Below are 57,671 nucleotides of genomic sequence, written 5' to 3'. Positions count from 1 at the left end.
CGTTGTGTTTGGAACAGAATCTTATCAAGAAGAAGCTGAAATTTCAGCAGATGATTTTTATGTGAAAGTACGTGAACAAGAGGAACTTCCAAAAACTTCTCAACCAGCAATCGGAAAGTTTGTTGAGCTATATGAAGAACTAGCTAAAGATTATGATGCAGTTATTAGTATTCACCTATCAAGTGGAATTAGTGGTACATATCAAACATCAACGACAGCTGGACAGATGGTAGAGGGTATTGATGTATACACGTATGACTCTGAAATTAGTTGTGAAGTACAAGGATTTTATGTGCGTGAAGGTGCAAAGTTAGCAAGTGAAGGAAAGAACCCGAAAGAGATTATCGCTCGTTTTGATGAAATGAAGAAAACGATGGACGCCTATTTTGTAGTTGATGATTTACATCATTTACAACGTGGTGGTCGATTAAATAGCGCGCAAGCTTTCATCGGCAGTCTGTTACAAGTGAAGCCAGTTTTATATTTTAGAGATAAAATCATTATTCCGTTTGAAAAGATTCGTACACGTAAAAAAGCATTAAAACGTATCATTGAAATTTTTGATGAGCAAGCAAGTAAAGGTGTACCTATGGAAGCAGTTATCATTCATGCGCAACGTGAAGAAGAAGCGAATGAATGGAAGAAAGAATTAGAAGCAAAATATCCTCACGTCACAATTCGTACAGGTTATTTTGGAGCTGTAATTGGTACGCACTTAGGTGAAGGTGCATTAGGTCTTGGATGGTATACGAAGTAATAAAGATATAAAAGCTCTCTTTTTAAGAGGGTTTTTTTACGGGTATGTTACGTTTAGTTGACAAGTTAATATTTGGAAATGGTAAAATGTACGTAAAATAAAATAATGAGGAAAGTTTTATAACTTACTTTTTACAAGAAACTATATTATAATAGAAGAGAGGTGAAACATATGGAGCATAATTCTTGTTTATGTCCAAAGTTTGAGTCAGCTTTTACTCTGCTTAGTAAGAAGTGGACTGGCTTAATTATTAAATCTTTGCTTGAAGAGTCGAAACGTTTTAGAGAAATCGCAGATATTATCCCAAATATGAGCGATCGTATGTTGTCAGAGCGTTTAAAGGAATTGGAAAGCGAGGGCATTGTAGTTCGTAATGTCTATCCAGAAGTACCAGTTCGAATCGAGTATGGCTTAACTGACAAGGGAAAAGCGTTAGAAAGTGTTATGGATGAGGTCCAAAATTGGGCTGAGAAATGGATGAAGTAGCATTTCATCTGTATTCGTATATTTAATAAAACGTAAGGAATTCCTTACGTTTTTTCTTTGTTTATAGAAGTGAGAAAAGTATATAAATTTCTACACATACATACAAAAATATACGCATTTTGCGCTAGAGCTACATATAATATTACATTTGTTTTACAAAAACGTAACATTAGCAAAAAAAATCCCGAATTATGGTATAAATTTTATAGGTTATATACGGAAAAAGAAAAAAGAAAGCGGTGTAAAAAATAAAATGAAAAAGCTAAAAATGGCATCTTGTGCATTAGTTGCAGGATTAATGTTTTCTGGGCTAACACCAAATGTATTTGCAGAAGATAAAATTTCTGATGTGAAATCACAAATTAACACGCAAAATGACACTTTACATAAACAACAACAAGAACGTGATGAATTACAAAAACAAATGAATGACTTAAACAAAACAATTCAAGGTTTAGATAAATCTGTTCAAGAGAATGCTGCAAAGCTTGATGAAACAACGAAAAAAGTTGCTGATACTGAGCAATTAATTGAAAAGAAAAATAAAGATATTGCAGAATTACAAACAAAGATTGCAAAACGTGAAGAGTTATTAAGAAAGCGTTTAGTTGCACTTCAAGAACAACCAAATACGAACGTTGTAACAGAAGTTCTTGTAAACTCTAAAAACGTTGCAGATTTAGTTGATCGTTTAACTTCTGTTTCTAAAATTCTTGAGTCTGATGAAGATATCATGAAAACACAACAAGAAGACCAAGCTAGTGTGAAAAAAGATGTTGCAACGGTAAAAGAAAAACAAAAAGAATTAAAAGAAGCACAAGCTCAAATTGAAACTGCTAAGAAAGAACTTGACGCTGAAAAAGAGAAAAAAGCAACAGCGGTAAACGATTTAAGCGGTAAAATGGATACAGTTGTAACTTCAATGACAAGTACGGAAGGTCAATTGAAAGAGCTTGAGAAACAAGCATTACAATTACAACGCATTGCCGAAGAAGAAGCACAAGCAAAAGCTGCACAAGAAGCTGCTGCTCAAAAACAAGCAGAGCAAGCTGCTAAAGATGCGCAAGCTCAACCAGCACAAGCACCTGCAGAGCAAGCTGCACCGGCAAACAATGGTGGACAAGCTCAAAAAGAAGAGCCTAAAAAAGAAGCACCTAAAAAGGAAGAGCCTAAGAAAGAAGAGCCTAAAAAAGAAGCACCTAAACAAGAAGAGAAAAAACCAGCTCCAAATGTGGGTGGCGTAATTGGTAAAGCGCAAAGCTACTTAGGTTTACCATATGTTTGGGGAAGTGCATCTCCATCAAATGGTGGTTTTGACTGTAGTGGATTCATTTCTTACATCTTTGGTGTAGGTCGTCAAGACGTTGCAGGTTACTGGAACTCAGTTTCTAAAGTAGGTAGCCCACAACCAGGAGACTTAGTATTCTTCCAAGGTACTTATAAAGCAGGCCCATCTCACATCGGTATTTACGTTGGTAATGGCCAAATGATCCATGCTAGCGATAAAGGAATTGCGTACGGTGATATTAACAGTTCGTATAACAAAAAACATTTCTTAGGATACGGTCGATTCTAGGATTTATAAAAGAATAAAACATGTGTATAAAGTCGATAGCTTACTATTTTATAAGTAGGTTATCGGCTTTTTTAAGTTTTTACGAGATGATGAGAAAGGTTTATAGTAGTGCCGAATTGTGGAGAAAACATACTGGGACATGCAGTTTGGATCTTGTCTAAAATCGTAAAAAATACCACCTGATTGGCAGGGGAATCAATTGGAATTTCAATTGTGACATCTGAGAATTTTGGAGCTAACGGGGATGGCGGAATAGAAGGTAGCCTGAATACTGTCAAATGATTTTTACTAAAAGGTGATCCAAAAGAAGTGTTAAATTTTTATAAATACTTAACTATACATGTTGTTTAGAATGTGTGTATGGACAGTGTTATTCCTATTAAAACATAAAATTCAATCGAAAATATATCGTTTCTAACATTAATTCCTAATGAAAAAAAAAATAAATAGATGTAGCAATGTCGTATGAGTTCCTAAGTTTCATAATTTCTCCTTTAAAACTAGTAGTGTTAGTTCTAAGACTTAATCTATATATTATTATATAAAGTTTCTAACTCTGAAAGACTCTACCTTAGTATCGAAGTATTTTTTAAATGGTGATATTTATAATAGTAGTTGTTTCTGAGAAAAATTAAGTGAACAAGATGTTCTGTTTCTTTCTGTAATAATATGTTACTATACGATTTATATATGGGGGAGTAATAGGGGTTATGTTTTCTAAGATAAAATTATTTATGAAATCGAAGTTAAGGAGGGAAGTCCCTACTGAATTTTTAATTAGTAAAGGGTTAAGGGTGGGGGAAAATTTTAAAAGGTTGGATCATTGTATTATAGACTATTCTCATTGTTGGCTAATTACCATTGAAGATAATGTTACATTTGCTCCTAGAGTACATATATTGGTGCATGATGCTAGTACAAAAACACATTTGAATTACACAAAATAAGTCTTGTAAGAATAGGGAATAATGTATTTATTGGCGCGAAAACAACCGTTCTTCCGAATGTGAAAATAGGAAATAATGTAGTAATTGGGGCTGGAAGTATAGTGACTAATGATATACCTGATAATTCATTAGCTGTTGGAAATCCAGCTCGTGTTATAGGAAGTACTGACGATTATTTAAAAAAAGAAAAAGATAAAATGAAAAGTAGAATGTTGTTTGATGAAAGTTGGACCGAAAGAGGTAATATATCTGAAGAAAAGAAAGAAGAGATGATTGAAAAACTAAAAGATGGAACAGGTTATGTAATTTAAACCATTAAATATAAAAAAAATTATTTTTAATAAAATATGGATTTTCAGAACGAAAAGAGTGGTTCTAATCTACTCTTTTTTATTTTCTGATATATTTTTTTGGAATTTACAATTAAAACGTAGTATGGAAACAAGAAGGGAGAAATATGAAATTCGTAAAAAAATTTAATTTGGGATTGAAAAGTAATTTCACATTAATAGTTTTATTATTTTTAGTTTTTAGCATAGTCGGATGTAACAAGGTAAAGGATGAAACACCTCTTCGTAAATATGCGTCCGATCATTCAGTGTTAATTGGAACGGCGATTAATACTTCTGCCTTTATGGAAGATGAAGAATATAAAAAAGTTGTAAAAAGAGAATTTAATGTAGTTACTTTAGAAAATGAGTTAAAATTCAAAAGTATACACCCTGAAATAGATAGATACGATTTTTCAAAATCTAATCGTCTAATAGATTTCGCTCTAGAAAATAACCAAAAGGTAAGAGGGCACACTTTAGTGTGGGGTAACACTCTCCCTGATTGGGTAACAAAAGGAGATTTTTCAAGGGAGCAACTCAAAGGAATCTTAAAAAAACATATTCAAACGGTGGTTGGTCAATATAAAGGGAAAGTGTATGCATGGGATGTTGTAAATGAAGCATTTAATGATGATGGAACACTGCGAGATAACTTTTTACTAAGGAAAATAGGACCAGAATATATCGAGTTATCATATCGATGGGCACATGAAGCAGATCCATCTGCTCTATTATTTTACAATGATGATAGAAATGATGAGTTGAATAAGAAATCTGATGCTATATATAATGTTTTTAAAGACTTTAAGCAGCGTAATGTGCCAATACATGGTATAGGATTCCAAATGCATAAGAGTATTGATAAGCCAATTAAGTATGAAGAGATTTCTAATAATATAAGACGATTAGCTAAAGTCGGTTTAAAAGTGGAAATAACTGAAATGGATGTTCAAGTTCAAAATAGTACTGGATCATTAGAGAAAACCTTAGAAAAACAAGCAGATATGTATAAGGATACCTTGAATGTCTGTCTTTCAAATGAAAATTGCAGTACGTTTGTAATGTGGGGTTTTACAGATAAATATACTTGGGTTCCTGAATATACAGGAAAAGATGATAAACCGCTTATTTTCGATGAAAATTACAATCCGAAACCAGCATATAAGGCAATTCAAGGTATGCTTTTGAAAAAATAGGTGATCTTTGAATGAAATATGACTTTTATAGATTAAGAGTAGTATGTAGCAATTTTTTTCTTTTTGTTTTGAAATGGAAAGTGTAAGGGAAATAAGCTGGAAAAATCAAAGATTCAAAACATGGAAATACACCTTGTAACTGTTAGGTATAAAATAATTATATTAGAAATACTACACATTATATTGAAGATATTCATGCATGATAAAGAAAACATTTCTTAGGATACGGTCGATTCTAGGATTTATAAAAGAATAAAAAACGTGTATAAAGTCGATAGCTTACTATTTTATAAGTAGGTTATCGGCTTTTTTAAGTTTTTACGAGATGATGAGAAAGGTTTATAGTAGTGCTGGAGGTGATTGTTGATGCTAGCGGGGAAACAGTTGCTATTAGAAGAACTTTCTTCAGATTTACAGAGGGAATTAAACGATTTGAAAAAGAAGGGAGAGATCGTATGTGTACAAGGTGTAAAAAAGAAGAATTCTAAATATATGTGCCAACGCTGCGGAAATGTAGATCGGCGGCTATTTGCGTCGTTTTTATGTAAAAGGTGCAGTAAAGTGTGCGCATATTGCCGGAAGTGTATAACGATGGGGAGAGTAAGTGAATGTGCTGTACTTGTTCGCGGGATTGCTGAAAGAAAGAGAGAAAAGAATTCAAATTTGTTACAGTGGAACGGGACGTTGTCTACTGGCCAGAATTTGGCGGCGCAAGGGGTTATAGAGGCTATTAAGCAAAAAGAATCATTTTTTATTTGGGCTGTATGCGGGGCTGGGAAAACAGAGATGTTGTTTTACGGAATTAACGAAGCGCTTCAAAAAGGAGAAAGAGTTTGTATCGCAACGCCGAGAACGGATGTTGTTCTGGAATTAGCGCCGAGATTGCAAGAAGTATTTCCATATATAAAGGTAGCGGCTTTATATGGAGGGAGTGTGGATAAAGAAAAAGATGCAGTACTAGTCGTTGCGACTACGCATCAATTATTACGTTATTATAGGGCGTTTCATGTCATGGTTGTAGATGAGATAGATGCGTTTCCATATTGTGCAGATCAAATGTTACAGTACGCGGTAAAACAAGCGATGAAAGAAAAAGCGGCGCGTATTTATTTAACTGCGACTCCAGATGAAACGTGGAAGCGAAAACTTAAACAAGGTAAACAAAAAGGTGTTATTGTTTCTGGACGATATCATCGTCATCCTTTGCCAGTTCCTTTATTTTGTTGGTGCGGGAATTGGAAAAAAAACCTCATTCATAAAAGAATTCCTCGAGTTTTACTACAGTGGTTACAAACATACTTAAATAAAAAATTCCCTATTTTTTTATTCGTCCCCCATGTGCGATATATAGAAGAAATAAGCTTGTTGTTAAAACCATTAAACAATCGAATTGAAGGTGTACATGCAGAAGATCCAGGGAGAAAAGAAAAAGTAGCGGCTTTCAGAAAGGGAGAAATCCCATTATTAGTTACAACGACAATTTTAGAGCGAGGCGTAACGGTGAAAAATTTGCAAGTTGCAGTTTTAGGGGCGGAAGAAGAAATATTTTCAGAAAGTGCGCTCGTACAAATTGCGGGCCGAGCAGGGCGGAGCTTTGAAGCACCGTATGGAGAGGTCATTTATTTTCACTATGGCAAGACAGAGGCGATGGTGCGCGCGAAAAAACATATTCAAGGTATGAATAAAAATGCGAAAGAACAAGGATTGATCGATTAATGCATTGTTTACTTTGTGATGAGTGTTTTGTAGAAAAGATTAGTTGGTACACTTTTTTTGTAAAGTGTCATAGAAAATATATATGTGATAGATGTGAGCAGAAACTTTCCTATATTATAGGAGAAATTTGCATGGAATGTGGGCGGCCTTTAGAATTTGTTCCTGCCTCATTTCAAGAAGACGTTATTTGTATAGATTGTATAAGGTGGATGAAAGAGGAGGAGTATCGTTCTTTTAAAAACCGTTCGTTATATATGTATGATGATGAGATGAAAGAAATAGTAGCGCAGTTTAAGTTTCGGGGGGATGCAGAGTTAGTGCACATTTTTTATCGTCCTTTTCGAAATTTATTTCAAAAGCATTTTGCCAATGTTTCAACTGTTATCGCTGTTCCGCTTAGTAAGGAAAGGGAAATTGAACGTGGTTTTAATCAAGCTGAGCTATTAGCAACTTGTTTGCCTGTCAAAATTTCTTATCCATCATTAAGAAGAAGGGAAACAGAAAAGCAAAGTAAGAAGACACGTAAAGAAAGGGTGTCAGGAAGCAATCCTTTTTATTTTCAGGGAGAAGAGATGTTTTCTGGGCAACATATTTTACTCGTTGATGACGTGTATACGACAGGGATTACAGTTAGGCAAATCGGAAGTTTGTTATATGAAAGAGGGGCAAGAGAAGTATCTAGTTTGACACTTTGTAGAAGTTAATATGGCAGTGTCGAAAGGGATAATAAAAAGGCGATAAGTCTTCTTTGACTTCATATGTTGTCATTCGTTATAGTCAAAATATGGGGCGAATGCCCTGATTTTTAGAGTGAAGGGAATGGAATGAACATGCAAGGAAGAGTGAAATGGTTCAATGCAGAAAAGGGATTTGGGTTTATTGAGCGTGAAGATGGTGACGATGTATTTGTCCATTTTTCTGCTATTCAACAAGATGGATATAAGTCATTAGAAGAAGGGCAACAAGTAGAGTTTGACATTGTAGATGGAGCACGTGGACCACAAGCAGCTAATGTTGTGAAACTGTAGGGTATATTGTTTTTGGAAGAGAAAGCTGCGTTTGTGGCAACGTTATATATATGTAGTAGAACCTCTTGTTTTTCGCAAGGGGTTTTTGTTATAGGGTAAGTTGTCAAAAAGTTGTTTCTTTTCTGTAACGAATTGTCCACAGAAACATTCGTTATTCACGATGTTAATAGGATAAAATAAAGATAGAAACGATGCATCTTTTCATTTCAACAAAAAACGATAAAAAAATTGCAATTCTACTAATTTTTTTAAAAAAGTTAGAAGGAGTTTTTAAGCCAATGTCGAAATTATAATACATAGGCTTGAAAGGAGGAATTCATCTATGAAATTCAACATTCGTGGTGAAAATATTGAAGTAACTCCAGCATTAAAGGAATATGTAGAGAAAAAACTAAGTAAGTTAGAGCGTTATTTTGATACATTCCCAGAGATTAAAGTTAATTTAAAAGTATACTCTGACAAGCAACGTGTCGAGGTAACAATACCATTTACTGATTTATTACTTCGTGCAGAAGAAACTAATAGCGATATGTACGCTGCTATCGATTTAGTAGTTGATAAAATTGAGCGACAAATTCGTAAACATAAAACAAAAGTAAATCGTAAGTTACGTGAGAAAGGTTCTATGAAAACGAACTTTATCCTTCCAGAAGCAGTAGCTGTTTTGGATGAGGTAGAAGAAGATGAATTAGAACTTGTACGTACAAAACGATTCGATTTAAAACCGATGGACGTTGAAGAGGCAATCCTACAAATGGATATGCTAGGACATAATTTCTTCGTCTTCACAAATGCTGATACAAACGAAACTAATGTTGTATATGGCCGTAAAGATGGGAAATACGGTTTAATCGAAACTAAATAATAATTCGAAAGCGCAGCCGAAATGGCTGCGCTTTTTTTGTATTTTTCGCAGCAAGGTTAAAAAAGTTTTATAAGTAGCCGATTTCATTAAGAAATGATTTTTAGGCGGTATTTCCTCAAAACAGCAGGAAAAAATTCGAAATTTAGAGAGGTGAGTTACTCTTTATTATTTGGAACAAGCATAGGAATATAGCTACCTTTACAAGTAATTCTTTGCTAGGGATATAGTATTGTTTTTAAAAATTTAACGAAATGTTCGCAAGTGTAAAAGTAATATTAAATATTCTGAAATCCATTGAAGGTGTGTTGAGGTGTTGTTACCATAATATTGTATTATATTGATTTTGTTCCTTCAGTGGAAAAATACAATCAATATAATGCTACAAATTATCGGAGGTGCTTTTAGTGGGAATTAAGAAAAAAAGTCGTTTTATGTTTGGATCTGTTTTATCGTTAGGTATTTTAGCTAGTACTTTCGCTTTAACCGAACCGGCTAAGGCTAGTACAAGGGATGACCATGTGAATTTTACCTTTAGACTTTGGAGTCCATATGATTATACTAATGCACGTCCTAAAGAGACGCCTACCTCTATGTATATGCGTGTGAAGAGCAGTGAGAAGGGCGGAGGTTCTTTCAATGTTTGGACAGAAGCAGATAAAAATAAAAATGCAGAAGATAGAAAATGGGTAAATGTTTCAGGTAAGCATGAAGGAACAGTGATACCAGGTAGAACATATCTTTTTCAAAATTATGCATATGAAAACCATGGGAAAAATGTGCCTGTGAGATTTGGTGGTTATTCTAGAGAAAATAATGCTTATCCTACTGCTTGGAGTCCTGATAGTGTAAGACCTAGTGGACCTTACATTGAATATTGATTTAGAAATTATAAATTGAAATTATTTATTTTATAGTGCTAGAAAAAGTCGTATAGTTTCAAATCCGGATTATACGACTTTTCCTGCTATTTCATTTTTAAAATAGGAGGAGCTGTAATGAGGTTTATTTCAAAATATATTTTAGTTTGTTTTTTTATATTGAGTATTAGTTTCTTAGTTTCTTGTCAAAAGAAAGTAGATGAACCTATTGTACATATTGAAGATACTTTAACGGAAAAAGATAATTTGAAAAGTATTGAATTAAAAGGAATTAACAAAAATACTATTTTTGAACAAGTGTTTTTGGAAAGTGAAAATGGTGATGATTTCTTTCAAGGACAAATAGAAAAAAATGATAGTTTAATAGAGGATAAGCTTTCAAATAAAAAATTGAAATTAGGAGTTATACCAGAAAATTATTATGTTTTTTTGACGGGTGTTACGAATAAGAAAAAACCAACGTATCTCTTGGGACGGATTGAACAAACTGATGGAGAAGTAATTCAGTGGAAACAAGAAGTTAAGAGTGTAAAAAGAAAAGGCACAAATGATGTTTATCAGTATGAAGTTGAGTTTCCTAAATTTGAAGGAGAGAGAGCAAATGTTTCTTTTCGTTACATTTGGTTAAATAAAGAAAAGAAATGTTATGGTGTTGCGGATCAATTGTTCATATTAAAAAAGATTTAAATTTAATGGTTTATGGAGGAGCTATAGATGAGTTACTTTTTAGGAAGGATTTTAAAAGGTAGGATGTTTTGGTTGTCTTTATTTATTATGTTAGTAATTGTTATTGCTCAATATATTGCTATGTTTGTGACAACTAAAGGATTTAACGATGCTGGGATTATAAAGGTATCCCCATATTTATCTAATATTTTATATTTTAATAGATTATCGTTTTATAGTGAGTTTTATTTACTTATATTTCCTATGCTTTCCGCAATGGCTGTAGCAGGGATTTATAGAATTGATAAAAATTATGGATTTATTTATCCTGTTATTTCTAAGATGGGAACATGTTATTATTTTAAGCTGCTTTATTTTATTAATTTTATTGTATCTTTTTTTATTATAAGTGTCCCTTTACTATTTAATTTTTATTTATATGTGATGACTTATCCAACAGTTGCTCCGCATCCAATATTAAATTATATGGCTTCTACTGTTTCGCCAACAGCTCAATTTCATATAGTTTATTATAAGTACCCTACTTTATATTTTCTAATGTATGTATTTTTAAATGGTTTATACGGTGCGGTTTTTTCGAGTTTAGCTTTATCAGTTTCGTTTTTTATAAAACGAGTTTATTTTATTTATTTAGTTCCATTTATTTTACATATTTTTTGGCTTGGTATTGGAAAAGGGATTCTCAATCCTAAAGATTATTTAATTAAAGATTTTGGCTTTTTTGAATTACAAATTTTTCTTAGTGTACTGTTATGTATTTGGTTTTGTTCTGTAGTTCTTTATTTACGGGGGAGTAGGAAGCATGTTCTTTTATAATGTTATGAAAGAAACTATAAGGATGAAATATGTTTGGTTAAGTATTCTTTTTGTACTTAATGTTAGTATCATTGGTTGCTTGTTCAATTATTTTGAACCCGGAATTGTAAAAGAGAAAATGAACGAATTGGAAGCTTTGTATAAGGTTATGTCGTTGTATAATTTGTCGACTATATTTATTCCTTTAACAATTGTTTTTTCTGTATATTCTATGTCGAACTTTTTTAGTATTTATGTTGTTTACAGAGTGAATAATGCATTGAAATTGGTTTCTATATATTATTTAAAATTATTCGTTTTTGTTTACTTTTTTGCTGGGAGTATGATTTTACAGTTGTTTTTGATGTCAACTATGATGGCTGTAACTAGTGTTGATGTAAATTATCCATTATTATTTTGCATTCAATTATTTGCGAGTGTTTTTATATGTATGATAAGTGCTTTATTGCAATTATTTTTACCTAGTTTACTTGTAATAATATGTATGATTACTGCTGTTTTATTAGATAGATTTATATTACATGGATTTTTATTTACAAATGCTTTTTATATAAATGTCTTTGAAGATGCTACTGGTTTATTTATACGCTTATTTGGCTGTTTTTTTATCTTTTTTATAAGTGTATGGATTTTATCTAAAAAAAGTTATATTTCTATGAATGATGAGACAGAGGTGGTCTAGTTTACATTATGATCTTATATTATTTGTTAAAAAGAGATTTATATGTAAGGTTTCGAGATTCCATCAAGATAATGGTTTTTTTATTCTTAATTTACGCTATTATTGCAATTGCCTTTTTATACAATCAGCCTCTTAGTAATGGTAAAGAATCTGTATTAGTAGATGTTACCTTTTATCGATTTTTTCATGGAGTAGATTTTGTGGATTTATCTTATTTTTATAAGGAGGGGCGATTTTCTATCCCTTTTTATTGGATATTCTTTCAAATCACTCCTTTGTTGCTTGTAGGGAATTTTGCTTTTTCAGATATTCAACAGAATGGTGTTTATTTATTTCCTCGTGTTAAGAAGAAGCATTTCCTGTGGTTAACGAAAATATTATCTTTGTTTTTTTATATAATTATTATTTGGATTGGTATGTATTTTATTTGGTTTAGCGCTTACTATTTGCTTTCTTTAGGCGAGTATAATTTTTTAAATTTATATAGTCAATTTCCTTATAAGATATTAGGTACTATGCTAATTCAAATAATTATAAGCTTTTTATTAGCTTTGATTTTTGAGTTTTTAACTTTTTATATACCGATAACTATTGTTTTTGTACTAATGTTGTTGTACCTATTTTTGTCTATTTTCTTTCATAGTATTTATTTTTTAGGCTCTTTTGTTATGCCAAATCGTTGGTATTTTGTTGATCACAGTTCAATTCAATTGACTTTAGGTAATAATCAATCTATTCAATATAATGATTTACTTTTAATAGGAGTAGTAATTGTTGTTGTAATGATTTTATTAGGTAGTTTTTGTTTTAAAAAACTAGATGTGATAGGTGAATAATTTATGGACAATTATATTAAATGTGAATGTATGACGAAAAGATTAAAAGGAAATATTGTGTTAGATAATATTAGTTTGTCAGTAAAAAAAGGCGAATTTTTAGTTTTGAAGGGGCATAATGGCTCTGGTAAAACGATGATTTTACGCGCTATATCAGGGTTAATGCGCTTGAATTCTGGAGTTGTTTATATAGATAATGAAATGATTGGAAAACAAAAGCAATTTCCTGATTCTATGGGAATATTGATTGAATATCCAAGTTTTATTCCAGGGTATACTGGTTTTCAGAATTTGAAATTTTTATCATCGATTAACAATAAAATCTCCGATGAGGAGATTTATAATATTATTCAAAGGGTTGGACTTGATAAAACAGATAAGAGAAAGTATAAAAGATACTCTTTAGGTATGAAACAACGTTTAGGGATAGCGCAAGCTTTAATGGAACAACCAAAATTACTGTTATTAGACGAGCCAACTAATGCTTTAGATAGTGATGGGATAAAAGATGTTTTAGATATTTTGAAAGTAGAAAAAGCCAAGGGAACGACTATTGTTGTAGCCAGTCATGATGTGCATGTTCTAGATAATGAAATGGTAGATCGTATTGTACATGTTAATAATGGAAAGTTGGTAGATTAAGAGTGACGAGAAAACATATCTTAATAAGTATTGGATTGTGTCTGTTGCTATGTATATTTGCTAGTTTATTAAGATTTAAAACATTAAATCTTAATAATGAATCTTATAAAGTGGTAAAAGATGAGTTTTTATCTAATAGAACTTTTGAAGATGGGCAAGGAGTTACGTTTCATGCACTCAATCCTCTTGATCCTACAAAAGTTTATGATCCCTATGAAGACCGTGAAGTAGTGACGTATGTTTTACCTTTAGATATTACAAATACAACAAATCGAGATATTAACTTGCTTAGTAATAAGTCTATTTCCGATACAATGTTTTATTCTAAAATAGGTGAGTTTTATAATTTAATCCCTTATTCAATGGAATTACCTAAAAAATATCAGTTTGATCCTGTAATACCTGCTGGTAAAACAGTACGAGGGTATATAGGGACAAATTATTTTATAGGAGATGACCCTTATAAAAATTATAAAAACTTTTCAAATGAATCAACTAAAGTGAAATTCATTTCTTGTATAAAAGATAAGGAAGGGAAATATCATGAATTAGAAATACCGATAAATTAATAAAATTTATGATTGATACAGCTATATTTTAATGGTGTTTGTAGATCTTGCAACATAACAATATCTTTTAAAGTCGGAGTTTTTTTGTAGGTGTAAGTATCTATGGATGCTGCACCTGCAAAGTTTCCGGCTTTTTGTAATTGTTGATTTAGATTTTATTAAGGAACTTCTGGTAGTCATATTCTTTAAAAGGAAACTTGAAAGAATATGACTTAGATTTAATACGAAATTTGTAACGTGAAATTGAAATAGCGAGACAGAGAAAAGGAACGTAACAAATGAAATAAAAACTTTTTTTGAATATAAGGCCCGACATCTTGCCGATTGTTGTCATAGTTATAAGACAAGTGTTACAATTATCATTAGGTATATACATTTTAGTTTTTTTAATTAGGAGAAAAATTGGCATAACATACATTTGATTTTTATAACGACTGATTGTAATAGAGAAAAAGAAAAACAATCGGAAGTTTTATTTTAATAAAAAGAGGAGCGTATTTCCTATGATCGGTATTTTAAAAAAGGTGTTTGATGTAAATCAACGCCAAATTAAACGTATGCAAAAGACAGTTGAGCAAATTGATGCATTAGAGTCATCTATTAAGCCACTAACTGATGAACAATTAAAAGGAAAGACGCTTGAATTTAAAGAACGTCTAACAAAAGGTGAAACAGTAGATGATTTACTACCTGAAGCTTTTGCAGTTGTTCGCGAAGCGGCAACTCGTGTTCTTGGAATGCGTCCATATGGCGTACAGTTAATGGGTGGTATTGCCTTACATGAAGGGAATATTTCTGAGATGAAAACGGGTGAAGGTAAAACGTTAACATCTACATTACCTGTATATTTAAATGCTTTAACAGGAAAAGGTGTTCATGTTGTTACAGTCAATGAATATTTAGCACAACGTGATGCGAGCGAAATGGGACAACTTCATGAGTTCCTTGGCTTAACGGTAGGAATTAACTTAAATAGTATGTCACGCGAAGAGAAACAAGAGGCTTATGCTGCTGATATTACGTATAGCACAAATAATGAGCTTGGATTCGATTACTTACGTGATAACATGGTTTTATATAAAGAGCAGTGCGTTCAACGTCCACTTCACTTTGCTATTATCGATGAAGTCGATTCTATTTTAGTCGATGAAGCACGTACGCCGCTTATTATTTCAGGACAAGCTCAAAAATCAACAGAGCTATACATGTTTGCAAATGCATTTGTTCGTACGTTAGAAAATGAAAAAGATTATTCATTTGATGTGAAAACGAAAAATGTAATGCTAACAGAAGATGGTATTACGAAAGCGGAGAAAGCTTTCCATATTGAAAACTTATTCGATTTAAAACATGTAGCACTTCTTCACCATATTAATCAGGGGCTTCGTGCACACGTTGTTATGCACCGTGATACAGATTATGTTGTACAAGAAGGCGAAATCGTAATTGTAGACCAATTCACTGGTCGTCTTATGAAAGGTCGTCGTTATAGCGAAGGATTACACCAAGCGATTGAAGCAAAAGAAGGTGTAGAAATTCAAAATGAAAGCATGACGCTTGCAACAATTACATTCCAGAACTACTTCCGTATGTATGAAAAATTATCTGGTATGACTGGTACAGCGAAAACAGAGGAAGAGGAATTCCGTAACATTTACAATATGAACGTTATTGTAATTCCGACAAACAAACCGATTATTCGTGATGATCGTGCCGATTTAATCTTTAAATCAATGGAAGGTAAGTTCAATGCTGTTGTTGAGGATATTGTAAATCGTCATAAAAAAGGACAACCTGTTCTTGTAGGTACAGTTGCAATTGAAACTTCAGAGCTTATTTCAAAAATGTTAACGCGTAAAGGTGTACGTCATAACATCTTAAATGCGAAAAACCATGCTCGTGAAGCAGATATCATTGCAGAGGCTGGTATGAAAGGTGCTGTAACAATCGCGACGAACATGGCAGGTCGTGGTACAGATATTAAGCTTGGAGACGATGTGAAAAACGTTGGTTTAGCAGTTATCGGTACAGAGCGTCACGAAAGTCGTCGTATTGATAATCAGTTACGTGGTCGTGCTGGTCGTCAAGGGGACCCTGGTGTTACGCAGTTCTACTTATCGATGGAAGATGAATTAATGCGCCGATTTGGTTCAGATAATATGAAAGCAATGATGGACCGCCTTGGTATGGATGATTCTCAGCCGATTGAAAGTAAAATGGTTTCTCGTGCGGTAGAATCTGCACAAAAACGTGTTGAAGGAAATAACTATGATGCACGTAAGCAGTTACTGCAATATGATGATGTACTTCGTCAACAACGTGAAGTTATTTACAAACAGCGTCAAGAGGTAATGGAGTCTGACAACTTACGCGGCATTATTGAAGGTATGATGAAATCTACAGTAGAACGTGCTGTTGCCCTTCATACGCAAGAGGAAATTGAAGAAGATTGGAACATTAAAGGTCTTGTTGACTACTTAAATACAAACCTTCTTCAAGACGGAGATGTAAAAGAAGAAGAATTACGTCGCCTTGCTCCTGAGGAAATGAGCGAACCGATTATCGCGAAATTAATAGAGCGATACAATGAAAAAGAAAAGCTTATGCCAGAAGAGCAAATGCGTGAGTTTGAGAAGGTTGTTGTATTCCGCGTTGTAGATACGAAATGGACAGAGCATATTGATGCAATGGATCACCTTCGTGAAGGTATTCATTTACGTGCTTACGGTCAAATCGATCCACTTCGTGAGTACCAAATGGAAGGGTTCGCGATGTTCGAGTCAATGGTTGCTTCTATTGAAGAGGAAATTTCTCGTTACATTATGAAAGCTGAAATTGAACAAAACTTAGAACGTCAAGAAGTTGTTCAAGGTGAAGCTGTTCATCCTTCTAGCGATGGCGAAGAAGCAAAGAAAAAGCCAGTTGTAAAAGGTGACCAAGTGGGCCGCAACGATTTATGTAAATGTGGTAGCGGTAAAAAATATAAAAACTGCTGTGGTATCGTTCAGTAATATAGGACGGTAGCTTTGGCTGTTTTGCAAACTTTTATATCAAAAATGTATAATTAAGAAGGATTAAACTCTCTCCGTAATAAGTGGAGAGAGTTTCCCTTGTTTTCATACGAAAGTAACAGCAATTACATAGAGGTGAAGGAAATGGAATTAGTAGAAATTAGACAGGAATTAGAGAAAATGGCTAAGCGATTAGCGGCTTTTAGGGGGTCTCTTTGACCTCCCTACTAAGGAGAAACAAATTGCAGAATTAGAAGAAAAAATGATGGGCGCAGGATTTTGGGATGACCAACAAGGCGCACAAGCTGTAATTAATGAAGCGAATGCGTTAAAAGATATGGTTGGAAAGTTCCGTCAGTTAGATGAGACGTTTGAAAATTTAGAAATCACGCATGAGCTTTTAAAAGAAGAGTATGATGAAGATTTACATGAGGAATTAGAATCAGAAGTAAAAGGCTTAATTCAAGAAATGAATGAGTATGAGCTTCAGTTACTATTAAGTGATCCTTATGATAAAAATAATGCGATTTTAGAATTACATCCAGGTGCAGGTGGAACTGAGTCACAAGACTGGGGTTCTATGTTATTACGTATGTACACACGCTGGGCTGAAAAACGCGGATTCAAAGTAGAAACGGTTGATTATTTACCAGGTGATGAAGCTGGTATTAAGAGTGTAACTTTATTAATTAAAGGTCATAACGCTTACGGTTACTTAAAAGCAGAGAAAGGTGTACATCGTCTTGTACGTATTTCACCATTCGATTCTTCAGGGCGCCGTCATACATCGTTCGTATCTTGTGAAGTTGTACCAGAGTTCAATGATGAAGTTGAAATCGAAGTACGTACAGAAGACTTAAAAATTGATACGTACCGAGCAAGTGGAGCTGGTGGGCAGCACGTAAATACGACAGATTCAGCAGTTCGTATTACACATACACCGACAAATACGGTTGTAACATGTCAGTCGGAGCGTTCTCAAATTAAAAACCGTGAGCATGCGATGAAAATGTTAAAAGCGAAATTATATCAAAAGAAACTAGAAGAGCAACAAGCAGAATTAGATGAAATTCGCGGAGAGCAAAAAGAAATCGGATGGGGTAGCCAAATCCGTTCTTACGTATTCCACCCGTATTCTCTTGTAAAAGACCATCGTACAAATACGGAGGTTGGTAACGTACAAGCTGTTATGGATGGAGAGATTGATCCATTTATTGATGCTTACTTACGTTCTCGTATCTAATAAGCGAAAAAAAGCCAACGAAATTGTTGGCGCATGCTGAGGACAATAGAGGATATAAAGAATTTGATTCTATTTTTATAGATGAAGTAAAGAGGAAGAGAAGTTGGAAACGACAACTTCTCTTTTTGATGGGATTATATGTAGATTACAATGCTGTATATTGTTTTGTAAAAAGTAGAGAATAGTAAAATAGAGCGGTAATAGGGTAAAGATTTATATAGAACTTTTCTAATTTTCCTTTTAAAAAGGATACTTTATAGAAGTTTTTTAAGTTGTTCACAGAATTGAAACAACTTATGAAAGCTTTATTTTATCAAGGTTCTCACTGTATTTTAGAGGAATATGAAATACACCTTAGTTTTTCTATATAAAGATAATGCTTATAATGAAAATGAGTGTGTTAGGAATAAAAAGAATATCAACAATGGGGAGCGATAGAAGTGAAAAAGAAATTGTTGGCTATTGCGCTAGGGACATCGGTTGTTTTTGCTTTAGGAGCATGCGGAAATAAAGAAGAGAGTAAGTCTTCGAAACAGTCTGCAAGCACAGACAGCGCAGAACAAATTTTCCAAAGAAGTTGTGCGGGATGTCACGCAACAGATTTATCAGGGGCAACTGGACCTGATTTAAGAAAAGTAGGCGGTAAGTACGACGCTGCAGATATCGAAGAGATTATTAAAAAAGGCCGTGGTTCAATGTCACCAGGACTTATTCAAGGTGAAGATGCGAAAAAAGTATCTGAATGGTTAGCTGAACATAAATAAAAAGGTGAAATGGGCGAGTTGATAATATAGTCAGCTCGTTTTCCTTTTTTCTGGTATGTAACATAACTGTAACAAAAATGTATCCAAATTGGAAACCGTTTGATGTTACAATGGGGTTTGTAGAATTTTGCTGAAATATATTACATAGAGTGGTATTGCTTATGAGAAAGCATAAGTAAACTACCTTCAACAAGGATGACTAAATGAAAATGAAGGATGTCTTTTATTTTCAGATGTACAGAAAAGTATTTCGAAAAAAATCATTAAGTATTGGGTGATAAATAATGATAAAAATGACGAATGTTTATAAGGAGTACCCGAATGGTATGAAAGCCATTGCTGGTCTTACAGTTAACATTAAACAAGGTGAATTCGTATACGTAGTTGGACCGAGTGGAGCCGGGAAATCTACATTTATTAAAATGATGTATCGTGAAGAGAAACCATCTACAGGATCTATTAATGTAAATGGACTTACTATCGAAACATTGGCAGAAAGAGACGTTCCGTATTTTCGTCGTCAATTAGGCGTAATTTTCCAAGATTTTAAATTGCTACCTAAATTAACGGTATATGAGAATGTTTCGTTTGCTTTAGAAGTAATTGAAGAAGAACCGGATGCAATTCGTGAGCGTGTAACAGAAGTTCTAGGTCTTGTAGGCCTTGAAGATCGTGCAGACGCACTTCCAAGTGAGCTTTCGGGCGGGGAGCAACAACGTGTGGCTATTGCAAGAGCAATTGTAAATAGACCAAAGGTTGTAATTGCCGATGAGCCAACAGGTAACCTAGATATTGAAACAGCTCTTGATATTATGAATATTTTTACTCGCATTAATGAGCGCGGCACAACGATCGTTATGGCGACGCATAATGCAGATATCGTAAATACAATCCGTCATCGTGTAATCGCGATTGAAGGCGGAAAAATTGTTCGAGATGAGATTGAGGGAGGATACGGATATGAAGGCTAAGACCCTTAGTCGACATTTGCGAGAAGGTGTAAAGAATCTATCACGTAACGGATGGATGACATTTGCTTCTGTTAGTGCAGTAACAGTTACATTATTACTTGTAGGTGTCTTTTTAACAGCGATTATGAATATGAACCATTTTGCGACGAAAGTAGAGCAAGATGTAGAGATTCGTGTACACATTGATCCAGCTGCAAAAGAAGCGGATCAAAAGAAATTAGAAGAAGATATGAGTAAGATTGCAAAAGTAGATTCTATTAAATATTCTTCTAAAGAAGAAGAGTTAAAACGTTTAATTAAAAGCTTAGGTGATAGTGGAAAAACGTTTGAGTTATTTGAACAAGATAACCCACTTAAAAACGTATTCGTTGTAAAAGCAAAAGAACCAACCGATACAGCGACAATCGCGAAGAAGGTTGAAAAAATGCAGTTTGTTAGTAATGTTCAGTACGGAAAAGGGCAAGTTGAACGATTATTTGATACTGTAAAAACTGGTCGTAACATTGGGATTGCATTAATTGCTGGTCTTTTATTCACAGCGATGTTCTTAATCTCTAATACAATTAAAATTACAATTTATGCTCGTAGTACAGAAATTGAAATTATGAAACTTGTTGGTGCAACAAACTGGTTTATTCGTTGGCCATTCTTGCTAGAGGGATTATTCTTAGGAGTATTAGGATCAATTATTCCAATTGGCCTAATTCTAATTACGTATAATTCGTTGCAAGGTGTGTTTAATGAAAAACTTGGCGGAACAATTTTCGAGCTTCTACCATACAGTCCGTTCGTATTCCAATTAGCTGGTTTACTAGTGTTAATCGGTGCTTTAATCGGTATGTGGGGAAGTGTAATGTCAATTCGTCGCTTCTTAAAAGTATAAAAAGTTGCAAACATAATTCGTACAAGCTTATCATATAGTAGAAATAGGTAAAGGCATCACACACTGTGTGATGCCTTTTGCTACACCACCTGTGTGTTTTGGAAAGGGGAATTCCGCATTGAAACGTAGAGTTGCAATTATTGGAATGGTTGTTGCATTTTTAATTGGTGCTGGCGGAATGTTTGCAGGCATGTCTGTATTTGGGGTTAACCCATCAGAAGTAACGCAAACAATTTCGAGTGGGAATGCTAGCACTGCGCAAGGGAATTTGGCAAAAATTAATGAGGCGTATGCACTAATTGATTCACGTTATGTGGAAGACGTGAAAGATGAAAAGTTAGTTGAAGGTGCAATACAAGGTATGTTGTCTACGCTGAAGGACCCTTATTCCACGTATATGGATAAAGAAACAGCCAAACAGTTTAGTGAATCGCTTGATCCCGAATTAGAGGGGATTGGGGCTGAGGTGAACAAGACGGACGGTAAGCTTATTATCGTATCGCCAATTAAAGGTTCACCAGCAGAAAAGATAGGAATTAAACCGAATGACCAAATTTTATCTGTAGATGGAAACAGTGTGAAAGACTTATCACGTGAAGAAGCAGTATTAAAAATTCGTGGTAAAAAGGGAACGACTGTCGCAATTGAAATTAAACGTGCGGGAGTAACTGATCCGATCGTATTTAAAATTAAGCGTGAAAAGATTCCAATCTTTACAGTATTTAGTTCTGTGAAGCAAGAGAGTGGAAAAGATATCGGTTATATGCAAATCACTTCTTTTGCTGAAAATACAGCGAAAGAATTTAAGGATCAGTTAAAAGAGTTAGAGAAGAAAAATATAAAAGGCTTAGTTATTGACGTACGTGGTAATCCTGGTGGCTATTTAAATAGTGTAGAAGATATACTAGGGGAAATTATGACGAATAAAAAGCCGATGCTACAAGTAGAGCAGCGAAATGGTGAGAAGAAGAAATTCTCTACGGAACTGAAAGAGAGAAAACCATATCCAATTTCAGTATTAATTGATAATGGAAGTGCTTCTGCTTCAGAGATTTTAGCGGGTGCGCTAAAAGAAGGAGAAGGATACGATTTAATTGGTGAAAAGACATTTGGTAAAGGTACTGTCCAGCAAGCTGTTCCATTTAAAGACGGCAGCAACATTAAATTAACGATGTTTAAATGGTTAACACCGGATGGGAACTGGATTCATAAAAAAGGAATCGCGCCAACAGTAGAAGTGAAGCAACCAAATTATTATCATGCGACACCAATTCAAATTGAAAAAACACTTTCATACAATTCAAATGATGTACAAGTAAAACATGCTCAAGAAATGCTTAAGAGCTTAGGGTACGTACCAGGTCGTGAAGATGGATACTTTAGTAAAGAGACAGAATCGGCTCTGAAAGCATTCCAAAATGCAAATGAGATGGAAGCGACAGGACAGCTTGATAAAAAGACAGCTGAAGCGATTCAAACTAAAATTATCGAAAAAATTCGTTCTGGAGAAAATGATCTACAATTACAGTCAGCATTAAAATTAATGGCAAAATAAGAAGAAATACAGGCAGTTTGCTGCCTGTATTTTTTTGTGTTAAACAAACGTTTGTTTAGTTATGATAATATAAAAAGAAAGAATGATATAAATGGTGGTGAATGAGTTCATGGAGGCGTGGATTTTTGAAATAATGCGGGCAGTTGGACGTTTTTTCTTACACCCTGCTGTCTATATATTTGTAATAAGTAGTATCTTCGTTGGATACTTACGTATGTTAAGAGAACGAAAAGATTTTTCTTTTAAAGTTTATGATATTTGGTTTGAACTGCGAACCTCTCTATTTGCAGGGATTGGATACGGATTAGTAGTATCTATTGTTACGATTGGGCTTGGACTTGTTGTTTCTAAAGCAAGCTTATGGGCCATTTTAATTTGGACGTTACTATTTGGATTAACGGCTATGTATCGATATTTATCGGCAGCTTATACATTTAGCATTGCGATTGTATGTGTTCTATTATCTTCTAAGCTACCAGTTTCCTTTTTACAGCTTCGAGAAGGTGAAGAGAGTACCATTGTATCCCTTGTTATTTTACTAGGCGTTATGCTTATTGTAGAAGGCTTATTGATTTCTAAAAACGCAGTAGGATATTCGACGCCGAGGATTAGGAAGGGGAAGCGTGGATTAAAGATTGGTTTACACGAATCAAAGCGTTTATGGATCGTTCCTATTTTTATTCTTGTACCGGGTGATGCGGTAACTCAGTTTATTTCATGGTGGCCTGTCGTTTCAATAGGGTCAAATACATATTCTCTATTCCTCGTTCCATTTTTAATTGGATTTATGAGAAAGATTAAAAGTTATGAGCCGACGGAAGCTTTATTATTTACAGGAAGACGTGTTTATGGATTAGCAGGACTTGTGCTCGTTTTAGGAATCACAAGTTATTGGTGGCACGTACTTGCAATTATCGCGATGGGAGTCGCAATGCTTGGGCGTTTCACAATCTCGATGCAAGAGAAAATTGCCGATGAAACAAGACCAGCATATTTTGCTGCACGCAATGATGGGCTCGTTGTACTAGATACAATTCCAAATACAATTGGAGCAGAGCTAAAATTACTGCCTGGAGAAATTATTACGAAAGTAAATGGAGTCATTCCAAAAAGCGCCGAGGAATTTTATGATGCGCTTCAAACGAAGACGACAGGAGCATTTTGTAAATTAGAAGTATTAGATACAAATGGTGAGCTTCGTCTTGCACAAACTGCATTATATGCTGGTGGACATCACGAATTAGGTATTGTATTCGTTGAGCAGGAGCACGAGTGGGATTCGGAAGCGATGTAATAGAAGGAAAGGTATCACCTTGTGGTGGTACCTTTTTTGTTTTTGGGGGAGGGGAGAGTAGTTAGTAAATGAAATTTATATCGGCGATTATCCGAATATATCAGCGCAACTTGAAATATATCGGCGATTTTGCAAATATATCAGCGCAACTCGAAATATATCGGCGATTATTCGAATATATCGACTTTCCAGCAAAAAACGACAACTATCGCAAAGCTTATTTTCAGTTTCATAGACGGATAACTTGAATAATTATTTGATAATGGTTATCATTTAGGGAGTCTTTTTAATTTTGGAAAATGGAGGTAAGATATGCTGCGTAAATTTTTCTCGTACTATAAACCGTATAAAGGTTTATTTATACTCGACTTTTCTTGTGCGGTTGTCGCAGGATTATTAGAACTCGGCTTCCCGCTTATCGTAAATCAATTTATTGATAAGTTATTGCCAGGGCAAAACTGGACGCTTATTTTATGGGCTTGTTTCGGTTTACTCGCAGTTTATATGTTAAATGCAGGCTTACAATATGTCGTTACATATTGGGGACATATGCTTGGTGTTAACATTGAAACAGATATGAGGCAGAAATTATTTGATCATATTCAAAAGCTATCATTCAGATTTTTTGATAATAATAAAACAGGTCATTTAATTTCACGCCTTACAAACGATTTAATGGAAATTGGGGAAATTGCTCACCATGGACCGGAAGATTTATTTATCGCCGTAATGACTTTAGTTGGGGCATTTTCATTTATGATAATGATTAACTGGAAGTTAGCGTTATTAACGTTCTTCGTCATTCCATTCCTATTATGGTTAGCACTTTACTTCAATAAAAAAATGACAGGTACATTTAGACGTTTATTCTCAGACGTTGCTGATTTTAATGCATGCATTGAGAACAATGTTGGGGGAATTCGTGTTGTACAAGCATTCGGAAATGAAAAGTTTGAGAAAGAGCAATTTGCTGTCAACAACGCTCGTTTTCGTACAACGAAATTAATGGCGTATAAAATTATGGCGTTAAATTCATCGATTAGTTATATGCTCATGCGGCTCGTAACGCTCTTCGTCTTAATATGCGGTACATGGTTTGTTCTGCAAGGAGAATTAACGTACGGTGGATTTATCGGATTCGTTCTATTAACGAATATTTTCTTCCGCCCAATTGAAAAAATTAACGCGGTAATCGAAAGCTATCCGAAGGGAATCGCCGGTTTTAAAAGATATGTAGAGCTTCTTGAAACAGAGCCTGACATTGTAGACTCTAAAGATGCAATGGAAGTTAAACATGTACATGGTGATATTCAATATAACAACATTACGTTCGGATATGAAAATAAAGAACCAATTTTAAATGACATTAGTTTGAAAATACATGCAGGTGAAACGGTTGCGTTCGTTGGACCATCAGGAGCTGGGAAAACGACTTTATGTAGCCTATTACCACGTTTTTATGAGCAATCATCTGGATCGATTCAAATTGATGGAATTGATACGAAAGATATGACATTATCTTCACTTCGTAAGCAAATTGGAATTGTGCAGCAAGACGTGTTCTTATTTTCAGGAACAATTCGTGAAAATATCGCTTACGGAAATTTAAAGGCATCAGAGCCTGAAATTTGGCAGGCAGTAAAACGTGCGCAGTTAGAAGATTTAATTTACTCACAGCCGGAAGGTTTAGATACTGTTATCGGTGAGCGCGGCGTGAAACTTTCAGGTGGACAAAAGCAGCGTCTAGCTATTGCTCGTATGTTCTTGAAAAACCCACCAATTTTAATATTGGATGAAGCAACTTCTGCACTAGATACAGAGACAGAACTTGCGATTCAAAAATCGCTTGCTGAATTAGCTGTCGGTCGCACAACGCTAGTTATCGCTCACAGACTTGCAACGATTAAAAATGCAGATCGCATCGTCGTTGTAAATAAAGATGGCATTGCAGAACAAGGTTCACATAATGAATTAATTGAGCAAGGCGGAGGATACAGTAGGTTATACGAAGCTCAGTTTAGTTCGTAAATATAATTTGTACTGAATTAGTGCACCATAAGTAGGTAAAAATCTCATATGGGAGGTAATAACAGTAAATAAGAATCTATAAAAAACTATAAAAATTTACAATTACAGGTTTTATAGTTTACAGAATTCAACCTATAATATTTTCAGGTGATGAAAAGGGGGGAAGGATGAAAACAACACGTACTTGTAAAATCAATTCTATTACAAAAGAACAAACGGAAGATTTAATTACTTTAATCCGTACGTTCGAAAGTGCAAAACGATATAGTTTTAATCGTTTGATTGAGGGCGAAAACGAGAAAGAATTGATAAAAAAACTACAACCTAAATATTTGTTAAATAAACGTTTTTGTGAAGATGCAATTTTACAAGCGCAAACGATCCTTTTCTCTCAAAAAGAACTTCTTCCTGTTTACCTAGAAAACAATCAAAAAAAGTTAGAAAAGACGTTACAAAAAATAGATGATTATGAACGCGGCAAAAAAAGACCTAAACAAGTTGCATTAGAAACTTGTTTAATTGGCTTAAGAAAACGAAAACAAAAATTAGAACAAAGAATTGAAACGTATGCAAAACATATTAAAAATAAAACATTACCTCCTATTATTTTTGGTGGGCGGAAAAATTTCTATGAAAGAATGAAAAACAAGATATCCAATCAAGAATGGAAAGATTTGCGGACACGACAATTATATTCTCGTGGAGATAAAAGCAAAAAAGGGAATTTGAACATGCGCATTACAGTTGATGACTGTGGGCAAGGATGGTTAGAAATTGCAAATCCATTAGGACGAACAAATGGAAAAACAAAAAGCCCACGAATCAAAGTTCCGATTATCATTCCATATCATTTTTATCATCAAATTACAAATGTCGTTATGGGAAAGCAAATCGGTGTAAATCCAAAAGGAAAACCGATTATAGAGCATCAAAAATATAGTGTAGAAATCATTCGTAAACAAAATGAATTTTATGTGAATATTACGTTTGATGAAACAGAAATAGGTCGTGTATTAGATTTCAAGGAAACACCACAATCAGATGTAATTGCAGGAATTGATGTAAATCCGGACCGCATTGCAGTTAGTTTATGTACAAAACAAGGTAATTTTAAAGGTTCAAAAATTTTTTATCTACACAATCTGAATACATTTTCAACAAACAAACGCGCAACGATAATTGGACAAATCGTACAACAAATTAAAACATGGTTATTGGAAAACAATGTAGGTGGAATTGTTTTAGAAGATTTAAAGTTTCAACAATCTCATGATACTGATAAATACAGTAATCGTAATTTCCATCAATTTACGTATAAAAAGATGTTGAACAGTTTAATTCGTATGGCTCTTCGTAACGGATTTTCTGTTAAAAGAGTAAACCCCGCTTATACAAGTGTGATCGGAAAATTAAAATACAGTAAAAATTTTGGTATTAGTGTTCATGAAGCAGCCGCATTCACGATCGCAAGACGTGGATTAGAATTGCAAGAACAATTACCACAAGAAATTATATTATTATTAAAAAACCAAATTACAACAAAACTGCGTATTCTTGTTGCTTCCATGGAAGAAAGTAAAAAGAATACGCAAAAAGTATATAAAAAATGGTTACAAACAATTCAAACGTGGAAAGAATATCATAATTGGAAATTGTGGAGCATTCTTCACAAAACTATTTATATGAGCAATCAACAATTCGTATTTAAAATTTAAATGAGAAGGGGGGTACTGGTTTATTTCTTATAACCTCTTGCATACTACTGACTTGGATGAATGGTAGTATGCAAGGACAGATCGTTCCTAACAGGAACCTGCCGTCATTCTTTCACAATAGGTGGATGAAAAGGTCACAACCCTTACGGACAGGAAAAAGGTGAGATTCCTTTTCGGTAGTTGGCATTTGACTTGGTTCGCCAACAATTTATAGATTTTTATAAGAATTTTAAACCAGGCTATAAAGTATGATTGTAACAACAACGTCTACAATTCAAGGAAAAGAAATTATTGAGTATATCGATATCGTCAATGGAGAAGCGATTATGGGCGCGAATATCGTTCGTGACCTTTTCGCCTCTGTTCGTGACGTTGTCGGCGGTCGTGCTGGCGCTTATGAAAGTAAATTAAAAGAAGCGCGCGACATCGCAATGGAAGAAATGAAAACTTTCGCAAGACAAAAAAATGCGAATGCAATTGTTGGTATCGACGTGGATTACGAAGTAGTTCGCGAAGGGATGCTAATGGTTGCGGTGAGCGGGACTGCTGTTCGTATATAAAGTAAAAAGCCGTGCTGGTGCACGGCTTTTTATATTCTATGTCGAAGTTTCAATATTTCTTGGGAAATGCGGAAGGTCCCGTCGATATATAGGGAAGACATTAGAGTGCCTCTTTACATTTCCGGATTTCAATTAATAATGTTTCGTATTCTTGTTCGAGAGATTTGATGTCATCGTTTTTGTCAAACTTATTTCTATTTATGATTTTTGAATTCGTTATTATAAATTTGTGCCTTCGCTAGCGCCTCAGCATCATTTTGGATTTCATCTATTCCATTCGCATTCCCAATAACATAACCTTCAAATGAAGAGCCAACAAAATCAAAGATATATTGGAATTGAGCAATAAGCGGTAATGCTTTTACCTTTGGGTTGTCCCCGCCAACGATGACAACATACATTTTTTTGCCTTTCATTTTTTCTTTGAAATGAAGGGATGTATCGCGCAAGCTTTGTGACCAGCGATCAACAAAATTTTTCATATGTCCACTCATTCCGTACCAATATAATGGTGTAGCAAAGATAATCGTGTCGTGTTCTAGCATGCGTTTCGTTAACTGCTCATAGTCATCATTTACGGATTGGAATCCTTCTGCATCATGACGTTGGTCTGTAATAGGATAGACGGTATGATCACGCAAATAAATTTGTTCTGTTTCAATGTCCTCTATCATCATATGTGTTAAAGCTTCTGTATTTCCGTTTTTTCTTGAACTGCCATGTATAACAAACATGTAATCATCCCTTTTCTTTTGCATGTTTTAGGAGTGAAACGTGTTTTTGCAAATTCGTTTGGATGTTGGAAAGCAATGAGATTTGCTTTGTTACTTCATTGAGTTTATCTTCGTAAAGCGTAAGGATACTGCTGCACGGATTGTCGTACAGGTGCGGTTCAATTTCAAGGCAGCGCAGCATCCTTGCCGTCTCTTCTAAATTTAAGCCAATTTGTAAGTACATTTGAATAAGCTCCACTTTTTCGATGGCACTTTCATCAAAATCACGGTAACCATTTGCAAGGCGCTTAGAAGGGAGTAAGCCCTTTTCTTCGTAATGTCTTAGTGATCTTTCACTAACGCCAGTTTCTTTTGATAATTCTCCAATTCGCAATGTATTTCACTCCTTTTACATGTATTGTAAACCTTCACACTAATGTGAAGGTCAACTCTGTTTTTTCGCAAAAGAATCTACATGATTTAAGAACACTTGAATGGCTTTAGATGGAATGAAATATTTACCGCGCACGATGGAGAACGGACGGATTAGTTGTTCATTTGGAACTTCGACGTGGAATAGTTCTTTTGCTAATAGCTCTTTCCGTACAGTCCAATCAGAAAGGATAGCGATGCCAAGCCCGGCACTAACAGCTTCCTTTACGCTTTGGATACTACTGAATGTAAAGAATCGTTTCATTTTTAAATGGTGTTGATGAATAAAGCGGTCACTATAAGCGCGTGTACCAGAACCACTTTCTCTTAATACCCATACTTGATCTTGGAGTGTACTTTCATTTATTTCATTTGTGCGGAGTAATGGATGATTTGGCGGGACGACGAGCTTCATTTCATCTTGCATAAATGTTTCAACATCTACGTCGGCGTATACGACTTGTCCTTCCACTAGGCCGATATCAATTTGATTAGAGCGAAGGCTTTGCAAAACGTCTTCTGTATTTGAGATGAAAGTATGAACTTCGACGTGTGGATTTTCATTCGCATAGTTAGCCAGTATTTTTGGAAGTAAGTATTCGCCAATTGTAAAACTAGCACCAATGCGCAGTGTTCCTGTTACAACGTTATGTAGTTCATTAATTTCTTGTTTAGCATCTTCGTAAAGAGAGAGCATTTGCTTTGCATGTATATATAATATGTTTCCAGCTTCAGTAACTTGGACGTGCTTCGGGGAGCGTTGAATAAGTGTAGTGCCAAATTCGTTTTCTAAGTTGCGTATATGCATACTTACTCCAGGCTGTGAAAGGTTTAATAATTCTGCTGCACGGGAGAAGTGTTTCTGTTCAACGACAGTAACAAAAATTTTTAAAATGTCTACGTTCATATAATGGGCTCCTTTCTTTTTCTATTATCTTATCATAAGTATTTCTAATGATAGAGATTTGGTATTGGTATTAAACTTATTATAGAAACTCTCTTATAATGTAAGTAGAAAGAACATGCATGTTCCAATACGATTATTGGAGTGGTTCAAAATGGAACAAACACTTGTTATACAAAAGAAGAAGCGTTTTGGATTTTCGCAAGGAATTGGGATTACATTATTAATCGCAATTGTGGCGAAATATTTAGCAGAGCTTCCATTTTTAAATATTATGGGACAATTAGTAATTGCTATTCTAATTGGGATGGTTTGGCGTGCGGCAATTGGAGTCCCTCAAGATGCGATTGCAGGGACGAACTTTGCAAGTAAGAAGTTGCTGCGCTTTGGGATCATCTTACTTGGAATGCGATTAAATCTTGTTGATATTGCGAAGGCAGGGCCGAAAGTATTGGTCATCGCAGCGGTTGTTATTACATTTACGATTTTCGTTGTATATGGACTAACGAAAGTATTTAAAGTAGAAAAGAAACTTGGGATTTTAACAGCATGCGGGACAGCAATTTGCGGCGCAGCAGCGGTCGTGGCAATTGCGCCGCAAGTGAAAGCAAAAGATGATGAAACGGCAGTTGGTGCCGCAATTATTGCTATTTTAGGTACGATATTTACGCTTATTTATACGTTATTATATCCAGTGCTTGGCCTATCTCCATATGGTTACGGTGTATTCTCAGGGGCCACGCTGCATGAAATTGCTCATGTTATCGCAGCCGCGGCGCCAGGAGGAAGTACGGCTATAGACATCGCAGTTATCGTGAAGCTAACGCGCGTTGCAATGCTCGTACCAGTAGCAATTTTAATTGGATTATGGTTTGGAAAGAGTGAAGGAAGCAAGGAAAAAAGATCGTGGCGCGACCTTCCAATTCCATGGTTCATTTTCGGATTTTTAGCGATGAGTGCCGTGCATTCGCTCGGGATTATTCCAGAAGTTGTTGCGGGATACATTGTTGTCATTGCTTATATGCTAATCGCAATGGCGATGGCAGGACTTGGTTTAAATGTAGAGTTTAAAACGTTCCGTAAGTTAGGAAGCAAAGCGTTCGTGGCGGGGCTGATTGGCTCGGTTTGCTTATCGGTTCTTGGATACGTTCTTGTATATGCGCTAGGATTTATGTAGTAGAGGAGAAAGCTGTTCCCGAAGGTATTTGGGGACAGCTTTTTCTTATGATTATAGTAGCGCTACGGATGTCGATATATTTGAAAAATCGCCGATATAAATGGAGTTGCGCTGATATATTTGGGAAATCGCCGATATAATTTAAGTTGCGCTGATATAAATTGAATTACTCTTGTACTTTATTAGAGTAGGTGTTCAGTGAAACGTTTTTCTAAAATTTGTAAAGATATCTTTACTTATAACTGGAAAATATTTATAATTTAAGTAAAGATATCTTTACTTTTGAAGGTGGAGCCTATGGGTGTGAAAAATAAAATAAAAGAGTTAAGAAAGCAAAATCATATAACGCAAGTTGAAATGGCAAAGGCGATGCAAGTGACGCGGCAGACGATAGTGGCGATTGAAAACCATCATTACAATCCGAGTCTAGAGTTATCTTTAAAAATCGCCAAGTATTTTGGAGTGAAGGTGGAGGAAATCTTTACGCTGGAGTAAGGGGAGAGAAAATGAACGATAAGTTTGAGAGATTTCAATTAGAGTAAACGTTTAAATATATAAGGATTGGTTTTGATTTATTAATTAGTATCGCATCAACGAGCGTGTTAGCAACAAGGAATAATAGATAGAAAAAGGGGAACTGGGATGGGATTACCGGTGTTATGTGTCGCTACAGCTATATTTTCGCTTCTTTGGGGAATGCAAAACTTTTCTCGTAATCCAGTGCCGAGCATTTGTATTATGATTGGTACTGTAGGTTTATCGTATTATTTATTATTATTAGCCCATTATCATAAAACGGCAACGAGTGTTGTTGTTGGAGCACTTATTTTATTTTGTGGGCGCGCCATACAAAAGGGGTTATTTCCATAAAAGCTGTTTATACACTTTGTATAAACAGCTTTTTGTATTTTTTTCACAAAACGCTTGAAAGTTACGTAACGTCATCTTTTATAATGAGAGGGAAGAGGTGATGGTAGTGATTTCAATACAAGAATTGACGAAAGAAACAGGGGTTACAGTACGTACATTACGTTATTATGATCAAATAGATTTATTAAAGCCGAGCGGAAAAACAGAGGGTGGACATCGGTTATATAGTGAAAATGACGTTATTCGTTTGCAACAAATTTTATTTTTGAAAGAAATGGGATTTTCATTAAAAGAAGCTGCGAATATGTTAGTAAAAGGTGAGCTGGATTTAAAAAATTCGCTTGAAAAACAACTTCGGTTTGTACAGGAAGAACAAAAGAAATTTAATCGAATGGAGCGTGTTTTACAAGCAGTTGTTTATTCGGTAGATGTAGAGGGAGAACTTGATTGGAAAGTTATGTTTGAACTTATTCAGCTTTCAAAACAGTCTCCTCGTATACGTGAAATATTTCAAAATGAAGTATTTTCAAAGGAAGAACAAAAATTGCTTCAGAATTTGCCAAATATGAGTGAGGAAGATCCGAATGTTTTAGAATGGGTAGATTTATTAAAGCAATTACGTACTTTTATGAAAGACGGTAAAGAAGTCGCAAGTGATGAAGTACAAGAGGCAACGAAGAAATTAATGCAGAAATGTTTAGAAATGGCTAATGGTGACGAAGCGTTTTTAGATAAGTTATGGGAAGTTAGAAAATCGAAGGAAGATTCACAGAAAATGAGCATGTATCCAATTGAAGAAGAACTTTTAGCATATATGGATGAGGCTTTTCGTATTTATGATGAAAGGGAGAAGGATAAATGAGTATACTCGCAGAATATCGTTGGTATTTTTTAATTGGGGCAGAAATTGTATTTTGGTTATCAGCTATCGGTTTCTTTTTACTTCGCTACGGATTCCGTTTGAAAAGAGCGAGTTTTATTATGGGGATTGTACTCCTCGTAAATGAAGTATTTATTTTAACTTTAGGGGTAGTGGACTATTATCAAACAGGAAAGTTCTCTAACTTTCAGATTATTACTGTAATCATTTTATTATATGCAGTTTTCTACGGGAAAAAGGATTTAAAGAAGCTTGATATATTTGTACAAAAATCAGTTGCGAAATGGCGTAATGAACCGGCGCCTATTATTGAAGAACAGGTAGAATTAACAGGTATGGCCTATGCAAAGCAGGAAATAAAAAATTGGGTATTACATCTTGTTTTATTCGTTGGTGTGCACATATTCTTTTTCTTCGCGTATGGATTTATTCCATTTGAACAATGGGGTAATTGGTTAGAATCGGGAATCGTTTTAAATAAAGCTGCAAGTCGCGTGAGTCAAGTGTGGGCGATTATATTTTTAGTTGATACAGCGATTTCATTTTCATATGTGATTTTTCCGAAGAAGGAGAAAGGAAAAGAAAAGCTACTTTCATAATTGAAAGTAGCTTTTCTGGTATACAAATAATTTTTATAGGAGAGGATGACAATAGGAAAAAGAACCAGTTTTATAAGTCTATTTCTCTTTAGTTTAGTAGCATGTTCACCATCTAGCACTACAATTGATAAGAAGAATGATGTCATTGTAAAGGGAGCAGGAATTCTCAATCTAGATAAATTTGAAAAGTTCGTTTTGAATGTCGAGCAAAGGGAAGTTGATAAAATAAGAATTGTACAGTATACCCTTGAAGGGGACCCGATTTTTCAAACGTTAGAGTATAGTGGGAACGATATATTTTATGTGTCAGATAATAGAAAAGACAAATTTGCTGGGAAGGATAAAGGGTTACATAAAGATAGTTGTAAAGGTATTGTTAAAGAGCAGCGCGAATCAGAAAGTACTTATCGGTTAATAGATTGTATGAATGAAGCTGGGCGCAATGGATATGACTTAGTATATGTACCTAAAAAATAGAATTAGTAGAGGAAGGAAGTATTTACTCCTTCCTTTTTCTATGTGTATATTGTCGAAAACTTTACCGAATATCTGTTCGTTTTTTTAGGTTTTTTATAGGTATTCGTGGTAAAATAATAATACAGATTTTTATGAGGAGGTCGGATTTTCTTGGAACGTCAATTTGAAATTGTCTCAGCGTATTCCCCGCAAGGTGATCAGCCGGTAGCTATAGAGAAGCTTGTAGAGGGAATTAATAGTGGAAAGAAAAAGCAAGTGTTGCTTGGAGCGACAGGAACGGGTAAGACATTTACGATTTCAAATGTCATTAAAGAAGTGCAAAAGCCAACACTTGTTATGGCTCATAATAAAACGTTAGCAGGGCAGTTGTATAGTGAGTTGAAAGACTTTTTCCCGAATAATGCAGTTGAATATTTTGTTAGTTACTACGATTATTATCAGCCAGAAGCGTATGTGCCGCAAACAGATACGTTTATTGAAAAAGATGCGCAGATTAATGATGAAATTGATAAATTGCGTCACTCGGCAACGTCTGCATTATTTGAACGGGACGATGTAATTATCGTTGCGAGTGTTTCGTGTATATATGGCTTAGGTTCTCCAGAAGAATACCGCGAGCTAGTTGTTTCGCTTCGAGTTGGTATGGAAAAAGACCGCAATCAATTGCTTCGTGAACTTGTTGATGTACAGTATGGACGTAATGATATTGATTTCAAGCGTGGTACATTCCGTGTACGCGGAGATGTAGTTGAAATCTTCCCGGCATCACTTGATGAGCATTGTATTCGAATTGAATTTTTCGGTGATGAAATCGATCGTATTCGTGAAGTAAATGCGTTAACAGGTGAAGTATTAGCAGAACGTGATCATGTAGCAATCTTCCCAGCATCTCACTTCGTTACACGTGAAGAGAAAATGAAGGTCGCTATTGAAAATATCGAAAAAGAATTAGAAGAGCGTTTAAAGGAGTTAAATGATAACGGTAAGTTGTTAGAAGCGCAGCGTATAGAGCAACGTACACGTTATGATTTAGAAATGATGCGCGAGATGGGCTTTTGTTCAGGTATTGAAAACTACTCCCGTCATTTAACACTTCGTCCAGCGGGGGCAACGCCGTATACGTTATTAGACTATTTCCCGAAAGATTTCTTAATCGTTATGGATGAGTCGCACGTATCAGTACCGCAAGTAAGAGCGATGTATAACGGTGACCAAGCACGTAAACAAGTGCTTGTGGATCATGGATTCCGTCTGCCATCGGCTTTAGATAATAGGCCGCTTACGTTTGATGAGTTTGAAGAGAAAACGAATCAAGTTATTTATGTTTCGGCAACGCCAGGACCGTACGAGTTAGAGCAGTCACCAGAAGTAATAGAACAAATTATTCGTCCAACAGGACTTTTAGATCCGCCAATTGATATACGACCAATTGAAGGGCAAATTGACGATTTATTAGGAGAGATTCAAGATCGCATTGCAAAAAATGAACGTGTATTAATTACGACTTTAACGAAGAAAATGTCAGAGGATTTAACGGATTACTTAAAAGATGTAGGAATTAAAGTTAACTATCTTCACTCTGAAATTAAAACGTTAGAACGTATTGAAATTATCCGTGATCTTCGCCTCGGTAAATTTGATGTACTTGTCGGCATTAACTTATTGCGAGAAGGATTAGATATTCCGGAAGTATCACTTGTCGCTATTTTAGATGCTGATAAGGAAGGATTTTTGCGTTCAGAACGTTCATTAATTCAAACAATTGGTCGTGCCGCGCGTAATGAAAACGGCCGCGTTATTATGTATGCAGATCGTATAACGAAATCTATGGGGATTGCGATTGAAGAAACGAAGCGTCGTCGTAGTATACAAGAAGCTTACAATGAAGAGCATGGTATTACACCGAAAACGATTCAAAAAGGCGTTCGTGATGTTATCCGTGCAACGACAGCTGCTGAAGAGACAGAAACATACGAAGCAACTCCTTCTAAGAAAATGACGAAAAAAGAGCGCGAAAAGACAATTGCGAAGATGGAAGCAGAGATGAAAGAAGCAGCAAAAGCGTTAGACTTCGAGCGTGCAGCTGAACTAAGAGATTTACTATTAGAATTAAAAGCGGAAGGGTGAAAAAAGTGAGTAAGAGCAAGGATTTTATCGTTGTAAAAGGTGCTAGAGCACATAACTTAAAAAATATTGATGTAACCATTCCGAGAAATCAGCTTGTCGTTGTAACGGGATTGTCTGGTTCGGGGAAATCATCATTAGCATTTGATACGATTTATGCAGAAGGGCAGCGCAGATACGTAGAATCATTATCTGCGTATGCGCGCCAGTTTTTAGGACAAATGGATAAGCCGGATGTGGACACGATTGAAGGATTGTCACCAGCGATTTCAATCGATCAAAAAACGACGAGTCGTAATCCACGTTCAACTGTCGGAACGGTAACGGAGATTTATGATTATTTACGTTTATTATTTGCGCGAATTGGTACGCCAATTTGTCCAAATCATGGGATTGAAATTACATCACAAACAGTAGAGCAGATGGTAGACCGTGTTCTTGAATATCCTGAACGTACGAAATTACAAGTGTTAGCTCCTATCGTGTCTGGGCGTAAAGGTGCACATGTGAAAGTACTTGAAGATATTAAGAAGGAAGGATATGTTCGTGTACGTGTTGATGGTGAAATGCTTGATGTATCTGAGGATATTACGTTAGATAAAAATAAGAAGCATTCCATTGAAGTTGTAATTGACCGTATTGTTGTAAAAGAAGGAATCGCAAGCCGTCTTGCTGATTCACTTGAAAGTGCATTAAAGCTTGGCGGAGGCCGAGTGTTAATTGATGTAATGGGAGAAGAGGAACTTCTATTTAGTGAACATCATGCTTGTCCGCATTGTGGTTTTTCAATCGGAGAATTAGAGCCGCGTATGTTCTCATTCAACAGTCCGTTCGGAGCATGTCCTTCTTGTGATGGACTTGGTTCAAAGCTAGAGGTAGATTTAGAGCTTGTTATCCCGAACTGGGATTTATCATTAAATGAACATGCAATTGCACCTTGGGAACCGACAAGTTCACAATATTACCCGCAACTTTTACAATCTGTATGTAATCACTACGGCGTTGATATGGATGTGCCTGTGAAAAATATACCGAAAGATTTATTTGATAAAGTGTTGTACGGAAGCGGGGAAGAGAAGGTTTATTTCCGCTATGTAAATGAATTTGGTCAAGTAAAGGAAAATGAGATTTTATTTGAAGGTGTTATTCCAAACATTGAACGTCGTTATCGTGAAACGAGCTCCGATTACATTCGTGAGCAAATGGAAAAGTATATGGCAGAACAAGCTTGTCCGAAGTGTAAAGGTGGACGCTTAAAGCCTGAGAGCTTAGCTGTATTTGTTGGCAATAAAACGATTGCTGACGTAACGAAGTATTCAGTTCAAGAAGTACAAGAATTCTTCTCGAATGTAGAGCTAACGGAGAAGCAACAAAAAATAGCTCATTTAATTTTAAGAGAAATTCAGGAGCGCGTTGGGTTCTTAGTGAACGTTGGTTTAGATTATTTAACGTTAAGTCGTGCCGCAGGAACTTTATCAGGTGGTGAGGCGCAGCGTATTCGTTTAGCGACGCAAATTGGTTCTCGTCTAACTGGCGTACTTTATATTCTTGATGAACCTTCAATTGGTTTACACCAGCGTGATAACGATCGTCTTATTCGTACATTGCAAGAAATGCGCGATTTAGGTAATACGTTAATTGTTGTTGAACATGATGAAGATACGATGATGGCTGCTGACTATTTACTTGATATAGGGCCTGGTGCAGGTATTCACGGTGGACAGGTCGTTTCAGCAGGGACGCCGGCTGAAGTGATGCAAGATGATAATTCATTAACAGGGAAGTATTTAAGCGGTAAAGAGTTTATTCCAGTTCCACTTGAAAGACGTAAAGGTGATGGACGTAAAGTAGAGATTGTCGGCGCAAAAGAGAATAACTTAAAGAATGCGAAAATGTCATTCCCGCTTGGTACGTTTGTAGCGGTAACAGGGGTATCTGGTTCTGGTAAAAGTACGATGATTAATGAAGTACTATATAAATCGCTAGCTCAAAAGTTATATAAAGCGAAAGCGAAGCCAGGTACTCATAAAGAGATTAAAGGTCTTGAACATTTAGATAAGGTAATTGATATTGATCAATCACCAATCGGTCGTACACCACGTTCTAATCCAGCGACGTATACAGGTGTATTCGATGATATTCGTGATGTGTTTGCACAAACGAATGAAGCGAAAGTGCGCGGATATCAAAAAGGACGTTTCAGCTTTAATGTAAAAGGTGGACGTTGTGAAGCGTGCCGTGGTGATGGAATTATTAAAATCGAAATGCACTTCTTACCAGACGTATACGTTCCGTGTGAAGTTTGTCATGGTAAACGTTACAACCGTGAAACGTTAGAAGTGAAATATAAAGATAAGAATATTTCTGAAGTGTTAGGGATGACAATTGAAGATGGAGTAGAGTTCTTTGCTAATATCCCAAAAATTAAGCGTAAACTTCAAACGCTTGTAGACGTTGGGCTTGGTTATATGAAATTAGGTCAACCAGCAACAACATTATCTGGTGGGGAAGCACAGCGTGTGAAATTAGCTTCTGAATTACACCGTCGCTCTACAGGACGTACGTTATACATTTTAGATGAACCAACGACTGGTTTGCATGCGCATGATATTGCACGTCTTCTAGAAGTGTTGCAACGTCTTGTTGAGAGCGGTGAGACGGTACTTGTAATTGAACATAATTTAGATGTGATAAAAACAGCTGATTATATAGTTGACCTTGGACCAGAGGGTGGAGATAAAGGTGGACAAATCGTTGCTTCCGGAACGCCAGAGCAAGTAGTGAAAGAAGAGCGCTCGTACACAGGTAAATATTTAAAAGAGATTTTAAATCGTGATAAAGCAAGAATGAAAGAGAAAATAAAAGAAGTAGAATTATCGCAATAAGTTTATTGATGAAAACCGGGTGGAAATGACGCTCGGTTTTTATTGTATAGGGGGAGAAGATGAAGTTTTTAGAGGTGTTAAGGAAGAAAAATATGAAGGTAAGAGAGTTTCAAAATTGGGGTGTATATTTTCGGAAGCGCTGGGAGGATAACTTTGCAAATCATTTAAGTGATGAAGAAAAAGAAGACATTTTTCTTTATGGAGATAAGTATGGATGTGATTATCTATGGCACATATTTAGTTATGAGAAAAAGAAGTGTTTAGAGGGGAAAGAAGCAAAGAACGCGTTTCATAATGAAGTGAAAAAGGAGTGCTACATTTTCTATCAACACTGTGATGAGGTACTGTTAATAAAGGATGCGAGTTTGTTACATATGGATGATATATTGTGTGAGAGGGACGATGCGTATAAAGGTGATATCTATATTGTAGATAAAGAGTTCACTTGGACTTTTGTAAAAACTCATGAACATAGATGGTGCGGCCCTTATTTTACTAAGAAATGTTAGTAGGTATACAAGCATGAAAGATAGAATAAGTTGATATAAGTGTTCGTATCATACTTGCGTTTATTATCTATTAGCGTATGATGAAATATATATGTTTAAAAGGATGTGTGACGAAATGAGATGGATTGTATCACTTCTTGTAAATAGCGTTGTGTTAATCGCTGTATCGGGACTTTTAAAAGGGATTGCACCAGATGCATTTTACGTAGCAAATATACAAACTGCAATTATTGCGAGTATTATATTGGCGGTTTTAAATGTGTTCGTAAAGCCATTTTTAATTTTAATTACGCTACCAATTACTGTTGTAACTTTCGGCTTCTTCTTAATTGTTATTAATGCGATTACGTTAAAAATAGCAGATTCATTATTAGGAGATGCTTTTAATATATCAGGATTTGGTGTAGCGATTGTTGCGGCAATTTGTATTTCAATTTTTAATATGATAATTGAAAAGGCAATTGTTGAGCCTCTATATGAAAAAAAGAGAAAGTGACAAAAAGAAAAACATTTCATTATTCGTATGAAATGTTTTTTTCTATTTATTAGAAACCGTATTTCTTGTTTTCAGAAAAAAATGGTACAATATCCGATAGAATGGAATTTTACATCAAACGAGACTGAACCCGCAGCGGAGTGGAGGTTTATACATATGCCGAAAGTAAGGACAAAAGATTTAATTGAACAATTTCAATTGGAGTTAATCAGTGGTGAAGAAGGTATTCATCGTCCAATTGATACAAGTGATTTATCACGACCTGGAATTGAAATGGCAGGATTTTTTACATACTATCCAGCAGATCGTGTGCAGCTTCTTGGTAAAACGGAGCTTACTTTCTTTGACACGTTAACGTCAGAGCAAAAACAAGAGAGAATGAAAGCGCTTTGTACTGAGGAGACGCCATGTATTATTGTAACTCGTAATCAAGATGTACCAGATGAGTTATTACAAGCATCACGTGAATCAGGTATGCCTTTATTACGTTCTTCTCAAACGACAACGAGATTATCAAGTCGTTTAACAAACTATTTAGAAGGTAAGTTAGCACCAACAACAGCTGTTCATGGTGTGTTAGTAGATATTTACGGCGTTGGTGTTTTAATTACAGGTCAAAGTGGTGTTGGTAAAAGTGAGACAGCTCTTGAGCTTGTAAAGCGTGGTCACCGTCTTGTTGCGGATGATAGTGTAGAAATTCGTCAAGAAGATGAAGACATGTTAGTCGGAAGTTCACCAGATTTAATTGAGCATTTATTAGAAATTCGTGGTCTAGGCATTATTAACGTTATGACGTTATTCGGTGCAGGGGCAGTGCGAAATTATAAGCGTATTACACTTGTTATTAATCTTGAAATTTGGGATCAAAAGAAAAATTACGATCGCTTAGGTCTTGATGAAGAGAAGATGAAGATTATTGATACAGAACTTACGAAGATTACACTTCCAGTTCGTCCTGGTCGAAACTTGGCTGTTATTATTGAAGTAGCAGCGATGAACTTCCGTTTGAAACGTATGGGAGTCAATGCAGCACAGCAGTTCTCTGAACGATTAATGAGTGCAATTGAGTTAGGAAATCAGGAGTAAACTTTGGAGAGGGAGGTCATATACATATGCTGTTAGCTTCTGTACCACAGCTTGACCGTGTAGCTATCCAACTTGGGCCGTTTCCTGTGTATTGGTACGGGATTATTATCGGTACAGGTGTGCTATTAGGTCTTTGGCTGGCAACTCGCGAGGGAGAAAGGCTAGGTATTCCAAAAGATACATTTGTTGACCTTGTATTAATTGCAGTACCGATCGCTATTCTTTTTGCGAGAATGTACTATGTTATTTTTGAATGGGAATATTACGCACAAAATCCGAGTCAAATTATTAATATTCGTCAAGGTGGTTTGGCGATTCATGGTGGTTTAATCGGAGCTGTTATTACCGGAATTCTTTTTGCGAAGCGACGCGGGGTTTCCTTCTGGAAGTTGGCTGATATTGCTGCACCAAGTATTTTACTAGGACAAGCAATTGGCCGATGGGGAAACTTTATGAACCAAGAGGCGCATGGTGATGAAGTAACGAGACAGTTTTTAGAAGGTCTTCATTTACCAGATTTCATTATTAATCAAATGTATATTGAGGGTGTGTACTATCATCCGACGTTTTTATATGAATCATTATGGAATTTTGCAGGCGTAATTTTACTACTTGCATTAAGAAAAGTGAATTTACGTCGCGGGGAGTTATTCTTCACATATTTAATTTGGTATTCAGTAGGACGCTTCTTCGTAGAAGGCTTACGTACAGATAGTTTAATGCTAGGACCACTTCGTATTGCACAAGTAATGTCAATTGGACTTGTTGTTATTTCTATTATTTTCATTATTGTGAGACGAAAAATGGGGCAAGCTGATAAAAGATATTTAGAAAATTAGAGACAAGTAGCATCTTATTATAAGATGCTGCTTCTTTCATATTCAGGAAGGCGAAAGGACTAAGGCGATGAGAATAAATACCGTGTTATTTGATTTAGATGGAACTTTAATTAATACAAATGAACTTATTATTTCTTCGTTTTTACATACTTTAAATACATATTATCCAAATCAATATAAGCGTGAAGATGTGTTGCCATTTATCGGTCCATCTTTGCATGATACTTTCAGCAAGATTGATGAAAGTAAGGTTGAAGAGATGATTACTAGCTATCGCAAATTTAACCATGATCATCATGATGAATTAGTAGAAGAATATGAAACTGTATATGAAACAGTTCGAGAGTTGAAGAAGCAAGGTTATAAAGTTGGTATTGTTACAACGAAAGCGAGACAAACCGTTGAGATGGGATTACAGTTCTCAAAGCTTGATGAATTTTTTGATGTTGTCGTGACAATTGATGATGTAGAGCATGTGAAACCACATCCGGAGCCACTTCAAAAAGCGCTTGAATTATTAGATGCAAAACCAGAAGAGGCATTGATGGTTGGGGATAATCATCATGATATTGTCGGTGGTCAAAATGCGGGGACGAAAACAGCTGCGGTTTCATGGACGTTGAAAGGTAGAGCGTATTTGGAGGCTTACAAGCCGGAATTTATGCTAGATAAAATGAGTGATTTGTTACCGATTTTGTCTAATATGAACCGTTCATAAAGGTCCAAGTAAGTTAGTAGAGGAGCGAGCTAAGTGCGACGGACAACGCGCTATCCTGTTTCAGGAGAAAATTCGTTATGGAATGTGTATAAAACAGTGTCTTTTTGGAAGGTAATGAAAAACTTTATTATTATCCAAATTGCGCGTTACACGCCATTTTTATCCGTAAAAAATTGGTTGTACCGCACTTTTTTACGGATGAAAGTAGGAAAGAAAACATCATTTGCGCTTATGGTAATGCCGGATATTATGTTCCCAGAAAAGATAACTGTGGGAGAGAATTCGATTATTGGCTATAACACAACGCTTTTAGCACATGAATATTTAATTCGTGAATATCGACTTGGCGAAATCGTCATTGGAAATGAAGTAATGATTGGAGCGAATGTAACAATATTACCAGGTGTGAAAATTGGAGACGGTGCGACTGTCTCAGCTGGCACACTTGTTCATAGAGATGTACCGAGCGGTGCTTTCGTAGGTGGAAATCCAATGCGTATTATTTATACGAAAGAGCAAATGACCGCAAGAGAAGGTTCATGGTGAAAATGTAACATTTCTCCTCTTTTTTTATGAATAAAAAGGAAATAATTGAGTATAATATACTGTTTTGTTTTTTACGGAATCGTTTATACTTATAGATAGAAGAATGTGTGAACGAAGAAAACAAAAAACTGGAGGATATATGGGGAAAAATCAAAGGATATATAAGGAGAACGGACAAGTTATCTCTTTTAATCAATTAGCGGACTTCTTTTATAAAAAAGGGATGAGAGCTTACAAAGGACAAAAATTGCAAGATGCAATTAAATATTTTCGAAGAGCGGCACAAAGTGAGAAGGAGCCGTTTATTTTATGTCAATTAGCATCAGTATTATCTGAGGCTGGTGAATATCAAGAATCGAATCAAATCTTCTTAAAGTTAGTTAGATCTAATCCAGAACTTGAACAGTGCTATTATTTTATTGCAAATAATTATGCATATATGGGGTTATTTCAACAGGCTAAGAAATATGCAGATCGTTATTTAGAAGTTGCAAAAGAGAAGGAATTCGTAGAAGATACGTTAGAACTTCTTGAGATTATGGAAGAAGAAGCAATGGGTGCGGAAGAGATTGAAGATGAAGATGATTTAATTGTTATGCAGGAAGAAGCGAATCGCTATATTCGTAATGGACAATTGGAAGAAGCAATTGCTACATTAGAAATTGTTACGAAAGATTATCCGGAATTTTGGTCAGGTCATAATAATTTAGCCATTGCACATTTTCAATCTGGTAATGTAGACAAAGCACTGAAGTTAACAGAAATGATTTTGGAGAAAAATCCTGGCAATATACATGCGCTTTGTAATACGCTTATTTTTCTATATTCAATTGGAGAGCATAAACAAGTAGAAGCATTAGCGGGACAGCTAGTTTCGGTATATCCGATTTCATTTGAACATCGTTTGAAACTGGGAACTACACTTGCAACAATTGGTTATTTCGAGCATGCATATAAGTGGTTCAAACTATTAAAGCGTCAAGGATATGAGGGAGACGTTAGTTTTTATTATTGGTTTGCATATTCTGCGTATATGGTGAAAGATCAGCAACTAGCTGAAAAAATGTGGCAATATGTCGTGGAATTACATCCTGATAAAAAGGGAAAAGAACCGTGGAATGCGCTGAATTTAGCAGATGAAGGGCAAAACGTGTTATTTGAAGAATTACGAAAATCATTTCAGCAAAGTGCGACGCTAGAAGAACAAATGCTAGCTTTATATTTAATGAATGAATTGTCAACGCCGGAGAAGGTTGGATTCTTCTTTGATATAACGCAAGCGAAGAACGGTGTTCCCATCGTATCGCAACTTGCAAAGTACTTCTTTTTACTTAATAGTCATAAGAGTATTCCAGCTGATTTACAGCAATTTGAGCAGTGCGCGAGAATTGCGGATGCATTATACAATTATACGAAAAAAGATGATGAATTAATTGAAGAGTGTTTACACTTTTGGTTTTGTACGTTCATACGTTTATATACATCTGGAGACATATTTACAAATGTGTACGGCTGGTCAGCTGCGATTGAATACATTGTACGCGGCGAACAAGGAAATAAAATGACACAGTCGGAGCTTGGAGATGTATATAATGTATCTGTAGCGACTGTCCGAAAGTATGTGCAAGCTGTTAAGCGTACGCACACATAAGATAAGCAAATCATTGGGAAAAAAATGATGCTAACAGTATAATGAGGGTAACTTAATTGTGTAGGAATGGATAGGAGTGAATAGTGTGTCAGAAGAAAAAATTTATGATGTCGTTATTATTGGTGCAGGACCAGCTGGTATGACAGCTGCAGTATATACATCTCGTGCAAATTTAAGCACATTAATGCTTGAGCGTGGTATTCCAGGTGGCCAAATGGCAAACACGGAAGATGTAGAAAACTACCCAGGTTATGAGTCTATTTTAGGACCAGATTTATCAAATAAAATGTTTGAGCATGCGAAGAAATTTGGTGCTGAATATGCATACGGTGATGTGAAAGAAGTCATCGATGGTAAAGAATACAAAACAATTATTGCTGGTAAAAAAGAATATAAAGCACGTGCAATTATCGTTGCAAGCGGTGCAGAGTATAAAAAAATTGGTGTACCGGGTGAAACAGAACTTGGCGGCCGCGGTGTATCATATTGTGCAGTATGTGACGGAGCATTCTTTAAAGGAAAAGAGCTTATCGTAATTGGTGGCGGAGATTCTGCTGTTGAAGAGGGTGTGTTCTTAACACGCTTCGCATCAAAAGTAACGATCGTTCACCGTCGTGACACGCTTCGTGCACAGAAAATTTTACAAGACCGTGCTTTCCAAAACGAAAAAGTAGATTTCATTTGGAATCACACTATAAAAGAAATCAACGAAGCAAGTGGTAAAGTAGGAAGTGTAACACTTGTGGACGTAAATAGTGGAGAAGAGAAAGAAGTCAAAACTGACGGCGTATTCGTATACATCGGTATGTTACCTTTATCAAAACCATTTGTTGAACTAGGTATTACAAATGAAAATGGTTACCTTGAAACGAACGAGCGTATGGAAACGAAAATCCCTGGTATTTTCGCAGCTGGTGATGTTCGTGAAAAAATGCTTCGTCAAATTGTAACTGCAACAGGTGACGGTAGTATTGCAGCGCAAAGTGCACAACATTACGTAGAAGAATTATTAGAGGAATTAAAAACTGTATCAGAAAAATAAGGGATAATATACCTTTTGAGAAGAAAGCTACCGACAGGAGCTTTCTTCTTTTTTTGTGTGAAAATGTCAAAGTTTTGTCAAAAAATATAAGGATTATAAGCTTTCTTATTGATATACTGGACTTTACGGAAAAAATCACTATAAGAAATGAGGAATTTATTCAGTATGGAATGGCGTAATATATATCGTGGATTTTGTATGGGCGTTAGTGATTTAATTCCTGGTGTGAGCGGCGGTACAATCGCTGTTGTGTTAGGGATTTATGAACAATTGCTTGCGGCAATTAGTGGATTCTTTAGTCGTGAATGGAAAAAACATTTAGGATTTTTAATTCCCCTTGCAGCTGGTGTGGCAGCTGCATTTTTAACGTTAAGTCACGTTATTAAATATTTACTTGCAAATCATTATGAACCGACTCAATTTTTCTTCCTCGGTTTAATTATTAGTATATTACCGATGTTAATGAGGGAAGCTGATGCAAAGTCGTCGTTTAAAGGTAAGCACATCGTTTTATTAATAGTTGCAGCAATTCTTGTTGCGATTACAGCTTTCTTTAAACCAGATAAGGCAGCAGATCCGATTACGACGTTAACAATTTTAAATGCAATTGGTTTATTTTTCGCAGGATGGATGGCTAGTATGGCCATGCTGCTTCCTGGGATTAGTGGATCGTTTATTTTATTAATTATTGGTGTGTATCCAACAGCAATTAACGCTTTAACTACACTTAACTTACCTTTAATCGTGGTTATCGGTGCTGGTGTTATGGTTGGATTTGTTGTAAGTAGTAAAGGTATTAGTTTTTTATTAGATCGTTATAAAAGTATGACATTTGCGGCAATTATTGGACTTGTAATCGGTTCGATTGTAATTGTATTCCCAGGGATTCCGACTGGTGGATTTTCAATTATAAGTTCAATCATTACCTTTATTTTAGGATTTGCGATTGTTACTTATTTCGGTAAGAAATAAGGGCTTTAATCCCCTTGGCGATAAAAATCGTTAAGGGGATTTTTCATGCTATTCATTAAAAGTATAAGCATTTACATTGCTTGTTATAGAAAGCTTTTTAAAATTGCTGAGTAGCATATGCTTAGCGAAAGAGGACTGGCTCCTTCGTTGTAGCAAACTGTTTTTGATAGTATAATGAAAGAAGTATGCAGTGAGGAATTTTACTGCAAGTAGCTGAGGTGAAGAAACATGCAAAGAGTGACAAACTGTGTGTTAATTAGAGATAATGAAGTACTCTTACTCCAAAAACCTCGCCGAAATTGGTGGGTTGCACCAGGCGGGAAAATGGAGCGTGGTGAGACTGTAAGAGATTCCGTTGTTCGCGAATATCGCGAAGAAACAGGTATTTATTTGAAAAATCCAGCGTTAAAGGGGGTCTTCACCTTTGTCATCCAAGAAGGTGATAAAGTTGTTTCTGAATGGATGATGTTCTCCTTTTTAGCGACAGATTTTGCAGGAGAAAACAAACTAGAGAGCGAAGAAGGCATCATTGGTTGGCATACATTTGATAAAATTGATGATTTAGCAATGGCGCCAGGAGATTATCACATTATTGATTATTTAATTAAAGGAAATGGCATAATCTACGGTACATTTGTATATACCCCAGATTTTGAGTTGCTTTCATATCGATTAGATCCGAGTTAAACCGTCAAGGAGAGGATACGATGACAGAGAATAATGATATAAAAATGGTAATTATTACAGGGATGTCTGGAGCTGGAAAAACAGTAGCTTTACAAAGTTTTGAAGATTTAGGATATTTTTGTGTAGATAATTTACCACCGATGTTATTGCCAAAGTTTATTGAGCTTATGGCGGATTCAAAAGGGAAAATGAATAAAGTGGCACTTGGTATTGATTTACGTGGCCGCGAGTTTTTCGAACATTTATGGGGAGCACTTGATGATTTATCAGAACGTACATGGATTATTCCTCATATTTTATTTTTAGATGCGAAAGATAGTACGCTTGTAACTCGTTATAAAGAAACGAGACGTTCGCATCCACTTGCACCAACTGGTTTGCCATTAAAGGGAATCGAAGCAGAGCGCAATTTATTAACAGATATGAAGGCACGAGCGAATATTGTGCTTGATACATCGGATTTAAAACCAAAAGAATTACGTGAAAAAATTGTTCACTTGTTCTCAACAGAAACTGAGCAAGCATTTCGTGTAAATGTTATGTCATTTGGATTTAAGTACGGTATTCCAATTGATGCAGATTTAGTATTTGATGTTCGTTTTTTACCAAATCCATATTACATTCCACACATGAAGCCATTAACAGGACTAGATGAAGAAGTTTCTTCGTATGTACTGAAATTTAATGAGACACATAAGTTTTTAGAGAAGTTGACGGATCTGATTACTTTCATGCTGCCTCATTATAAAAGAGAAGGCAAAAGTCAACTTGTAATTGCAATTGGATGTACAGGTGGACAGCATCGTTCTGTTACGCTTACAGAATACCTTGGGAAACATTTGAAACCAGAGTATAGTGTTCATGTATCTCATCGTGATGTGGAGAAGAGAAAGGGCCATTAAGGGATGAAAAAAGAGAGAAAGCCTAAAATTGTCATCATGGGAGGCGGAACTGGACTCTCTGTTTTATTAAGAGGATTAAAGCAATATCCTGTTGATATTACAGCAGTTGTTACAATCGCTGATGATGGTGGTAGTTCGGGTAGATTACGTGATGAGCTAGAAATTCCACCTCCAGGTGACATCCGTAACGTACTTGTTGCGTTATCGGATGTAGAGCCACTGGTGGAAGCTTTATTTCAGCACCGTTTCACAACAGGAGACGGACTGAAAGGTCATGCGTTAGGAAATCTATTGTTGGCAGGTATGACCTCGATTACAGGCGACTTTTTCCATGCAATTACAGAAACAAGTAAAGTATTAAATGTCAGAGGACGTGTATTACCAGCAGCGAATCAAAGTGCGGTACTTCATGCGGAACTTGAAGATGGAGAAATTGTAACAGGTGAATCAAAGATTCCTTATTACGGAAAGAAGATTAATCGCGTCTTTTTGACTCCAGAAGATGTAGAGCCATTGCATGAAACGTTGGCTGAGATTAAACGAGCTGATTTACTTGTTTTCGGCCCAGGAAGTTTGTATACGAGTATATTACCCAATTTAGTTGTTAACAAAATTGGAGACGCTGTTCTTGCTGCAAAGGCGAAGAAGGTATATGTATGTAACGTTATGACACAAGCGGGTGAAACGATGGGATATACTGCTTTTGATCATGTGCAGGCGTTACACGATCATTTAGGGCAACCATTTATCAATACTGCAATTGTAAATAACCGTGAGATTCCTTGTGAATTACGTAAGTTATATGATGAAGAAATGTCTACACCAGTTGTAGTGGATGAAGAACGTTTTGTTGAAAATAATATTGATGTTATTCAAGAGGGATTAGCGAAGTATGATGATCATGTTGTAAGGCATGATACGTTAAAGTTAGCTTCGATTTTATATTCATTGTTATAAATATGCGTTGCCTCGTTTGAGGTAGCGCTCCTCATTCATATAGGACAAGAATTTTGTTCCGCAATAATCGTATAAGGAGGTGTTGACTGTGTCATTTGCATCAGAAACAAAGAAAGAGTTGACGAATCTTGAGATGAAGGAATGCTGTGAGAAAGCAGAATTATCAGCGCTACTTCGAATGAACGGGTCGCTTTCTTTTTCAAACCGTCGTCTATCTATCGATATTCAAACGGAAAATGCGGCAATTGCAAGAAGGATTTATACGCTTTTGAAAAAAGGATATGACGTGACGGTAGAATTGCTTGTTCGTAAAAAAATGCGCTTGAAGAAAAATAATGTATATATTGTGCGGCTTGTTGAGAAGTCTCGTGAAATATTAGCTGATCTTCATATCGTTCGAGATGACTTTTCATTTATTCGAAATATATCACAAGAATTGATTGAGAAGAAATGTTGTAAACGATCGTATTTACGCGGAGCATTTTTAGCAGGTGGTTCAGTAAATAACCCAGAAACATCATCTTATCATTTAGAAATCTTTTCGTTATATAAGGAACATAATGATGCTATATGTGAACTGATGAACGGATTTGATTTAAATAGTAAGACGCTGGAGAGAAGAAAAGGGTACATTACGTATTTGAAAGAAGCAGAAAAAATTACAGAGTTTTTAAATATTATAGGTGCTCATAATGCACTTTTAAGATTTGAAGATATTCGAATCGTACGTGATATGCGTAATTCTGTAAATCGTTTAGTGAACTGCGAAACAGCTAATTTAAATAAAACAATTGGTGCAGCACTAAGGCAGATTGAAAATATTCGTTACATTGATGAGACAGTTGGTCTTGATATATTGCCGGATAAACTACAAGAGATTGCACAATTACGAAGAGATTATCAAGATGTAACATTGAAAGAGTTAGGTGAGATGGTATCCGGGGGGAAGATTAGTAAGTCGGGTATTAATCATCGTTTGCGTAAAATCGATGAAATTGCAGAGAAATTACGCGCGGGGGAAACGGTAGCAAAAAAATAAGAGGTTAAAGGGGAAATGGAGCTGTGGTTCAAAAAAGAGTTCAGGTTTCATTAAAAAACGGTTTACAAGCACGTCCGGCTGCGTTGTTTGTACAAGAGGCAAATCGCTTTCATGCAGATATCTTCATCGAGAAAGATGGAAAGACAGTAAATGCAAAGAGCATAATGGGGATTATGAGCTTAGCAATTGGAACTGGAAGCATGATAACAATTACAACAGAAGGTTCAGATGCAGAAGAGGCTTTAGAAGCATTAGCTGCATATGTACAATAAAAAGCTATCGCGTATATGCGATAGCTTTTTTGTTTTGTTGTCTGTACGAATTAGCGGGGAGGGGTATTTAAGGGGTACGTGCTTGTCGAGAATTGTCGGTAAGTCGATAAGTGGTGTCGAAACGTCGATATATTAAAATAATCGCCGATATAATCGGAGTTACGGTCGATATATTTGAAAAATCGCTGATATATTTAGGTAAATACCAAGGTGGGTATCCAGACGGAGGTGCATGATAATAAAAAAGCGCCCTGTAATAGGGCGCTTTTTTATGTATCTAGCTTCAGCGGCTAGAATCTCCGGTTGTTTCGCCCCTTCATTCGAGGCAAAAAGCGCCTCGGAATCAGGTGCTCCATCGCCCTGCGATTCTAAACGAGCCGCTTTCGCTTTAAATTAATTAACGATTTGTAAAGATTTTATCGATTAAACCGTATTCTAAAGCTTTTTCTGCTGTCATGAAGTTGTCGCGGTCTGTGTCGCGTTGTAGTACTTCAAGTGGTTGACCAGTGCGGTCAGCAAGAATTTGGTTTAGTTTTTCACGTAAGAATAGGATACGTTTTGCAGCGATTTCGATTTCAGTCGCTTGACCTTGTGCTCCGCCAAGTGGTTGGTGAATCATTACTTCACTGTTTGGAAGTGCATAACGTTTTCCTTTTTCACCTGCTGCAAGTAAGAATGCACCCATAGATGCTGCCATACCGATACAGATTGTTGATACTTGTGGCTTAATAAACTGCATTGTATCATAGATTGCCATACCTGCTGTGATAGAACCACCAGGGCTGTTGATGTAGATGTGAATATCTTTTTCTGGATCTTGAGATTCCAAGAATAAAAGCTGGGAAACGATTGAGTTAGCTACGTTGTCATCAATTGCACTACCAAGCATAATGATGCGGTCTTTTAATAGTCGAGAGTAAATATCGTAAGCGCGTTCTCCACGATTTGTTTGTTCAATTACTGTAGGAATTAAATTCATCTGTTATTTCCTCCTTATAAAGCTTTCTTAGTCTTATAATACAATTATGGTCAATAAAGGTCAAACGAAACCACTTTAAATCAAAAAAATATGTAGTTGTACCATGAAATATTCGCTATGTTTTCGAAATTCCCTGCTTATGTATCTTCAACATCATAACCGAATTACATAAATTTAAACGTTATGAAAACTGGAGAAAAAAGAAAAGAACGCCTTTTAACTGAAGCGTTCTTTCGATAATTAGTCTTTTAAAAGATAGGTTACTTTATTTAAAATCTTTTCGATTTGTTTCGCGTTTTTACTATACATTTCGCTTGCTGATTTCGACTTTGTTTCTAGGGAAAATAGTTCAAGATCAGCATGACATTTTTTTAAAGATGCTAATAATAAAGGTTTGTTTTGAGGAGAAGGCATTTGGAGTTTGTCATTGTAAATGTCGATAGTAAGTTGTCCGTATGAATCCACTTGACCGAGGAAGACATTTTCAATAACAACACCGAGTTTTTCTAATTCTGAATGTAGCCAAGCGCGGTTATGTCCGCTTGCTGAAAGAGGTTCATCTAGTACATTTCCATCCATAATAACAGTTTGTGGTTCTTTCTCGTTTGGTACTTTTAAACCGATGTCTTTTGCTGTAAGTGGCTGGGAATCTTTCTTTAATAATACATTTAATTCTCCGCTCGGTTCTAAGACAGCAAATTCGACTTCAGCTACGCTGAACGCACTTTTTCCACGGAGAAGTTCCAGTAATTCGTCACTCGTATATTTTTCTTTCTTTAAGTTATCTTCGAGTATCTTTCCGTCTTTTATTAATACGGTAGATTTCCCTTCAAAGAAGTCCCGAGCTGTTTTGTTCTTTAAAGAGAGGATTCCTGTTAAAAAAGGTACCACAGCGAAAATGAGTATCGCAAAGACGCCGTGAAAAAATTTTGAATCGAGCCCTGTAGATACTTGGGCAGCGATGTCACCAATCGTCATTCCGGCTATGTATTCAAAAAAGGAAAGCTGAGAGATTTGTCTTTTGCCTAACCATTTCGTAATAGCGAATAAAATAATTAATATGAATACAGAGCGAAGAATGACAAGTGTCCATTCCGGCAGGTGAGACATAGTCGTTTCCTCCAGTCTACTTAAAACCCTTTATATTGAGGTTCTTCACGTTCTAATACTGAAATTCTATCCTTTAAATCAGCGATGACGCTGTCCATTTCTAACATACATTCATGAAATACGCGTTTTGATTCTTCGTCTTGTGAATTTAATGAAAGGGAGCTTAAACTTGCTTGAGCGCCCCTTACACTAGCAAGGCAAGTTTTTACGCTAGCGATAACAGTCATATAAACACCTCTTATCCTTTCGGTTTGAATAACAATGCTCCAATGAAGCCGAAAATAATAGCCGCTGATACACCGGCGCTCGTTACTTTAAACATGCCGGTAATAACGCCAACGATGCCATGTTTTGCAGCTTCTTCCATTGCGCCATGAACGAGGGCATTACCAAAGCTTGTAATAGGTACAGTTGCCCCGGCTCCAGCGAAATCAATTAATGGCTCATACAAATTAAATCCATCTAATATAGCTCCAGCAACAACGAGTGTTGCCATTGTATGAGCAGGTGTTAGTTTGCCGACATCAAACATAAGTTGGCCGATTACACATATAAGTCCGCCAATGACGAAAGCCCAGAAAAAAATCATTGCGTTGCACCTCCAAATTCAATCGAAACGGCGTGAGCGATACACGGAATCGTTTCTTCTTGTTGGAATGTAAGTGGAGATAGTAAAGCGCCTGTCGCAACGACAAGTATTTTTTTGAACTCTCCTCTTTTCATTCGGTTTAATAAATGACCGTATACGACTGTTGCGGAACATCCAGGTCCGCTAGCACCAGCTATGACAGGTTGTCCTTCTCTATAAATGATAATTCCGCAATCTTGAAATTGTTCGCTCGTTACTTTCGTTCCGTGTTTATGTAGTAAGTCATAAGCAATTTCGCGTCCTACATGTCCGAGATCGCCTGTTACGATTAAATCGTAGTAAGAGGCATCAATTTGACGTTCACGTAAATGGGCTTCAATTGTATCAACTGCAGCTGGAGCCATTGCGCCTCCCATATTAAATGGATCCGTTAATCCCATATCAACCACTCGGCCGATTGTTGCAGAGGTTACTCTTGGACCGTGTCCAGTATCGCTTAAAATAGCGGCTCCTGCTCCGGTTACTGTCCACTGTGCAGTAGGCGGCTTTTGTCCACCGTATTCGGTAGGGTAGCGGAACTGTTTTTCTACAGCTGTATTATGGCTTGAAGCTCCAGTTAATAAATATTTTGCACCTTTTGCATTTACGATACTTGCCCCAAGTGCTAAACCTTCCATAGAAGTAGAGCAAGCCCCGAATAATCCGAGATAAGGAGTCCCAAGTGTGCGGCAAGCAAAGCTTGTTGGAGTAATTTGATTAATTAAATCTCCTGCGAGTACGAATTGAATATCATCTTTACGAAGCTCTGCTTTTTCAGTAGCGCGACTACAAGCTTCTTCGAATAAAATCTTATGTGCTTTTTCATAGGAATCTTGTCCGAGCCATAAATCTTCATGAAGGATATCGAAGTCTTCTGGGATGTTCCCCTTTGCTTCAAATGGTCCACCGACAACCCCTGTTGAGATAATGACTGGTTTGTTTTCAAATACCCACGTTCGGTGTCCTTGTAACATTTATAGCCCTCCCCATTGAACGAGAATAGTTTTAATAAGTGCGATGACGAAAGCGGAAAATACACCAAATAAAATAACAGAACCAGCTAGTTTAAACATATTGCCGCCAACGCCAAGGACAAATCCTTCCGTTCGATGCTCAATACATGCGGCAATAACAGAGTTACCAAATCCAGTAACAGGTACAGCTGTACCAGCACCGGCAAACTGTCCAAAACGATCGTATATACCAAATCCAGTTAGTAACATGGAGATGAAAATGAGCGTTGCGACTGTTGGATTGCCTGCTGAGCGTTCAGTGAAATCAAAATATGTGATGTAAAAAGTAGAAATGAGTTGTCCGATGAAGCAAATAAAACCACCGACGAAAAAGGCTTTTATACAATTTTTTAAGACAGGTCGTTTCGGTTCGCGTTCTTGTTCGAATTTTTTATACTCCTGTTGTACAGGGGTTAAGTTTTTATCTTTACTAGACATTGCAATCCTTCCTTTTCTTTTAAAAAGCGTTAAGTGTTAGACTCCATTTTTTTACCAATGAATTTTAATTGTTTATTAATTTCATCTTTAGATACTTCTTTTTCCTTAATTTTTCTTTCGAGTTTTTCGAGTAACATAAAGATTTTTTTATCTGTACTGACACGAACATCGAAAGTAGGGTGCTCATCACTTAGTTGCTTTTGAAGTTTGCTGCGCAACGGCTTTAATCCAAACCTTTCGTGATGCTCAGGTGTAACTGCTATGTAGAGATCTAAATTTGAATTCACTGCTGTGCTTTTTATAATTTCATCCATAGCGAGAGCTCTTTTCTTCGCTCCTTGTGATATAGATTGATTAAAGGATTCCGTACTCGTCTTTGTTAACTTTGGGCCTTTTTCTTTCTCCGTTCGTTTTGCTTCTTCTTTCACTTTTTTATCTAAAGGACTATTATCACATCCGGTAAAAGAGCTAAATAGAAGTGCAAATAATGCGGTTATGAGGCCGAGTTTTCGCATAATTATCATTCCATTTCTATTGCAATATGTAATGTGATAGAAAAAGGATGACTGCATATCATCCTTTTTCTATTTCACAGCAAGATTGATTCGTTATTGCTGTGAGTATTGTGGTTCTTCTTGTTGGACTTCTTCAACACGTGGGTTTAAAGAATCGATAATCGTTTGTGTTTGCTGCGCAGCTGTTTGGAAAAGTTGCTTAGCTTGTTGGTTATCCGTATCAAGAGCGAATCCCTCTAAGCTAGCTTGTGCACTTTTTAATCCAGAAACAGTCTGCTTTAATTTTGTAATTACAGTCATTGAATGAAGCCCCCTTTGGAATATCAATTCAAAGATTATAATTTGTGAGTTGGGGAGAATTTATGATTGGAAAATTTAGGGGTGGAATGGATTTTATATGCTTTTAGCTAAGATGCATAAGGTATTACGGGGATATTTTTATTGATTTAGATGGATTTTATTGCTATTATTATGAGAAGAAAATGAAGTGTTTTCTATAATCATGCGCCCATAGCTCAGTCGGATAGAGCGGTGGTTTCCGGTACCACGTCTGCCGGGGGTTCGAATCCCTCTGGGCGCGTTATATAAGCTTTAATATTATTTTGTGCAGAAGCCCTTTGTGTGGTAAGTAAAAATACCACGTGCAAAGGGCTTTTTTGATGTTATTGTTAGCCTATTATTGTTTATTTACTGTTGAATCCGGAGCTGAAATTCCTAACTTACATTTTGTAGGTTAGGAATTTTTTATTTTAAAAATGTTAAAAATATGCAATTTTGCGAAGTTACCTAAAAACTTTGAATCTTGTAAATTTATAACTGTAGAGAACAACAAACAAACAAATAAATAAATAGAAAAATAAAAGGAGGAATGAAATGGTAAAGAAATTTAAATTTACAAAAGAGGAATTAGTAGCAGCATGGAAAGACCCACAAGTAAGGGAGAAATCAAAGGATTTACCGAACCATCCATCAGGGAAAGTACTAAACGAATTAAGTGAGGAAGAGTTAGCGGAAGTCCAAGGAGCATCAGATGTGCAAGTAGCTACAACACCGATGTGTGTAAGGTTAACGGTTTTACCTGCAACGTCAATTAAACTTTGTAAATAAAAATAAAAAAACAAAACGAGAGGATGAATGAAATGTCAAAAGGATACAAGTTCACAAAAGAAGAGTTAGTAGAGGCGTAGAAAGATCCACAAGTAAGAGAAAAGCTAAAAGACTTACCGAAACACCCATCTGGAAAAGCGCTAAATGAATTAAGTGAGGAAGAATTAGCGGAAATCCAAGGGGCATCAGATGTACAACCAGAAACAACACCACTTTGTGTGGGAGTAATTATAGGATTAACAACGTCAATTAAGATTTGTAAATAAAATAAAAATTAAAACGAGAGGATGAATGAAATGTCAAAAGGATACAAGTTTACAAAAGAAGAGTTAGTAGAGGCTTGGAAAGATCCACGAGTAAGAGAAAAGTTAAAAGATTTACCGAAACATCCATCGGGTAAAGCGTTAAATGAATTAAGTGAAGAAGAACTAGCGGGAATTCAAGGGGCATCAGATGTACAACCAGAAACAACACCACTTTGTGTGGGGGTAATTATAGGATTAACAACGTCAATTAAGATTTGTAAATAAAATAAAAAACCAAAACGAGAGGATGAATGAAATGTCAAAAGGATACAAGTTCACAAAAGAAGAGTTAGTAGAGGCGTGGAAAGATCCACAAGTAAGAGAAAAGCTAAAAGACTTACCGAAACACCCATCTGGAAAAGCGCTAAATGAATTAAGCGAAGAAGAACTAGCGGAAATTCAAGGGGCATCAGATGTACAACCAGAAACAACGCCACTTTGTGTGGGAGTAATTATAGGATTAACAACGTCAATTAAGATTTGTAAATAAAATAAAAACTAAAACGAGAGGATGAATGAAATGTCAAGAGAATACAAGTTCACAAAAGAAGAGTTAGTAGAGGCGTGGAAAGATCCACAAGTAAGAGAAAAGTTAAAAGACTTACCGAAACACCCATCTGGAAAAGCGCTAAATGAATTAAGTGAGGAAGAATTAGCGGAAATTCAAGGGGCATCAGATGTACAACCAGAAACAACACCACTTTGTGTGGGAGTAATTATAGGATTAACAACGTCAATTAAGATTTGTAAATAAAATAAAAA

The 57,671-nt window shown here is 35.8% G+C and carries 63 protein-coding genes, 1 tRNA gene and 3 pseudogenes (1 of these 67 running past the window's edge); 55 read left to right on the top strand and 12 right to left on the bottom strand.

What is annotated here, in order from left to right; genetic code table 11:
• The 27 genes and pseudogenes from ACK1U5_RS21545 to ACK1U5_RS21415 all read left to right on the top strand — a co-directional run.
• Positions 1–757, top strand: partial view of a DegV family protein gene (locus ACK1U5_RS21545; protein ID WP_000684725.1) — the 3' portion only. It extends 86 nt beyond the left edge of the window; 757 of the gene's 843 nt are visible here — the last part of the coding sequence; the start codon falls outside the window, past its left edge; it ends in the stop codon at positions 755–757.
• Between the two features lie 171 nt (positions 758–928).
• Positions 929–1,243 (top strand): winged helix-turn-helix transcriptional regulator, encoded by a 315-nt coding sequence (locus ACK1U5_RS21540; RefSeq protein ID WP_000400857.1) that lies wholly within the window; start codon positions 929–931, stop codon positions 1,241–1,243.
• Between the two features lie 148 nt (positions 1,244–1,391).
• Positions 1,392–2,819, top strand: coding sequence for a C40 family peptidase (locus ACK1U5_RS21535; protein ID WP_069605024.1), 1,428 nt, complete (start codon positions 1,392–1,394; stop codon positions 2,817–2,819).
• Between the two features lie 943 nt (positions 2,820–3,762).
• Positions 3,763–3,828 (top strand): annotated as a pseudogene (locus tag ACK1U5_RS21530) (hypothetical protein); the annotation flags it as partial.
• Between the two features lie 39 nt (positions 3,829–3,867).
• Entirely contained in the window at positions 3,868–4,077 is a 210-nt protein-coding gene (locus ACK1U5_RS21525; protein WP_269769369.1) for a hypothetical protein, read from the top strand.
• A 146-nt stretch (positions 4,078–4,223) separates the two neighbouring features.
• Complete coding sequence (locus ACK1U5_RS21520; RefSeq protein WP_061139627.1) at positions 4,224–5,294, top strand: endo-1,4-beta-xylanase; 1,071 nt, start codon at positions 4,224–4,226, stop codon at positions 5,292–5,294.
• Positions 5,295–5,660: 366 nt separating this feature from the next.
• The gene (comFA, locus tag ACK1U5_RS21515) at positions 5,661–7,010 is read left to right on the top strand and encodes an ATP-dependent helicase ComFA (protein ID WP_000879428.1); all 1,350 of its coding nucleotides are present in this window, start codon (positions 5,661–5,663) and stop codon (positions 7,008–7,010) included.
• Entirely contained in the window at positions 7,010–7,714 is a 705-nt protein-coding gene (locus ACK1U5_RS21510; RefSeq protein ID WP_069605023.1) for a ComF family protein, read from the top strand. The genes comFA and ACK1U5_RS21510 overlap by 1 nt, the downstream gene beginning before the upstream one ends.
• Positions 7,715–7,840: 126 nt before the next feature.
• Positions 7,841–8,038, top strand: a complete 198-nt coding sequence (gene cspC, locus ACK1U5_RS21505; RefSeq protein WP_001990088.1) for a cold shock protein CspC — start codon at positions 7,841–7,843, stop codon at positions 8,036–8,038.
• A gap of 322 nt (positions 8,039–8,360) precedes the next feature.
• Positions 8,361–8,903 (top strand): ribosome hibernation-promoting factor, HPF/YfiA family, encoded by a 543-nt coding sequence (gene hpf, locus ACK1U5_RS21500; RefSeq protein ID WP_000671186.1) that lies wholly within the window; start codon positions 8,361–8,363, stop codon positions 8,901–8,903.
• A 404-nt stretch (positions 8,904–9,307) separates the two neighbouring features.
• The gene (locus ACK1U5_RS21495; RefSeq protein ID WP_000511548.1) at positions 9,308–9,781 is read left to right on the top strand and encodes a hypothetical protein; all 474 of its coding nucleotides are present in this window, start codon (positions 9,308–9,310) and stop codon (positions 9,779–9,781) included.
• Between the two features lie 117 nt (positions 9,782–9,898).
• Positions 9,899–10,468, top strand: coding sequence for a hypothetical protein (locus ACK1U5_RS21490; protein ID WP_001211058.1), 570 nt, complete (start codon positions 9,899–9,901; stop codon positions 10,466–10,468).
• 27 nt (positions 10,469–10,495) lie between these two features.
• Positions 10,496–11,284, top strand: coding sequence for a hypothetical protein (locus ACK1U5_RS21485; RefSeq protein ID WP_000120044.1), 789 nt, complete (start codon positions 10,496–10,498; stop codon positions 11,282–11,284).
• Complete coding sequence (locus tag ACK1U5_RS21480; protein ID WP_000466510.1) at positions 11,271–11,966, top strand: hypothetical protein; 696 nt, start codon at positions 11,271–11,273, stop codon at positions 11,964–11,966. Before ACK1U5_RS21485 ends, ACK1U5_RS21480 begins: the two co-directional genes overlap by 14 nt.
• Before the next feature lie 71 nt (positions 11,967–12,037).
• The gene (locus tag ACK1U5_RS21475; protein WP_033667451.1) at positions 12,038–12,802 is read left to right on the top strand and encodes a hypothetical protein; all 765 of its coding nucleotides are present in this window, start codon (positions 12,038–12,040) and stop codon (positions 12,800–12,802) included.
• A 3-nt stretch (positions 12,803–12,805) separates the two neighbouring features.
• Positions 12,806–13,444 (top strand): ATP-binding cassette domain-containing protein, encoded by a 639-nt coding sequence (locus tag ACK1U5_RS21470; RefSeq protein ID WP_048568611.1) that lies wholly within the window; start codon positions 12,806–12,808, stop codon positions 13,442–13,444.
• 41 nt (positions 13,445–13,485) lie between these two features.
• On the top strand, positions 13,486–14,013 hold the full coding sequence (locus ACK1U5_RS21465; RefSeq protein WP_033671094.1) for a hypothetical protein: 528 nt from the start codon (positions 13,486–13,488) through the stop codon (positions 14,011–14,013).
• A gap of 503 nt (positions 14,014–14,516) precedes the next feature.
• Positions 14,517–17,024, top strand: coding sequence for a preprotein translocase subunit SecA (secA, locus tag ACK1U5_RS21460; RefSeq protein ID WP_000579387.1), 2,508 nt, complete (start codon positions 14,517–14,519; stop codon positions 17,022–17,024).
• A 144-nt stretch (positions 17,025–17,168) separates the two neighbouring features.
• A protein-coding gene (gene prfB / locus ACK1U5_RS21455) for a peptide chain release factor 2 (protein WP_096001716.1) occupies positions 17,169–18,267 on the top strand; the annotation gives its coding sequence in 2 pieces (ribosomal slippage) (positions 17,169–17,240 and positions 17,242–18,267; 1,098 coding nt in all).
• 440 nt (positions 18,268–18,707) lie between these two features.
• Positions 18,708–19,031, top strand: coding sequence for a cytochrome c551 (gene cccB / locus ACK1U5_RS21450; protein WP_000727971.1), 324 nt, complete (start codon positions 18,708–18,710; stop codon positions 19,029–19,031).
• 284 nt (positions 19,032–19,315) lie between these two features.
• Entirely contained in the window at positions 19,316–20,002 is a 687-nt protein-coding gene (gene ftsE / locus ACK1U5_RS21445; protein ID WP_000594321.1) for a cell division ATP-binding protein FtsE, read from the top strand.
• Positions 19,992–20,885 (top strand): permease-like cell division protein FtsX, encoded by an 894-nt coding sequence (ftsX, locus tag ACK1U5_RS21440; RefSeq protein ID WP_000645027.1) that lies wholly within the window; start codon positions 19,992–19,994, stop codon positions 20,883–20,885. The genes ftsE and ftsX overlap by 11 nt, the downstream gene beginning before the upstream one ends.
• A 118-nt stretch (positions 20,886–21,003) precedes the next feature.
• Positions 21,004–22,440, top strand: coding sequence for a S41 family peptidase (locus ACK1U5_RS21435; RefSeq protein WP_000830313.1), 1,437 nt, complete (start codon positions 21,004–21,006; stop codon positions 22,438–22,440).
• Positions 22,441–22,549: 109 nt separating this feature from the next.
• The gene (locus ACK1U5_RS21430; protein WP_113710553.1) at positions 22,550–23,734 is read left to right on the top strand and encodes a PDZ domain-containing protein; all 1,185 of its coding nucleotides are present in this window, start codon (positions 22,550–22,552) and stop codon (positions 23,732–23,734) included.
• Between the two features lie 312 nt (positions 23,735–24,046).
• A complete protein-coding gene (locus tag ACK1U5_RS21425; protein WP_113710554.1) occupies positions 24,047–25,762 on the top strand; it encodes an ABC transporter ATP-binding protein in 1,716 nt (571 codons plus the stop codon).
• A gap of 167 nt (positions 25,763–25,929) precedes the next feature.
• Complete coding sequence (locus ACK1U5_RS21420) at positions 25,930–27,477, top strand: IS200/IS605 family accessory protein TnpB-related protein (protein ID WP_113710555.1); 1,548 nt, start codon at positions 25,930–25,932, stop codon at positions 27,475–27,477.
• Between the two features lie 248 nt (positions 27,478–27,725).
• Entirely contained in the window at positions 27,726–28,037 is a 312-nt protein-coding gene (locus ACK1U5_RS21415) for a heavy metal-binding domain-containing protein (RefSeq protein WP_000637523.1), read from the top strand.
• A 100-nt stretch (positions 28,038–28,137) separates the two neighbouring features.
• On the opposite strand, the pseudogene ACK1U5_RS21410 reads toward ACK1U5_RS21415, so the two are convergent.
• The 4 genes and pseudogenes from ACK1U5_RS21410 to ACK1U5_RS21395 all read right to left on the bottom strand — a co-directional run.
• Positions 28,138–28,215, bottom strand: a pseudogene (locus ACK1U5_RS21410) (macrolide transporter); the annotation flags it as partial.
• Positions 28,216–28,231: 16 nt separating this feature from the next.
• On the bottom strand, positions 28,232–28,771 hold the full coding sequence (locus ACK1U5_RS21405; RefSeq protein ID WP_070757701.1) for a flavodoxin family protein: 540 nt from the start codon (positions 28,769–28,771) through the stop codon (positions 28,232–28,234).
• A 4-nt stretch (positions 28,772–28,775) separates the two neighbouring features.
• Positions 28,776–29,144 (bottom strand): MerR family transcriptional regulator, encoded by a 369-nt coding sequence (locus ACK1U5_RS21400; protein ID WP_001219199.1) that lies wholly within the window; start codon positions 29,142–29,144, stop codon positions 28,776–28,778.
• Between the two features lie 51 nt (positions 29,145–29,195).
• Positions 29,196–30,089: a LysR family transcriptional regulator gene (locus tag ACK1U5_RS21395; protein WP_001099987.1), complete on the bottom strand. Its 894-nt coding sequence runs from the start codon at positions 30,087–30,089 to the stop codon at positions 29,196–29,198.
• A gap of 151 nt (positions 30,090–30,240) precedes the next feature.
• Here ACK1U5_RS21395 and ACK1U5_RS21390 point away from each other — a divergent pair, with 151 nt between their 5' ends.
• The 22 genes from ACK1U5_RS21390 (at position 30,241) to ACK1U5_RS21285 (ending at position 50,814) form a co-directional block, all read left to right on the top strand.
• Positions 30,241–31,263 carry a YeiH family protein gene (locus tag ACK1U5_RS21390; protein ID WP_113710556.1) on the top strand — a complete coding sequence of 341 codons (1,023 nt, stop codon included), beginning with the start codon at positions 30,241–30,243 and terminating at the stop codon, positions 31,261–31,263.
• 297 nt (positions 31,264–31,560) lie between these two features.
• Positions 31,561–31,758 (top strand): helix-turn-helix transcriptional regulator, encoded by a 198-nt coding sequence (locus tag ACK1U5_RS21385; protein WP_000538364.1) that lies wholly within the window; start codon positions 31,561–31,563, stop codon positions 31,756–31,758.
• Between the two features lie 147 nt (positions 31,759–31,905).
• A complete protein-coding gene (locus ACK1U5_RS21380) occupies positions 31,906–32,133 on the top strand; it encodes a hypothetical protein (protein ID WP_000524139.1) in 228 nt (75 codons plus the stop codon).
• Positions 32,134–32,233: 100 nt separating this feature from the next.
• Entirely contained in the window at positions 32,234–32,995 is a 762-nt protein-coding gene (locus ACK1U5_RS21375) for a MerR family transcriptional regulator (protein WP_000260337.1), read from the top strand.
• Complete coding sequence (locus tag ACK1U5_RS21370) at positions 32,992–33,612, top strand: hypothetical protein (protein ID WP_000025225.1); 621 nt, start codon at positions 32,992–32,994, stop codon at positions 33,610–33,612. The genes ACK1U5_RS21375 and ACK1U5_RS21370 overlap by 4 nt, the downstream gene beginning before the upstream one ends.
• Positions 33,613–33,657: 45 nt before the next feature.
• Entirely contained in the window at positions 33,658–34,089 is a 432-nt protein-coding gene (locus ACK1U5_RS21365) for a DUF4362 domain-containing protein (protein WP_000152001.1), read from the top strand.
• Positions 34,090–34,239: 150 nt separating this feature from the next.
• Positions 34,240–36,216, top strand: a complete 1,977-nt coding sequence (gene uvrB, locus ACK1U5_RS21360; RefSeq protein WP_000441060.1) for an excinuclease ABC subunit B — start codon at positions 34,240–34,242, stop codon at positions 36,214–36,216.
• A gap of 5 nt (positions 36,217–36,221) precedes the next feature.
• Positions 36,222–39,098, top strand: coding sequence for an excinuclease ABC subunit UvrA (uvrA, locus tag ACK1U5_RS21355; RefSeq protein WP_000045558.1), 2,877 nt, complete (start codon positions 36,222–36,224; stop codon positions 39,096–39,098).
• 59 nt (positions 39,099–39,157) lie between these two features.
• Positions 39,158–39,607, top strand: a complete 450-nt coding sequence (locus tag ACK1U5_RS21350) for a DUF4275 family protein (protein WP_113710557.1) — start codon at positions 39,158–39,160, stop codon at positions 39,605–39,607.
• A gap of 115 nt (positions 39,608–39,722) precedes the next feature.
• Positions 39,723–40,103, top strand: coding sequence for a phage holin family protein (locus ACK1U5_RS21345; RefSeq protein ID WP_001267308.1), 381 nt, complete (start codon positions 39,723–39,725; stop codon positions 40,101–40,103).
• A 156-nt stretch (positions 40,104–40,259) separates the two neighbouring features.
• On the top strand, positions 40,260–41,189 hold the full coding sequence (gene hprK / locus ACK1U5_RS21340; RefSeq protein ID WP_001127250.1) for an HPr(Ser) kinase/phosphatase: 930 nt from the start codon (positions 40,260–40,262) through the stop codon (positions 41,187–41,189).
• Between the two features lie 26 nt (positions 41,190–41,215).
• Positions 41,216–42,028 (top strand): prolipoprotein diacylglyceryl transferase, encoded by an 813-nt coding sequence (gene lgt, locus ACK1U5_RS21335; protein WP_000922848.1) that lies wholly within the window; start codon positions 41,216–41,218, stop codon positions 42,026–42,028.
• Between the two features lie 67 nt (positions 42,029–42,095).
• The gene (ppaX, locus tag ACK1U5_RS21330) at positions 42,096–42,746 is read left to right on the top strand and encodes a pyrophosphatase PpaX (RefSeq protein WP_069605368.1); all 651 of its coding nucleotides are present in this window, start codon (positions 42,096–42,098) and stop codon (positions 42,744–42,746) included.
• A gap of 33 nt (positions 42,747–42,779) precedes the next feature.
• Complete coding sequence (locus ACK1U5_RS21325; RefSeq protein WP_001255070.1) at positions 42,780–43,292, top strand: acyltransferase; 513 nt, start codon at positions 42,780–42,782, stop codon at positions 43,290–43,292.
• Between the two features lie 139 nt (positions 43,293–43,431).
• A complete protein-coding gene (locus ACK1U5_RS21320; protein WP_000517720.1) occupies positions 43,432–44,943 on the top strand; it encodes a tetratricopeptide repeat protein in 1,512 nt (503 codons plus the stop codon).
• Between the two features lie 85 nt (positions 44,944–45,028).
• Complete coding sequence (trxB, locus tag ACK1U5_RS21315) at positions 45,029–45,985, top strand: thioredoxin-disulfide reductase (protein ID WP_001288078.1); 957 nt, start codon at positions 45,029–45,031, stop codon at positions 45,983–45,985.
• Between the two features lie 165 nt (positions 45,986–46,150).
• Positions 46,151–46,957 carry a DUF368 domain-containing protein gene (locus ACK1U5_RS21310; RefSeq protein WP_000455196.1) on the top strand — a complete coding sequence of 269 codons (807 nt, stop codon included), beginning with the start codon at positions 46,151–46,153 and terminating at the stop codon, positions 46,955–46,957.
• Between the two features lie 228 nt (positions 46,958–47,185).
• Positions 47,186–47,644, top strand: a complete 459-nt coding sequence (locus ACK1U5_RS21305; protein WP_001190080.1) for an NUDIX hydrolase — start codon at positions 47,186–47,188, stop codon at positions 47,642–47,644.
• 20 nt (positions 47,645–47,664) lie between these two features.
• Positions 47,665–48,546 (top strand): RNase adapter RapZ, encoded by an 882-nt coding sequence (rapZ, locus tag ACK1U5_RS21300; protein WP_000138459.1) that lies wholly within the window; start codon positions 47,665–47,667, stop codon positions 48,544–48,546.
• Positions 48,547–48,549: 3 nt separating this feature from the next.
• Positions 48,550–49,503, top strand: coding sequence for a gluconeogenesis factor YvcK family protein (locus ACK1U5_RS21295; protein WP_000712186.1), 954 nt, complete (start codon positions 48,550–48,552; stop codon positions 49,501–49,503).
• Positions 49,504–49,591: 88 nt separating this feature from the next.
• Positions 49,592–50,542, top strand: a complete 951-nt coding sequence (gene whiA / locus ACK1U5_RS21290) for a DNA-binding protein WhiA (RefSeq protein WP_000006560.1) — start codon at positions 49,592–49,594, stop codon at positions 50,540–50,542.
• 23 nt (positions 50,543–50,565) lie between these two features.
• The gene (locus tag ACK1U5_RS21285; protein WP_000250307.1) at positions 50,566–50,814 is read left to right on the top strand and encodes an HPr family phosphocarrier protein; all 249 of its coding nucleotides are present in this window, start codon (positions 50,566–50,568) and stop codon (positions 50,812–50,814) included.
• A 397-nt stretch (positions 50,815–51,211) separates the two neighbouring features.
• Here ACK1U5_RS21285 and clpP read toward each other — a convergent pair whose 3' ends face one another.
• The 8 genes from clpP to ACK1U5_RS21245 form a co-directional block, all read right to left on the bottom strand.
• Complete coding sequence (gene clpP, locus ACK1U5_RS21280; RefSeq protein ID WP_001049162.1) at positions 51,212–51,793, bottom strand: ATP-dependent Clp endopeptidase proteolytic subunit ClpP; 582 nt, start codon at positions 51,791–51,793, stop codon at positions 51,212–51,214.
• A 240-nt stretch (positions 51,794–52,033) separates the two neighbouring features.
• Positions 52,034–52,903 carry a DUF421 domain-containing protein gene (locus tag ACK1U5_RS21275; protein ID WP_000018924.1) on the bottom strand — a complete coding sequence of 290 codons (870 nt, stop codon included), beginning with the start codon at positions 52,901–52,903 and terminating at the stop codon, positions 52,034–52,036.
• Positions 52,904–52,923: 20 nt separating this feature from the next.
• The gene (locus tag ACK1U5_RS21270; protein WP_000215909.1) at positions 52,924–53,130 is read right to left on the bottom strand and encodes a DUF1657 domain-containing protein; all 207 of its coding nucleotides are present in this window, start codon (positions 53,128–53,130) and stop codon (positions 52,924–52,926) included.
• Positions 53,131–53,141: 11 nt separating this feature from the next.
• Positions 53,142–53,492: a stage V sporulation protein AE gene (gene spoVAE / locus ACK1U5_RS21265; protein WP_000575919.1), complete on the bottom strand. Its 351-nt coding sequence runs from the start codon at positions 53,490–53,492 to the stop codon at positions 53,142–53,144.
• Positions 53,489–54,505: a stage V sporulation protein AD gene (gene spoVAD, locus ACK1U5_RS21260; RefSeq protein ID WP_000938972.1), complete on the bottom strand. Its 1,017-nt coding sequence runs from the start codon at positions 54,503–54,505 to the stop codon at positions 53,489–53,491. Before spoVAD ends, spoVAE begins: the two co-directional genes overlap by 4 nt.
• Positions 54,506–54,982 carry a stage V sporulation protein AC gene (spoVAC, locus tag ACK1U5_RS21255; RefSeq protein ID WP_000095399.1) on the bottom strand — a complete coding sequence of 159 codons (477 nt, stop codon included), beginning with the start codon at positions 54,980–54,982 and terminating at the stop codon, positions 54,506–54,508.
• A 29-nt stretch (positions 54,983–55,011) separates the two neighbouring features.
• Positions 55,012–55,497: a YhcN/YlaJ family sporulation lipoprotein gene (locus ACK1U5_RS21250; RefSeq protein ID WP_001228546.1), complete on the bottom strand. Its 486-nt coding sequence runs from the start codon at positions 55,495–55,497 to the stop codon at positions 55,012–55,014.
• A gap of 93 nt (positions 55,498–55,590) precedes the next feature.
• Positions 55,591–55,797, bottom strand: a complete 207-nt coding sequence (locus tag ACK1U5_RS21245) for a DUF1657 domain-containing protein (RefSeq protein ID WP_000216166.1) — start codon at positions 55,795–55,797, stop codon at positions 55,591–55,593.
• Positions 55,798–56,001: 204 nt separating this feature from the next.
• Here ACK1U5_RS21245 and ACK1U5_RS21240 point away from each other — a divergent pair.
• From ACK1U5_RS21240 to ACK1U5_RS21215, 6 genes and pseudogenes are all read left to right on the top strand, one after another.
• Positions 56,002–56,077 (top strand) — tRNA-Arg (locus ACK1U5_RS21240).
• Positions 56,078–56,370: 293 nt separating this feature from the next.
• The gene (locus ACK1U5_RS21235; protein WP_000239231.1) at positions 56,371–56,604 is read left to right on the top strand and encodes a mersacidin/lichenicidin family type 2 lantibiotic; all 234 of its coding nucleotides are present in this window, start codon (positions 56,371–56,373) and stop codon (positions 56,602–56,604) included.
• A 92-nt stretch (positions 56,605–56,696) separates the two neighbouring features.
• Positions 56,697–56,870, top strand: a pseudogene (locus ACK1U5_RS21230) (mersacidin family lantibiotic); the annotation flags it as partial.
• A 30-nt stretch (positions 56,871–56,900) separates the two neighbouring features.
• Entirely contained in the window at positions 56,901–57,134 is a 234-nt protein-coding gene (locus ACK1U5_RS21225; RefSeq protein WP_113710558.1) for a mersacidin family lantibiotic, read from the top strand.
• Between the two features lie 31 nt (positions 57,135–57,165).
• Positions 57,166–57,399 (top strand): mersacidin family lantibiotic, encoded by a 234-nt coding sequence (locus tag ACK1U5_RS21220; protein WP_000033704.1) that lies wholly within the window; start codon positions 57,166–57,168, stop codon positions 57,397–57,399.
• Positions 57,400–57,429: 30 nt separating this feature from the next.
• Entirely contained in the window at positions 57,430–57,663 is a 234-nt protein-coding gene (locus ACK1U5_RS21215; protein ID WP_113710559.1) for a mersacidin family lantibiotic, read from the top strand.
• Positions 57,664–57,671 lie beyond the last annotated feature (8 nt).

Source organism: Bacillus sp. XB1 (genome assembly GCF_053557995.1).
The sequence above is the reverse complement of the archived record's forward strand: the minus strand, read 5'-3'. Positions and strand labels throughout refer to the sequence as shown.

Bases quoted from the DNA above. Each gene is read 5' to 3' on its own strand.
- ACK1U5_RS21540 (WP_000400857.1), top strand. From the start codon at position 929: ATGGAGCATAATTCTTGTTTATGTCCAAAGTTTGAGTCAGCTTTTACT.
- ACK1U5_RS21520 (WP_061139627.1), top strand. From the start codon at position 4,224: ATGAAATTCGTAAAAAAATTTAATTTGGGATTGAAAAGTAATTTCACA.
- comFA (WP_000879428.1), top strand. From the start codon at position 5,661: ATGCTAGCGGGGAAACAGTTGCTATTAGAAGAACTTTCTTCAGATTTA.
- ACK1U5_RS21510 (WP_069605023.1), top strand. From the start codon at position 7,010: ATGCATTGTTTACTTTGTGATGAGTGTTTTGTAGAAAAGATTAGTTGG.
- cspC (WP_001990088.1), top strand. From the start codon at position 7,841: ATGCAAGGAAGAGTGAAATGGTTCAATGCAGAAAAGGGATTTGGGTTT.
- hpf (WP_000671186.1), top strand. From the start codon at position 8,361: ATGAAATTCAACATTCGTGGTGAAAATATTGAAGTAACTCCAGCATTA.
- ACK1U5_RS21490 (WP_001211058.1), top strand. From the start codon at position 9,899: ATGAGGTTTATTTCAAAATATATTTTAGTTTGTTTTTTTATATTGAGT.
- ACK1U5_RS21485 (WP_000120044.1), top strand. From the start codon at position 10,496: ATGAGTTACTTTTTAGGAAGGATTTTAAAAGGTAGGATGTTTTGGTTG.
- ACK1U5_RS21480 (WP_000466510.1), top strand. From the start codon at position 11,271: ATGTTCTTTTATAATGTTATGAAAGAAACTATAAGGATGAAATATGTT.
- ACK1U5_RS21475 (WP_033667451.1), top strand. From the start codon at position 12,038: ATGGTTTTTTTATTCTTAATTTACGCTATTATTGCAATTGCCTTTTTA.
- ACK1U5_RS21470 (WP_048568611.1), top strand. From the start codon at position 12,806: ATGGACAATTATATTAAATGTGAATGTATGACGAAAAGATTAAAAGGA.
- secA (WP_000579387.1), top strand. From the start codon at position 14,517: ATGATCGGTATTTTAAAAAAGGTGTTTGATGTAAATCAACGCCAAATT.
- ftsE (WP_000594321.1), top strand. From the start codon at position 19,316: ATGATAAAAATGACGAATGTTTATAAGGAGTACCCGAATGGTATGAAA.
- ftsX (WP_000645027.1), top strand. From the start codon at position 19,992: ATGAAGGCTAAGACCCTTAGTCGACATTTGCGAGAAGGTGTAAAGAAT.
- ACK1U5_RS21430 (WP_113710553.1), top strand. From the start codon at position 22,550: ATGGAGGCGTGGATTTTTGAAATAATGCGGGCAGTTGGACGTTTTTTC.
- ACK1U5_RS21425 (WP_113710554.1), top strand. From the start codon at position 24,047: ATGCTGCGTAAATTTTTCTCGTACTATAAACCGTATAAAGGTTTATTT.
- ACK1U5_RS21420 (WP_113710555.1), top strand. From the start codon at position 25,930: ATGAAAACAACACGTACTTGTAAAATCAATTCTATTACAAAAGAACAA.
- ACK1U5_RS21415 (WP_000637523.1), top strand. From the start codon at position 27,726: ATGATTGTAACAACAACGTCTACAATTCAAGGAAAAGAAATTATTGAG.
- ACK1U5_RS21405 (WP_070757701.1), bottom strand. From the start codon at position 28,771: ATGTTTGTTATACATGGCAGTTCAAGAAAAAACGGAAATACAGAAGCT.
- ACK1U5_RS21395 (WP_001099987.1), bottom strand. From the start codon at position 30,089: ATGAACGTAGACATTTTAAAAATTTTTGTTACTGTCGTTGAACAGAAA.
- ACK1U5_RS21390 (WP_113710556.1), top strand. From the start codon at position 30,241: ATGGAACAAACACTTGTTATACAAAAGAAGAAGCGTTTTGGATTTTCG.
- ACK1U5_RS21385 (WP_000538364.1), top strand. From the start codon at position 31,561: ATGGGTGTGAAAAATAAAATAAAAGAGTTAAGAAAGCAAAATCATATA.
- ACK1U5_RS21380 (WP_000524139.1), top strand. From the start codon at position 31,906: ATGGGATTACCGGTGTTATGTGTCGCTACAGCTATATTTTCGCTTCTT.
- ACK1U5_RS21375 (WP_000260337.1), top strand. From the start codon at position 32,234: ATGGTAGTGATTTCAATACAAGAATTGACGAAAGAAACAGGGGTTACA.
- ACK1U5_RS21370 (WP_000025225.1), top strand. From the start codon at position 32,992: ATGAGTATACTCGCAGAATATCGTTGGTATTTTTTAATTGGGGCAGAA.
- ACK1U5_RS21365 (WP_000152001.1), top strand. From the start codon at position 33,658: ATGACAATAGGAAAAAGAACCAGTTTTATAAGTCTATTTCTCTTTAGT.
- ACK1U5_RS21350 (WP_113710557.1), top strand. From the start codon at position 39,158: ATGAAGTTTTTAGAGGTGTTAAGGAAGAAAAATATGAAGGTAAGAGAG.
- ACK1U5_RS21345 (WP_001267308.1), top strand. From the start codon at position 39,723: ATGAGATGGATTGTATCACTTCTTGTAAATAGCGTTGTGTTAATCGCT.
- hprK (WP_001127250.1), top strand. From the start codon at position 40,260: ATGCCGAAAGTAAGGACAAAAGATTTAATTGAACAATTTCAATTGGAG.
- lgt (WP_000922848.1), top strand. From the start codon at position 41,216: ATGCTGTTAGCTTCTGTACCACAGCTTGACCGTGTAGCTATCCAACTT.
- ppaX (WP_069605368.1), top strand. From the start codon at position 42,096: ATGAGAATAAATACCGTGTTATTTGATTTAGATGGAACTTTAATTAAT.
- ACK1U5_RS21320 (WP_000517720.1), top strand. From the start codon at position 43,432: ATGGGGAAAAATCAAAGGATATATAAGGAGAACGGACAAGTTATCTCT.
- ACK1U5_RS21310 (WP_000455196.1), top strand. From the start codon at position 46,151: ATGGAATGGCGTAATATATATCGTGGATTTTGTATGGGCGTTAGTGAT.
- ACK1U5_RS21305 (WP_001190080.1), top strand. From the start codon at position 47,186: ATGCAAAGAGTGACAAACTGTGTGTTAATTAGAGATAATGAAGTACTC.
- rapZ (WP_000138459.1), top strand. From the start codon at position 47,665: ATGACAGAGAATAATGATATAAAAATGGTAATTATTACAGGGATGTCT.
- ACK1U5_RS21295 (WP_000712186.1), top strand. From the start codon at position 48,550: ATGAAAAAAGAGAGAAAGCCTAAAATTGTCATCATGGGAGGCGGAACT.
- clpP (WP_001049162.1), bottom strand. From the start codon at position 51,793: ATGAATTTAATTCCTACAGTAATTGAACAAACAAATCGTGGAGAACGC.
- ACK1U5_RS21275 (WP_000018924.1), bottom strand. From the start codon at position 52,903: ATGTCTCACCTGCCGGAATGGACACTTGTCATTCTTCGCTCTGTATTC.
- ACK1U5_RS21270 (WP_000215909.1), bottom strand. From the start codon at position 53,130: ATGACTGTTATCGCTAGCGTAAAAACTTGCCTTGCTAGTGTAAGGGGC.
- spoVAE (WP_000575919.1), bottom strand. From the start codon at position 53,492: ATGATTTTTTTCTGGGCTTTCGTCATTGGCGGACTTATATGTGTAATC.
- spoVAD (WP_000938972.1), bottom strand. From the start codon at position 54,505: ATGTTACAAGGACACCGAACGTGGGTATTTGAAAACAAACCAGTCATT.
- spoVAC (WP_000095399.1), bottom strand. From the start codon at position 54,982: ATGTCTAGTAAAGATAAAAACTTAACCCCTGTACAACAGGAGTATAAA.
- ACK1U5_RS21250 (WP_001228546.1), bottom strand. From the start codon at position 55,497: ATGCGAAAACTCGGCCTCATAACCGCATTATTTGCACTTCTATTTAGC.
- ACK1U5_RS21245 (WP_000216166.1), bottom strand. From the start codon at position 55,797: ATGACTGTAATTACAAAATTAAAGCAGACTGTTTCTGGATTAAAAAGT.
- ACK1U5_RS21235 (WP_000239231.1), top strand. From the start codon at position 56,371: ATGGTAAAGAAATTTAAATTTACAAAAGAGGAATTAGTAGCAGCATGG.
- ACK1U5_RS21225 (WP_113710558.1), top strand. From the start codon at position 56,901: ATGTCAAAAGGATACAAGTTTACAAAAGAAGAGTTAGTAGAGGCTTGG.
- ACK1U5_RS21220 (WP_000033704.1), top strand. From the start codon at position 57,166: ATGTCAAAAGGATACAAGTTCACAAAAGAAGAGTTAGTAGAGGCGTGG.
- ACK1U5_RS21215 (WP_113710559.1), top strand. From the start codon at position 57,430: ATGTCAAGAGAATACAAGTTCACAAAAGAAGAGTTAGTAGAGGCGTGG.